Annotated in this window: 55 protein-coding genes (1 of these 55 cut by a window edge); 37 read left to right on the forward strand and 18 right to left on the reverse strand. The window is 55.7% G+C overall.

Annotation, left to right across the window (positions count from 1 at the left end):
* From K5E19_RS24325 to K5E19_RS02970, 6 genes are all read left to right on the forward strand, one after another.
* Positions 1–174 carry the end of a YadA-like family protein gene (locus tag K5E19_RS24325; protein WP_221549894.1) on the forward strand. Its footprint begins 2,715 nt before the window's first position, so 174 of the gene's 2,889 nt are visible here — the last part of the coding sequence; its start codon lies beyond the left edge, outside the window; the stop codon is at positions 172–174.
* A gap of 95 nt (positions 175–269) precedes the next feature.
* On the forward strand, positions 270–650 hold the full coding sequence (locus K5E19_RS02950) for a hypothetical protein (RefSeq protein ID WP_221549895.1): 381 nt from the start codon (positions 270–272) through the stop codon (positions 648–650).
* 12 nt (positions 651–662) lie between these two features.
* The gene (locus tag K5E19_RS02955) at positions 663–1,091 is read left to right on the forward strand and encodes a hypothetical protein (protein ID WP_221549896.1); all 429 of its coding nucleotides are present in this window, start codon (positions 663–665) and stop codon (positions 1,089–1,091) included.
* A 197-nt stretch (positions 1,092–1,288) separates the two neighbouring features.
* On the forward strand, positions 1,289–1,549 hold the full coding sequence (locus K5E19_RS02960) for a hypothetical protein (protein ID WP_221549897.1): 261 nt from the start codon (positions 1,289–1,291) through the stop codon (positions 1,547–1,549).
* A gap of 118 nt (positions 1,550–1,667) precedes the next feature.
* Entirely contained in the window at positions 1,668–2,060 is a 393-nt protein-coding gene (locus K5E19_RS02965) for a hypothetical protein (protein ID WP_221549898.1), read from the forward strand.
* A gap of 2 nt (positions 2,061–2,062) precedes the next feature.
* Entirely contained in the window at positions 2,063–2,497 is a 435-nt protein-coding gene (locus tag K5E19_RS02970; protein WP_221549899.1) for a hypothetical protein, read from the forward strand.
* Positions 2,498–2,679: 182 nt separating this feature from the next.
* On the opposite strand, the gene K5E19_RS02975 is transcribed toward K5E19_RS02970, so the two are convergent.
* Positions 2,680–3,087, reverse strand: a complete 408-nt coding sequence (locus tag K5E19_RS02975) for a cell envelope integrity TolA C-terminal domain-containing protein (RefSeq protein ID WP_221549900.1) — start codon at positions 3,085–3,087, stop codon at positions 2,680–2,682.
* 186 nt (positions 3,088–3,273) lie between these two features.
* Here K5E19_RS02975 and K5E19_RS02980 point away from each other — a divergent pair, with 186 nt between their 5' ends.
* Positions 3,274–4,989: a SulP family inorganic anion transporter gene (locus K5E19_RS02980; RefSeq protein ID WP_221549901.1), complete on the forward strand. Its 1,716-nt coding sequence runs from the start codon at positions 3,274–3,276 to the stop codon at positions 4,987–4,989.
* 40 nt (positions 4,990–5,029) lie between these two features.
* On the opposite strand, the gene dmsD is transcribed toward K5E19_RS02980, so the two are convergent.
* From dmsD to K5E19_RS03000, 4 genes are all read right to left on the reverse strand, one after another.
* The gene (gene dmsD, locus K5E19_RS02985) at positions 5,030–5,644 is read right to left on the reverse strand and encodes a Tat proofreading chaperone DmsD (RefSeq protein WP_221549902.1); all 615 of its coding nucleotides are present in this window, start codon (positions 5,642–5,644) and stop codon (positions 5,030–5,032) included.
* Between the two features lie 93 nt (positions 5,645–5,737).
* Positions 5,738–8,176 (reverse strand): selenate/tellurate reductase subunit YnfE, encoded by a 2,439-nt coding sequence (gene ynfE, locus K5E19_RS02990; protein ID WP_221549903.1) that lies wholly within the window; start codon positions 8,174–8,176, stop codon positions 5,738–5,740.
* A 133-nt stretch (positions 8,177–8,309) separates the two neighbouring features.
* On the reverse strand, positions 8,310–8,603 hold the full coding sequence (locus tag K5E19_RS02995; RefSeq protein ID WP_100166774.1) for a DUF1161 domain-containing protein: 294 nt from the start codon (positions 8,601–8,603) through the stop codon (positions 8,310–8,312).
* A gap of 133 nt (positions 8,604–8,736) precedes the next feature.
* Positions 8,737–9,540 carry a glycosyltransferase family 25 protein gene (locus K5E19_RS03000; protein ID WP_221549904.1) on the reverse strand — a complete coding sequence of 268 codons (804 nt, stop codon included), beginning with the start codon at positions 9,538–9,540 and terminating at the stop codon, positions 8,737–8,739.
* 171 nt (positions 9,541–9,711) lie between these two features.
* On the opposite strand from K5E19_RS03000, the gene K5E19_RS03005 reads away from it, so the two are divergent.
* Positions 9,712–10,422, forward strand: a complete 711-nt coding sequence (locus K5E19_RS03005; RefSeq protein WP_221549905.1) for a YnfC family lipoprotein — start codon at positions 9,712–9,714, stop codon at positions 10,420–10,422.
* Between the two features lie 17 nt (positions 10,423–10,439).
* Here K5E19_RS03005 and speG read toward each other — a convergent pair whose 3' ends face one another.
* Positions 10,440–11,000: a spermidine N1-acetyltransferase gene (gene speG / locus K5E19_RS03010; RefSeq protein ID WP_042714685.1), complete on the reverse strand. Its 561-nt coding sequence runs from the start codon at positions 10,998–11,000 to the stop codon at positions 10,440–10,442.
* A complete protein-coding gene (locus tag K5E19_RS03015; RefSeq protein ID WP_221549906.1) occupies positions 11,000–11,338 on the reverse strand; it encodes a DUF1283 family protein in 339 nt (112 codons plus the stop codon). The genes speG and K5E19_RS03015 overlap by 1 nt, the downstream gene beginning before the upstream one ends.
* Positions 11,339–11,468: 130 nt before the next feature.
* On the opposite strand from K5E19_RS03015, the gene K5E19_RS03020 reads away from it, so the two are divergent.
* From K5E19_RS03020 to K5E19_RS03040, 5 genes are all read left to right on the forward strand, one after another.
* Complete coding sequence (locus K5E19_RS03020; protein WP_221549907.1) at positions 11,469–11,795, forward strand: YnfA family protein; 327 nt, start codon at positions 11,469–11,471, stop codon at positions 11,793–11,795.
* Between the two features lie 111 nt (positions 11,796–11,906).
* Positions 11,907–13,121, forward strand: coding sequence for a D-mannonate dehydratase ManD (manD, locus tag K5E19_RS03025; RefSeq protein ID WP_221549908.1), 1,215 nt, complete (start codon positions 11,907–11,909; stop codon positions 13,119–13,121).
* A gap of 14 nt (positions 13,122–13,135) precedes the next feature.
* Entirely contained in the window at positions 13,136–14,155 is a 1,020-nt protein-coding gene (locus tag K5E19_RS03030; RefSeq protein ID WP_221549909.1) for a Zn-dependent oxidoreductase, read from the forward strand.
* Positions 14,156–14,228: 73 nt separating this feature from the next.
* Positions 14,229–15,608 carry an MFS transporter gene (locus K5E19_RS03035; RefSeq protein ID WP_221549910.1) on the forward strand — a complete coding sequence of 460 codons (1,380 nt, stop codon included), beginning with the start codon at positions 14,229–14,231 and terminating at the stop codon, positions 15,606–15,608.
* A gap of 225 nt (positions 15,609–15,833) precedes the next feature.
* On the forward strand, positions 15,834–17,297 hold the full coding sequence (locus tag K5E19_RS03040) for a mannitol dehydrogenase family protein (RefSeq protein ID WP_221549911.1): 1,464 nt from the start codon (positions 15,834–15,836) through the stop codon (positions 17,295–17,297).
* A gap of 42 nt (positions 17,298–17,339) precedes the next feature.
* Here K5E19_RS03040 and ydfZ read toward each other — a convergent pair whose 3' ends face one another.
* Positions 17,340–17,543, reverse strand: a complete 204-nt coding sequence (gene ydfZ / locus K5E19_RS03045; RefSeq protein WP_221549912.1) for a putative selenium delivery protein YdfZ — start codon at positions 17,541–17,543, stop codon at positions 17,340–17,342.
* Positions 17,544–17,831: 288 nt separating this feature from the next.
* On the opposite strand from ydfZ, the gene K5E19_RS03050 reads away from it, so the two are divergent.
* Complete coding sequence (locus K5E19_RS03050) at positions 17,832–18,263, forward strand: universal stress protein (protein ID WP_221549913.1); 432 nt, start codon at positions 17,832–17,834, stop codon at positions 18,261–18,263.
* Positions 18,264–18,297: 34 nt separating this feature from the next.
* On the opposite strand, the gene K5E19_RS03055 is transcribed toward K5E19_RS03050, so the two are convergent.
* Together K5E19_RS03055 and ydfG are read right to left on the reverse strand one after the other, a co-directional pair.
* Positions 18,298–18,984: a GntR family transcriptional regulator gene (locus K5E19_RS03055; protein WP_042714708.1), complete on the reverse strand. Its 687-nt coding sequence runs from the start codon at positions 18,982–18,984 to the stop codon at positions 18,298–18,300.
* 91 nt (positions 18,985–19,075) lie between these two features.
* The gene (ydfG, locus tag K5E19_RS03060; RefSeq protein ID WP_221549914.1) at positions 19,076–19,822 is read right to left on the reverse strand and encodes a bifunctional NADP-dependent 3-hydroxy acid dehydrogenase/3-hydroxypropionate dehydrogenase YdfG; all 747 of its coding nucleotides are present in this window, start codon (positions 19,820–19,822) and stop codon (positions 19,076–19,078) included.
* 143 nt (positions 19,823–19,965) lie between these two features.
* Between ydfG and dcp the strand changes: the two genes are divergently transcribed.
* Positions 19,966–21,999, forward strand: a complete 2,034-nt coding sequence (dcp, locus tag K5E19_RS03065) for a peptidyl-dipeptidase Dcp (protein ID WP_221549915.1) — start codon at positions 19,966–19,968, stop codon at positions 21,997–21,999.
* Positions 22,000–22,309: 310 nt separating this feature from the next.
* Positions 22,310–24,892 (forward strand): EAL domain-containing protein, encoded by a 2,583-nt coding sequence (locus K5E19_RS03070; RefSeq protein ID WP_221549916.1) that lies wholly within the window; start codon positions 22,310–22,312, stop codon positions 24,890–24,892.
* Between the two features lie 64 nt (positions 24,893–24,956).
* Here K5E19_RS03070 and uspF read toward each other — a convergent pair whose 3' ends face one another.
* Positions 24,957–25,391: a universal stress protein UspF gene (gene uspF / locus K5E19_RS03075; RefSeq protein WP_221549917.1), complete on the reverse strand. Its 435-nt coding sequence runs from the start codon at positions 25,389–25,391 to the stop codon at positions 24,957–24,959.
* A gap of 185 nt (positions 25,392–25,576) precedes the next feature.
* On the opposite strand from uspF, the gene K5E19_RS03080 reads away from it, so the two are divergent.
* Positions 25,577–26,785: an MFS transporter gene (locus K5E19_RS03080; RefSeq protein ID WP_221549918.1), complete on the forward strand. Its 1,209-nt coding sequence runs from the start codon at positions 25,577–25,579 to the stop codon at positions 26,783–26,785.
* Between the two features lie 19 nt (positions 26,786–26,804).
* Here K5E19_RS03080 and K5E19_RS03085 read toward each other — a convergent pair whose 3' ends face one another.
* Complete coding sequence (locus K5E19_RS03085; protein WP_221549919.1) at positions 26,805–27,794, reverse strand: 2-hydroxyacid dehydrogenase; 990 nt, start codon at positions 27,792–27,794, stop codon at positions 26,805–26,807.
* 328 nt (positions 27,795–28,122) lie between these two features.
* On the opposite strand from K5E19_RS03085, the gene K5E19_RS03090 reads away from it, so the two are divergent.
* From K5E19_RS03090 to K5E19_RS03105, 4 genes are all read left to right on the forward strand, one after another.
* Positions 28,123–28,446 (forward strand): hypothetical protein, encoded by a 324-nt coding sequence (locus K5E19_RS03090; RefSeq protein WP_221549920.1) that lies wholly within the window; start codon positions 28,123–28,125, stop codon positions 28,444–28,446.
* A 127-nt stretch (positions 28,447–28,573) separates the two neighbouring features.
* Positions 28,574–31,213, forward strand: a complete 2,640-nt coding sequence (locus K5E19_RS03095) for a YdbH family protein (protein ID WP_221549921.1) — start codon at positions 28,574–28,576, stop codon at positions 31,211–31,213.
* Positions 31,210–31,401 carry a YnbE family lipoprotein gene (locus K5E19_RS03100; RefSeq protein ID WP_010430706.1) on the forward strand — a complete coding sequence of 64 codons (192 nt, stop codon included), beginning with the start codon at positions 31,210–31,212 and terminating at the stop codon, positions 31,399–31,401. The genes K5E19_RS03095 and K5E19_RS03100 overlap by 4 nt, the downstream gene beginning before the upstream one ends.
* 7 nt (positions 31,402–31,408) lie before the next feature.
* Positions 31,409–31,729 (forward strand): YdbL family protein, encoded by a 321-nt coding sequence (locus tag K5E19_RS03105; protein ID WP_221549922.1) that lies wholly within the window; start codon positions 31,409–31,411, stop codon positions 31,727–31,729.
* Here the strand turns inward: K5E19_RS03105 and feaR are convergent, their stop codons facing one another.
* Positions 31,730–32,638 (reverse strand): transcriptional regulator FeaR, encoded by a 909-nt coding sequence (feaR, locus tag K5E19_RS03110; protein WP_221549923.1) that lies wholly within the window; start codon positions 32,636–32,638, stop codon positions 31,730–31,732.
* Between the two features lie 241 nt (positions 32,639–32,879).
* On the opposite strand from feaR, the gene K5E19_RS03115 reads away from it, so the two are divergent.
* Positions 32,880–34,379 carry an aldehyde dehydrogenase family protein gene (locus K5E19_RS03115; protein WP_221549924.1) on the forward strand — a complete coding sequence of 500 codons (1,500 nt, stop codon included), beginning with the start codon at positions 32,880–32,882 and terminating at the stop codon, positions 34,377–34,379.
* Between the two features lie 99 nt (positions 34,380–34,478).
* On the opposite strand, the gene K5E19_RS03120 is transcribed toward K5E19_RS03115, so the two are convergent.
* The 4 genes from K5E19_RS03120 to paaZ all read right to left on the reverse strand — a co-directional run bounded on the left by K5E19_RS03120 (position 34,479) and on the right by paaZ (position 42,451).
* Positions 34,479–35,585, reverse strand: a complete 1,107-nt coding sequence (locus K5E19_RS03120) for a GGDEF domain-containing protein (RefSeq protein WP_221549925.1) — start codon at positions 35,583–35,585, stop codon at positions 34,479–34,481.
* A 77-nt stretch (positions 35,586–35,662) separates the two neighbouring features.
* Positions 35,663–37,636 (reverse strand): alkyl/aryl-sulfatase, encoded by a 1,974-nt coding sequence (locus tag K5E19_RS03125; RefSeq protein ID WP_221549926.1) that lies wholly within the window; start codon positions 37,634–37,636, stop codon positions 35,663–35,665.
* Positions 37,637–37,804: 168 nt separating this feature from the next.
* Complete coding sequence (tynA, locus tag K5E19_RS03130; RefSeq protein ID WP_221549927.1) at positions 37,805–40,081, reverse strand: primary-amine oxidase; 2,277 nt, start codon at positions 40,079–40,081, stop codon at positions 37,805–37,807.
* Between the two features lie 330 nt (positions 40,082–40,411).
* Positions 40,412–42,451: a phenylacetic acid degradation bifunctional protein PaaZ gene (paaZ, locus tag K5E19_RS03135; protein ID WP_221549928.1), complete on the reverse strand. Its 2,040-nt coding sequence runs from the start codon at positions 42,449–42,451 to the stop codon at positions 40,412–40,414.
* Between the two features lie 284 nt (positions 42,452–42,735).
* Between paaZ and paaA the strand changes: the two genes are divergently transcribed.
* The 14 genes from paaA to K5E19_RS03205 all read left to right on the forward strand — a co-directional run bounded on the left by paaA (position 42,736) and on the right by K5E19_RS03205 (position 54,397).
* Positions 42,736–43,665, forward strand: coding sequence for a 1,2-phenylacetyl-CoA epoxidase subunit PaaA (paaA, locus tag K5E19_RS03140; protein WP_221549929.1), 930 nt, complete (start codon positions 42,736–42,738; stop codon positions 43,663–43,665).
* A 12-nt stretch (positions 43,666–43,677) separates the two neighbouring features.
* Entirely contained in the window at positions 43,678–43,965 is a 288-nt protein-coding gene (paaB, locus tag K5E19_RS03145; RefSeq protein ID WP_221549930.1) for a 1,2-phenylacetyl-CoA epoxidase subunit PaaB, read from the forward strand.
* A gap of 8 nt (positions 43,966–43,973) precedes the next feature.
* Positions 43,974–44,720, forward strand: a complete 747-nt coding sequence (gene paaC / locus K5E19_RS03150) for a 1,2-phenylacetyl-CoA epoxidase subunit PaaC (RefSeq protein ID WP_221549931.1) — start codon at positions 43,974–43,976, stop codon at positions 44,718–44,720.
* 11 nt (positions 44,721–44,731) lie between these two features.
* Positions 44,732–45,229 (forward strand): 1,2-phenylacetyl-CoA epoxidase subunit PaaD, encoded by a 498-nt coding sequence (paaD, locus tag K5E19_RS03155; protein WP_221549932.1) that lies wholly within the window; start codon positions 44,732–44,734, stop codon positions 45,227–45,229.
* A 7-nt stretch (positions 45,230–45,236) separates the two neighbouring features.
* Entirely contained in the window at positions 45,237–46,307 is a 1,071-nt protein-coding gene (gene paaE / locus K5E19_RS03160; protein WP_221549933.1) for a 1,2-phenylacetyl-CoA epoxidase subunit PaaE, read from the forward strand.
* Complete coding sequence (gene paaF, locus K5E19_RS03165; protein ID WP_221549934.1) at positions 46,304–47,071, forward strand: 2,3-dehydroadipyl-CoA hydratase PaaF; 768 nt, start codon at positions 46,304–46,306, stop codon at positions 47,069–47,071. The genes paaE and paaF overlap by 4 nt, the downstream gene beginning before the upstream one ends.
* Entirely contained in the window at positions 47,071–47,859 is a 789-nt protein-coding gene (gene paaG, locus K5E19_RS03170; RefSeq protein ID WP_221550027.1) for a 2-(1,2-epoxy-1,2-dihydrophenyl)acetyl-CoA isomerase PaaG, read from the forward strand. Before paaF ends, paaG begins: the two co-directional genes overlap by 1 nt.
* Before the next feature lies 1 nt (position 47,860).
* Positions 47,861–49,285 (forward strand): 3-hydroxyacyl-CoA dehydrogenase PaaH, encoded by a 1,425-nt coding sequence (gene paaH / locus K5E19_RS03175; RefSeq protein WP_221549935.1) that lies wholly within the window; start codon positions 47,861–47,863, stop codon positions 49,283–49,285.
* Positions 49,275–49,703 (forward strand): hydroxyphenylacetyl-CoA thioesterase PaaI, encoded by a 429-nt coding sequence (paaI, locus tag K5E19_RS03180; RefSeq protein ID WP_221549936.1) that lies wholly within the window; start codon positions 49,275–49,277, stop codon positions 49,701–49,703. The genes paaH and paaI overlap by 11 nt, the downstream gene beginning before the upstream one ends.
* On the forward strand, positions 49,696–50,901 hold the full coding sequence (gene pcaF / locus K5E19_RS03185; protein WP_221549937.1) for a 3-oxoadipyl-CoA thiolase: 1,206 nt from the start codon (positions 49,696–49,698) through the stop codon (positions 50,899–50,901). The genes paaI and pcaF overlap by 8 nt, the downstream gene beginning before the upstream one ends.
* Before the next feature lie 27 nt (positions 50,902–50,928).
* A complete protein-coding gene (gene paaK / locus K5E19_RS03190) occupies positions 50,929–52,245 on the forward strand; it encodes a phenylacetate--CoA ligase PaaK (RefSeq protein ID WP_221549938.1) in 1,317 nt (438 codons plus the stop codon).
* A gap of 122 nt (positions 52,246–52,367) precedes the next feature.
* A complete protein-coding gene (gene paaX / locus K5E19_RS03195) occupies positions 52,368–53,303 on the forward strand; it encodes a phenylacetic acid degradation operon negative regulatory protein PaaX (RefSeq protein WP_221549939.1) in 936 nt (311 codons plus the stop codon).
* Positions 53,304–53,312: 9 nt separating this feature from the next.
* Positions 53,313–53,918, forward strand: a complete 606-nt coding sequence (gene paaY, locus K5E19_RS03200) for a phenylacetic acid degradation protein PaaY (protein WP_221549940.1) — start codon at positions 53,313–53,315, stop codon at positions 53,916–53,918.
* Positions 53,915–54,397, forward strand: coding sequence for a glutathione peroxidase (locus K5E19_RS03205; protein ID WP_221549941.1), 483 nt, complete (start codon positions 53,915–53,917; stop codon positions 54,395–54,397). The genes paaY and K5E19_RS03205 overlap by 4 nt, the downstream gene beginning before the upstream one ends.
* Positions 54,398–54,590: 193 nt before the next feature.
* Here K5E19_RS03205 and K5E19_RS03210 read toward each other — a convergent pair whose 3' ends face one another.
* Positions 54,591–55,529: an omptin family outer membrane protease gene (locus K5E19_RS03210; protein WP_134350166.1), complete on the reverse strand. Its 939-nt coding sequence runs from the start codon at positions 55,527–55,529 to the stop codon at positions 54,591–54,593.
* 656 nt (positions 55,530–56,185) lie between these two features.
* On the opposite strand from K5E19_RS03210, the gene K5E19_RS03215 reads away from it, so the two are divergent.
* Complete coding sequence (locus K5E19_RS03215) at positions 56,186–56,722, forward strand: MarR family winged helix-turn-helix transcriptional regulator (RefSeq protein WP_221549942.1); 537 nt, start codon at positions 56,186–56,188, stop codon at positions 56,720–56,722.
* The last annotated feature ends 4 nt before the right edge of the window (positions 56,723–56,726 follow it).

The following is a 56,726-nucleotide window of genomic DNA, read 5'->3' on the forward strand; positions in this document are numbered from 1 at the left end:
CAGGCTGATCAGTCTGGCAACTTCGGTATGGCCGTCGGTACCTTCAACGGTGAAAACGCTGTTGCCGCTGGTGTTAGTACCCGCGTAACCAAATCCGTAACCGTTAAATCCGGCCTGTCCTGGGATACTCAGGGCAACGTAGGCGCAGGCGCTGGCGTGGCTATCGGATGGTAATTATGTGCGTAAACCTCTACGACAATGCCCGGCGTTACGCTGGCGGTAAAAAGTAAAACAATGGGCAGCGAAAGCTGTCCATTTTAAGGACGGATATGAAACGTTATGTAATTGCCGCACTGGTGGTCGCAACCCCGGTAGGCTGCGCTGTTAAAAAACATGACACGCTGGGCGATGAGCTGTCCCAGTTTCGCAACACCCGCTCGCTCTATAGCAAAGCATTCCAGCGCTGTGACTACCTGGTCACAGAGAAGTACCACAGCCGTCTCTACGGCCTCACCCCTCTTGAAGGTGCTGAGCGCCGGGAGGTTGAGGCCGCCGCACGCGCTGAACATGCTATTTGCGCAACCAATTACGAGCGCAAGTCCGCCGATTTATGGGAAGCACAATCCCCGGAAGTCCACGCTTTTTATGAAAAGCGCCGTGATGAACTCCATAAAGAACAACGCGCGATCAACGCCGAAGTGCTGAAATAATAAGGCCGAACAATGAAAACCTATAAATCGATAATTCTGGCCGTCTGGCTTTGTTTATCCATCATTCCCTTGTTGGCTATGGTAGGGGCATATAGCGGCGGTTACCTGGTCGCCCTACTGCTGCTGGCTGGCGTTGGTTTCTGGTTCAACTGGAAATATGCCGTAGGTGAATGGCCGGAAATGAGTTACTGGAAAGCGTGCTGCATCGCGCTGGGGCTGGCAGCTATTGGTCTGTATATCAGCTTTATTTGCATGGCTGAACAGTACCAGCGGAGTGTTGGTGTAATTGCGGAAATGCTCCTGGATTACTCGCCGCAGGTCTATTTCCAGCCGCTGATCATTACGCCAGTTTCGCTCTTGATCTGGCGCTGGTTATTCAAAGAGCCACGCACCGCACGCCTCGCGTTGGCTTCCATGCCTACAGTCGTCGAGAGCGCGTAAAAGATTCGACCGATTCTGTCCGGGAGGTCAAAAGTTCGCCACCGATGACGGCGAAAAAAGAGTGTTGATTGAGTTGATAGCGCGTTGCGCACCCTCCCTGGAACTGAGGCTGGGGAGGGCATTTTTTAAAGGGTTCGCACTATGCGTCCTGGACTTTACGACAGCGCACGTCGTTACGCCGACGAGAAAAATGGCAAATGAAAAGAGTTAAAACCTGGGCGATCCGTGCCGCAATAACCCTGTTCATGGCGATTGGCGGCATGGGCGCAGGTCAAGTATTTTCGACCGATTATCCTGACGAGATGCCATATACCGCCGCTACGGGTTGTGCGCTGGGCATTGTACTTTGTTATTTCATGTTTTATCAGGGAACCCCGGTAAACCCGGAATTGCAACCAACTCTTGAGGTACTGATTGAGAATGGAATTTCCGACCTTTACGAAGAGGATTGGGATTGAGATATCAATGGTTAAGTGAGTTCCTGGTGAACCCTGTCCTGACTTTTTGGGAATGGCTGTCAATGGCTCATGAATACGATCAGAGTCATTGGGACGCTGTATAAAGTGGAAAGACTACATGATTAAAGTGATCACACCCGCCGCGCTGTTAGTGGCTTTTGCCCTGACTGGCTGCACCGCACCGCAGAAAGATACGCTGATCTCGCAGCTGAATCAGTTTCGTGAAATCCGCACCCTCTATAACAGTGCCTACCTGCGCTGCCATGAAAAGGTGCGCGAGAAGTATTACCCCCAGCTTGTTGGTGAAAAACTTGTAGAAGGTGCAGAACGTGAGGCCGTTTCACATGCGTATTACGCTGAGCGCCGCGTTTGCACTGACAATTACAATCGCAAAATGCAATCCCTTGTTGATGCTCAATCACCGGAAGTTAAGGCGTATTTCGAGCAGCGCCAGACTGAGCAGCACAACCAAATTATTGCTATTGAAAAAGAAGCTAACCGCAAGGCCTGACTATGAAAAAAATGATTTTATCGACGCTGGTTCTGGCAGTTATCGCAGCTGCACCAGTCCACGCTATTAATGCCAAGTACCGCGAGCAACTGGAGCGCTCAGGCTGCACCCAGATGAACGCCGGATCCATCTGCGATATCAATAAAACTCCGGCCCAGAATGCCGCAGCGGAGAAAAAGAGCAAGGACTTCACCAAATTTAAAGGCACTTACTCAGTGTTTGCAGCGAACGGCCAGCGTCTCGGTAGTCGGGTCATTGTCGTTAAGCCGCGCGAGGTTCGTTACAGAGGTCAACTGGTAGAGCTTCCGCGCGTGATTAATGGCGTGCTGTTGTTCAGTGTCGACCTGACGCAATACTCAATCACGGGTACACGCGGAAGTGAACTGGGTACCTGGCTGGATGACCACACTAATACTGGCGGCACCATTGGCCATTAACCGTGAATCGGTATCCTGAGATGCATAAATTTGTTTATTGGTGGATTATGCGTTTGTGATTGTTCGGTTGCCGTATAATAAAAATCTGAATGTCTGCTCCTGGCACGAAACGGACAAGTTAACTGGGCTGAAGATCCACTGTGAGCGAGGAGCCGAAGTTTGCACTCGCTTTTATTATGGTGCTAACCGCGCATGTCGAAGCCGGATTTTTGAAAATCTCTATAAACTTCCGGATTGGTGAACGCTGGGAATGTAGCTTTATGCGCGGCTGATGTTATCGCTTCGCAATAGGCTTTATTGCCGTTGCTGGTTGAAATATTTAAAGGCGTGCCATCCTGAGCAAATTCAATGTGCAATCGGCATTTTTTCCCTTTCCACTTTTGCGGCTCTTCAAGTTTGGCGTTTATTGCCGCCCTGATTGCCCGCGCTTGCGATCCCCATTCATCCTGATCGTCCCAGCGTCCTGAACTGCAACTACCCGTCGCCGTGGTCTTATGGCAGCCGGAAGGATGTAACGGCGCGCATCCCGCGGCCAGGTTTACCAGTATGGCTAACATAGCGATTTTCTTTACTGTTTCAGACATTCCCATTTCTAACCCCGCAATCCATTTAAACTTCAGTCATGTTGGAATATTCTTCCGTAATTCCTGACCTCTTTTCAACTACCAATAATCCGTCATAACGCCAGTTGCCTCAGGCCGGAGCATTTGAAAACCAGAACCTCACAGAGAAGTGTGCCAACATTACGTGGGTAATATCCTTATCCGGAGAATAATGTGTTCGGAAAACTTTTATTAAACTACATGCCAGGGTTACAAAATTTGCTAGCCTACGATAAAAGCTGGCTAAAAGATGATGTTAAAGCCGGGTTATCCGTTGCGGCAGTCGCGCTACCCGTTGCTATTGCTTATGCAGAGTTGGCGGGCGTGGGGGCAATCGTAGGCCTGTATTCCTGCGTTTTACCCATGATCGCTTATGCGCTGTTTGGTTCTTCACGTCAGCTTATTGTTGGTCCTGATGCCACGACCTGCGCGGTAATTGCGGCCGTCGTGTTTCCTCTTTCTGCGGGAAATCCTGAACTGCACTGGCAGCTGACCATCATCATGACATTGATGATGGGCGGGTGGTGCCTGCTTGCCAGTAAATTTCGCCTGGGTGCACTTGCCGATCTCCTTTCTCATCCCATTCTTACGGGGCTGCTTAATGGCGTAGCCGTGACGATTATTGTCGGTCAATTAGGCAAAGTTTTGGGGATCAAGCTTGATGAGGCGGAGGTTATTGAGAAAATAATGGCCTTGCCAGGCCGAATTTCCGATAGCCATTTATTAACCGTAGGGATATCACTTTTAACGTTAATTATTTTAATGGTTATCAAAACCTATCGCAGCCACTGGCCGGCACCCTTGATTGCGATTGTGATAACAACATTGGTGGCGTGGGGGATATCAGCACAAAGTTTCGGTATTGCCACGATTGGGGGAGAAGGCTTCCAGTCTGGTTTACCCGTCGTGAACTGGGGGGCGTTCCAGCCCGGCCCGATGCGCGATTTAGTGATCCCGGCGCTGAACCTGGCTCTGGTCAGTTTTGTCAGTCTGATGCTGACCGCCCGCAGTTTCGCCGCGAAAAATGGCTATGAAATCAATGCTGATGCTGAGTTCAGAGCGCTGGGGATTGCGAACATTATGTCTGGGTTATCTCAGGGGTTTGCTATCAGTGGCGCCGATTCCCGAACCGCGGTTAATGATTCCGTAGGTGGGAAAAGTCAGCTGGTTTCCATAATTGCTGCCTTACTCATCGGCGTCGTGGTGATATTTTTCACTCAGCCATTACAATTTATTCCGGTATCTGCATTAGGCATTGTTCTAATGTATGCATCCTGGTCATTGATTGATTTACGTGGATTATGGAACCTGAGGCGCAGAAATAAACAGGCATTTCGCCTGGCCTTCTTTACGTTTGGCTGTGTATTAATTATCGGCGTTATCCAGGGGATCGGCCTTGCGGTGCTGCTTGGCCTGTTGCAGTTCCTTCGTACCGTGTTTCGTCCCTCTGAGCACTTGCTGGGCACTGACGAAGATGGAATGATTCACTCCTTAGGCAATACAACCGATATTAAAATGGTCCCGGGCGTGCTGATGTATCGATTTAACTCACCGTTGACCTATTTTAACGTGGCTTATTTTAAACGTCGGGTATTGAATCTGGTTGATGGCGCAGCATTACAACCTAAATGGGTGGTCATTGATGCCGTTGCTTGCTTTACCTATTCAGACATCAGCGTTCTGGCAACCATTAATGAGTTAAAGCGTGACCTGAAAGGTCGCAAGATCACGTTAATCCTTGCGGGCAGGAAAACGGAATTAACACGCTGGTTTAAAGACAGTCGGCCAGCGATGAATGATGATGACATGATTCTGGCGCCAGACCTCTATCTGGCACTTCGGTTCATTCAAAGCAAAGAGAGTGCGAGTGAATCAGGTGGCGAGGCATAAGTTAAAGGCTTGCCCGCCACCCGCGAGCAAGCCACATCCCTTAGCGATACAGCGTCTTTTCCGCAACCGGAACAAGCAACGCAGAGCGCCAGTCCGCGAGCGTCAGCTGCGCGAGCTGACCCAGTGCGGTATAAAACGGATGTCCGGCGTTGTCGACAAACACCGACAGGAAGCGAGTGCTCCACGGCAGCAGGTGCCACGCCAGAAGCCTATCGCACTCCGCTTCGCGGCCATTTTCGGCCAGCCACGCTGCGAGCATTAGCAGTGTACCAAAGTGATCTTCCGGCTCATTTTGCTTCATCTCAAAAGCGATATTGTTCTCCCGCATCCACTGGCGCAGCGCGAGTGTCGAATCGCCAAACAGCACGGATTCGCGGTCAAGCCAGACGGAGCCCCACGGCGGAGCGGGCAGGGCGTAAGGGCCAATAAACAGCCGTTGCCACGCGTCCTTAAGCGGCTCATCGCAAGAGGAGGCAAACGTATCGGCCACGGGCTGCAGCGTTTCCGAAGGCAGGGGCCAGTCCTGAACCCATTCGCCAGCGGTGAGCGCTTTCACCAGCGGCGCGGCCTGCTCGCTGTCGGGAGCGAAGTAAAACAGCGCGCCCAGTACCCGGGCGCTGAACGCGAACGATTCACGATGTGAGACGTCTTTCATTAAACTTTCCTTGCTTGCGCGGACGACGCCCGCGCGACTGTGTTAACCGATAATAGTGACCATAGAATAAACCAGGGTCTCGCGTTTTACCTTTTACACCTTCTCGATCTGCACCAGATTGGTGTGCTGCGGGTTGCCTTTTGCCAGCGGAGAAGGACGATGGGTCGTCAGCGTGTTGATGCATGAGCCGTGGTCGATACGATCGCCGTTCATATTGGCATCGTGCCAGGCACCCTGGCCCATGGCGCTCACGCCGGGCATGATGCGCGGCGTCACTTTTGCTTCAATTCGCACCTCGCCGCGGCTATTAAAGACGCGCACCGTATCGCCGTTCTTGATGCCGCGTTTTTCGGCATCGACAGGATTAAGCCAGACCTCCTGACGGCAGGCCGCTTTCAGCACGTCGACGTTGCCGTAGCTCGAGTGGGTACGGGCTTTGAAGTGGAAGCCGAACAGCTGCAGCGGGAACTGTGCGCGCTCGGGCGCATCCCAGCCGTCAAAGGTCGATGCGTAGACGGGAAGGGGGCTGATGGTCTCATCTTTTGCAAGCTCCCAGGTGGCCGCAATCTCCGCCAGCTTGCTGGAGTATATTTCAATTTTTCCCGATGGCGTTTTCAGCGGATTGGCTTCCGGGTTCTCGCGGAATTTTTTATAGGCCACAAAGTGTCCGTTCGGATCTTTGCGCTTATAAATGCCCATTTTTTTCAGTTCGTCATAGGACGGAAGCTGAGGATCTTTTGCGAGCATTTTGGCGTACAGGAACTGCAGCCACTCTTCCTGCGTGCGTCCTTCGGTGAATTTCTGATGGATGTCCGGCCCGAGGCGTTTCGCCACCTCGCTCATGATCCAGTAGATGGGCTTGCGCTCAAACTTCGGCGCGGTCACGGGCTGGAGGAAAATCAGGTAGCCCATGTTCCCGGCGTAATCGTTAGGAATGATGTCTTCCTGCTCGACGGTCATCAGGTCCGGCAACACGATATCGGCGTACTTCGCTGACGAGGTCATGAAGTTGTCGATGACGACAATCATTTCGCATTTATTTTCGTCCTGCAGGATCTCGTGAGTTTTATTGATATCGGAGTGCTGGTTAATGATGGTGTTACCGGCATAGTTCCAGATGAACTTAATCGGCACGTCGAGCTTATCTTTCCCTCGCACGCCGTCGCGCAGGGCGGTCATCTCCGGCCCGCGGGCGATGGCGTCCGTCCAGCTGAAGCAGGAGATTTGCGTTTTGACCGGGTTTTCCGGCAGCGGCATACGTTCGATGGTGATGGTGTAGGTCGACTCACGCGCGCCGCTGTTCCCGCCGTTAATCCCTACGTTTCCGGTGAGGATTGGCAGCATCGCGATAGCGCGGGACGTCAGCTCGCCGTTCGCCTGGCGCTGTGGTCCCCAGCCCTGACAGATATAGGCCGGCTTCGCGGAGCCGATTTCGCGGGCAAGCTTAACGATGCGATCCGCTGGAATACCGGTGATGCGGGAGGCCCACTCAGGGGTTTTCGCCGTGTTGTCATCGCCCTGGCCGAGAATGTACGCTTTGTAGTGACCGTTAGCGGGCGCGCCTTCCGGCAGCGTTTTTTCGTCATAGCCTACGCAGTATTTATCCAGAAACGGCTGGTCCACCAGGTTTTCGTCGATGAGTACCCACGCGATGCCCGCCACCAGGGCGGCATCGGTACCCGGACGAATCGGGATCCACTCGTCTTCACGTCCGGCGGCGGTGTCGGTATAGCGCGGATCGATGACAATCATTCGCGCGTTGGACCGCTCGCGCGCCTGCTCCAGATAATAGGTAATCCCGCCGCCGCTCATGCGCGTTTCCGCCGGATTATTGCCGAACATCACCACCAGTTTGGTGTTTTCAATATCCGATGTGCTGTTGCCGTCGTTGCTGCCGTAGGTGTAGGGCATGGCGCAGGCAATTTGCGCCGTGCTGTAGGTACCGTAGTGGCTCAGGAAGCCGCCGTAGCAGTTCATCAGGCGCGCCACCAGCGAAGCGTAAGGGGAGGAGCGGGTGATATTGCCGCCGACTATGCCGGAAGAGTAATTAATGTAAACCGCTTCGTTACCGTATCTGGAGACCACCTCTTTCAGGCTGGCGGTAATGGTGTTCAGCGCTTCATCCCACGAAATGCGTTCAAACTTGCCTTCGCCGCGTTTGCCCACGCGTTTCATTGGGTAGTTAAGACGGTCTGGATGGTTGATACGACGGCGAATAGAGCGTCCGCGCAGGCAGGCCCGAACCTGATGGTTACCGTAAATATCCTCGCCGGTGTTGTCCGTTTCGACCCAGTAGACCTCATCGTCGCGGACGTGCAGGCGCAGCGCGCAGCGGCTGCCGCAGTTGACCGAACAGGCTCCCCACACCACTTTATCTTCCGCTGGCTGGACGGTGTTTTGCACCGCAGCGGCGGCAGTTTTCAAACCAAACGGTAATGAGAGTCCACCCGCGGCAAGCGCTAGCGAACCCATCGCTGTAGATTTAACAAGCGTTCGGCGGCTAATACCGCCGTGATGATCGACCTCAGACATGGCTCACCCCAACATTGAGATTACGTATTATTTTTACCCGTGATTACAACCGGGCTAATGATGGGGTGAGTGTTACTTATTTTGAGGTACTAAATGTTAATCCTTATCAAATCAATGGGCATTGAGCGGGAAGTTACTGAGGTTCGCTCGGCGCATTGTCCTGGCTGCCAGAGGCAGCGCCACTTCCTGTGCGGGTGTATAAAATTTTAAAGGTATCGTTAGCACAGTGCCCAACCACCTGCGCATCCGGCTGATCTGCCTGATCGTTTGGCACGATGTTCAGCGTAAAGCCAGACTCAGGCACGCCGTTGTTAACGATCTTCTGCTGAATATCGCTTTTCACGCGCTCGCAGGAATCCGGTGCCGCCAGCGCGGCCGTTGAAGCACTCATTAACAACAGGGCGGTAATCCAGGGTAACCGTTTCATTTGTAGCTCCTTTTCTCTGTGTAAACGTTAAGCATAGCAGGATAAAGGTAACCTTTTGTTTTTGTGCGCATCTTTCTGAATAGTCCTGGAAGTGACTTGATGCCCTGGTAGTAATCAAAACACAAAAGTAAGCTTATCCTTTACCCTGGTTGATAATTGTATTGAATAACGGAGTAATGGCACGTCGATAACGGTGACGAAGTTTTGCAGCTAACGGTCTTTCCTTCATCAATGTATCCCAAATTTGTTTCTTTTTGGCATCTAGCACGGCATCTCCTTTAGATTCATTAATGGTGGACGCATTAGCATCTTCAGAAAGACGAACTGGATAAGGCACTAAAGAGTAAATTTTAGCCAAAGAGAGATCTTCGAATAAGCTCCATTTATCAGAAACCATCCACACAGGATAAAGGTTCGTAAGGAGCCTGCCGGCAGCTTTTTGATTAATAATATAGGCATGCGCTGTTGTGGCCTGGTGCGTCTTGTGTAGATAATATGAGCCGCATATGTTTTTAATTGATTTTTTGTAATATTTATTGACTCGGCTAAGGAGTATAATCTCGGGCTTAGTCTTGCTAAGCGTAAAATTATTTAATATTTCACGAAGATCGCTACTAAGTACAACATCATCTTCGAGAATCAGCGCTGCCTCTATATTTTCGTTTATTATTTTTTTGTATATTTTTTGATGGCTTAGCGCGCAACCTACTTCACCCGGGAGGAAAGCATAATTTACCTCACGTGTAACATTTTTACGTTCAGCTTCCGTCATTTTCCGACCATCAACTGCTTCAACAAACTCGTGTGCAATATTCAACTTTAACAGTTGAGACTCCATTTTGGCACGACGTTCGCGCGAGTGTTTAAGATTGATTATAAAAGTTATCATCCTTTGAATGTACCTTAAAGACTGAATAGCTGGACCAATTTTATGCATTTTACCAGTATTTGGGGCTGTTCAACATCAGTAAGTGCATATCAGGTGGGATAAAAAATAATTTTAAGCCGCAGTGAACGTAAAGGCATGAATTTCCAAAATGCTCTCCATCGCTACTATTCTATTTGATACTATGAGAGCAACAATCCTTTCATTCTATTGGTAAATGATGTGAAGAAATACGCAGCGATAACGCTACTGGCAGCAACTCTCGTGGGGTGCGACAACAACTCCGCGCCGCTGTCGTATACGCCTGAGATGGCGAGCTTTTCTAATGAATTCGATTTCGACCCGCTGCGCGGTCCGGTGAAAGACTTTACCCAGACCCTGTTTAACGACAAGGGGGAAGTGTCAAAGCGCGTGACCGGAACCCTGTCGACAGAAGGGTGCTTTGATACGCTGGAACTGCACGATCTTGAGAACAACACTGGCGTGGCGCTGGTGCTGGATGCGAATTACTACCTGGATGCCGAAACCCAGCAGCAGAAGGTGAAACTGCAGGGGAAATGCCAGCTGGCGGAATTACCCTCGGCCGGGGTGACGTGGGAGACCGACGATAATGGATTCGTTGTGGCGGCGCACGGCAAGGAGATGGAGGTGAAGTACCGCTACGATGCGGATGGCTATCCGCTGGGCAAAACCACCGTTTCTGGCGACCAGCACTTATCCGTACAGTCGACACCGTCGAAGGATCTGCGCAAAAGAATGGATTTCTCGGCCGTGAGTTTGTTGAATGACAAGCCGCTCGGCAATGTGAAGCAGAGCTGCGACTACGACAGGCATAATAACCCGGTGAGCTGCGATCTGACGATTAGCGATGACAGCGTTAAGCCCGCCGTTGAGCGCAAGTACACCATTCAGAACAGCATCGACTACTACTGAGAGTAAAGCCGCGCAGGTTACTGCGCGGTAGGTTTCAGCAGGCTGGCGCCTGACGGCTTGTGTCCGGCCAGGTGCTGGTGCTGGAAGATGCACATGCGGATGGTGTTGCGGTATTCACCGTTGATAAAGAACTCGTGAATCAGCTCACCTTCCACCATAAAGCCCAGCTTGCGGTAGATATGGATCGCTTTCTCGTTCTCTTTATCCACGATGAGATAAAGCTTGTAGAGATTCAGAACGTTGAACCCGTAATCCATCGCCAGCTTTGCCGCCCGTGAGGCAAGCCCCTTCCCCTGGTGCTCAGGCGAAATGATGATCTGGAACTCCGCCCGGCGGTGAACATGGTTGATCTCCACCAGCTCGACCAGACCGGCTTTTTCACCTTCACACTCCACCACAAAACGGCGTTCGCTCTGATCGTGAATGTGTTTATCGTACAGATCCGACAGCTCGACGAAGGCCTCGTAAGGCTCTTCGAACCAGTAGCGCATTACGCTGGCATTGTTGTCGAGCTGGTGGACGAAACGGAGGTCTTCACGCTCCAGCGGGCGAAGCTTAATGTCATACAGTGCAGGCATCAGGGTGCAACCGTGCGGCCAGTGCGGCGATCCAGGCAGCGCAGGGTGTTTGGCTCCCAGTAGGCATTGACGTTGGCACTTTGCTGGCACTTATCGCGCGCGTCGAAAGCGACATCTTCTTTATCCCACTCTTTCTCCGCACGCGTGTTGACCTTCTGACGAAGGCTGCGTGTGTCATTCCATTGTTCTTTGTCCATCGCCGCGTTCTGACGGCTTTGTGCGCTATCGCCGGATTCAATAACCAGCTTGCTGGTTTCGGCGGTAGCCGTCGCGGTGAAAGCGAGCGTTGACAGCGCCAGCGCGGCGGTCAGACAAAGGCGTTTGCTTAATGTAGTCATAGCGTTTCCTTTTAAATGGGGGCAGATAATCACGTTACCCTGTTCAGATTCTACACCAAAGCGAGATAGCGTCATACCCGCGGTTATCATCGGGTATGATGGTTAAATCAATCCTCACCGGAAGAGAATTATGTTCAAAACCACGCTGCTTTTTTTTGCCACCGCGCTCTGTGAAATCATCGGCTGCTTTTTGCCCTGGCTCTGGCTGAAGAAGGGGGCAACCGTGCTGCTGCTCATACCGGCGGGCATTGCGCTGGCGCTCTTCGTCTGGCTGTTAACGCTCCATCCTGCCGCGAGCGGGCGCGTCTACGCGGCGTACGGCGGTGTCTATGTTTGTACTGCATTGCTGTGGCTTCGCGTGGTGGACGGCGTCAGGCTAAGCGCTTACGACTGGGCCGGAGCCCTCGTTGCGCTCTGCGGCATGCTGATTATCGTGGCGGGATGGGGCCGCGCCTGAGCGGCCTGATTTTGTGATCTCTCGCCGAAAATATGATCGATATACTTGTATGGTAGTTGCGTAATTGCGTAAATTTCCTGCATCACAACATGCGATGTAAGGAAATGGATTATGAAGATTGTCGGGGCTGAAGTCTTTGTCACCTGCCCAGGGCGTAACTTTGTCACCCTCAAAATCACTACCGACGAGGGGATCGTGGGTCTTGGCGACGCCACCCTGAACGGACGCGAACTCTCTGTAGCGTCCTACTTAAAAGATCATCTGTGTCCCCAGCTGATTGGCCGCGATGCGCACCGCATCGAAGACATCTGGCAGTTTTTCTATAAGGGTGCTTACTGGCGTCGCGGCCCGGTCACCATGTCGGCTATCTCCGCCGTTGATATGGCGCTGTGGGACATCAAAGCCAAAGCGGCCAACATGCCTCTCTACCAGCTGCTGGGCGGCGCTTCCCGTGAAGGGGTGATGGTCTACTGCCACACCACCGGGCACACCATTGACGACGTGCTGGAGGATTACGCCCGCCATAAAGAGATGGGCTTTAAGGCGATCCGCGTGCAGTGCGGCGTGCCGGGCATGAAAACCACCTACGGTATGGCCAAAGGGAAGGGGCTGGCCTACGAACCTGCCACAAAAGGCGACTGGCCGGAAGAGCAGCTCTGGTCCACTGAGAAATACCTCGATTTCACACCGAAGCTGTTCGACGCAGTGCGCAGTCAATTCGGCTTCAATGAGCATCTCCTGCACGACATGCACCACCGCCTGACGCCAATCGAAGCGGCGCGCTTCGGCAAGAGCATTGAAGAGTTCCGCATGTTCTGGATGGAGGACCCAACGCCTGCGGAAAATCAGGAATGCTTCCGCCTGATCCGCCAGCATACCGTCACGCCAATTGCGGTGGGTGAGGTGTTCAACAGCATCTGGGACTGCAAGCAGCTGATTGAAGAACAGCTTATCGACTATATCCGCACCACCATTACGCATGCGGGCGGGATCACCGGGATGCGCCGCATTGCAGACTTCGCCTCGCTCTACCAGGTGCGCACCGGCTCGCACGGACCGTCGGATCTGTCGCCAATATGTCATGCCGCCGCGCTGCATTTCGACCTGTGGGTGCCGAATTTCGGCGTGCAGGAATACATGGGCTACTCCGAGCAGATGCTCGACGTCTTCCCGCACAGCTGGCGTTTTGATAATGGCTACATGCATCCGGGCGACAAGCCGGGGCTGGGCATTGAGTTTGATGAAAAACTGGCGGCGAAATACCCATACGACCCGGCCTATCTGCCGGTGGCCCGTCTTGAAGACGGCACGCTGTGGAACTGGTAACCGAGGAGCAACCCATGAAAAGCGTAGTGATTCAACAGCCGAACCAACTGGTGATTGAAGAGCGGCCACTTCCGGCGCCAGGCGCAGGGGAAGTCCGCGTCAAAATATCGCTGGCGGGGATCTGCGGGTCGGACAGCCACATCTATCGCGGCCATAATCCGTTTGCGAAATATCCGCGCACGATCGGCCACGAGTTCTTCGGCGTGATTGACGCCGTGGGCGAGGGCGTCAACAGCGCGCGTCTGGGCCAGCGCGTTTCGGTTGATCCGGTGATAAGCTGCGGACACTGCTACCCGTGTTCCATCGGGAAACCGAACGTCTGCACCTCGCTGGTGGTGCTGGGCGTCCACCGCGACGGCGGCTTCAGCGAATATGCGGCAGTGCCTGCTAAAAATGCCTGGCCCATCCCGGATGCGATCCCGGATAAACACGCCGTCATGGTGGAACCCTTCACCATTGCCGCCAACGTGACGGGGCAGGCGAACCCCACCGAACAGGACGTTGCGCTGATTTACGGCGCGGGCCCAATGGGGCTGGTCACCGTGCAGGCGCTGAAGGGCGTTTATAAGGTGAAGCAGGTTATCGTCGTCGACCGCATTGATGAGCGACTGGCAATGGCCCAGCGCAGCGGCGCGGATTGGGTGTTGAATAACGGTGAGCAGTCGTTGCAGGCCGCACTGGACGAAAAGGGTATCAAACCGACGTTAATCATTGATGCCGCCTGTCATCCCTCTATTTTACAGGAAGCCGTTTCCCTGGCCTCTCCGGCGGCGCGCATCGTACTGATGGGCTTCTCCAGCGAGCCGAGCCAGGTTGCGCAGCAGGGCATCACCGGCAAAGAACTGACGATCTTCTCTTCGCGCCTCAACGCCAACAAATTCCCGGTCGTGATTGACTGGCTGGAAAAGGGGCTGATCGACCCGGAAAAACTGATCACCCATACCTTTGACTATCACCATGTAACAGACGCCATCGAACTGTTTGAAAAAGACCAGCGGCAGTGCTGCAAAGTCTTGCTCACGTTCGGTCAATAAAAAAACACGCGGTTAAGAGCCTGCGCAGACAGGCTCTATGTGGTACGCATCTTACCTTTTAGAGATAGCCATTATGACGCAAGCACAACCTCAAAGAACCACCTCCGATCTGGTGAAAGCCGCCGTTTCCGGCTGGCTGGGCACCGCGCTGGAGTTTATGGATTTCCAGCTTTATTCGCTGGGCGCCGCCCTGGTCTTCCATGAAATTTTCTTCCCGGAACAGTCTGCCGCGATGGCACTGATCCTGGCGATGGGAACCTACGGCGCGGGTTATATCGCGCGTATCGTCGGAGCTTTCATCTTCGGCAGAATGGGCGACAGCATTGGCCGTAAGAAGGTGCTATTTATCACCATCACCATGATGGGGATCTGCACCACGCTGATTGGCGTGCTGCCGACCTACGCGCAGATTGGGATTTTCGCGCCGGTGCTGCTGGTTACGCTGCGCATTATTCAGGGGCTGGGCGCAGGCGCGGAGATATCTGGCGCAGGCACAATGCTCGCGGAGTACGCCCCAAAGGGGAAACGCGGCATTATCTCCTCGCTGGTGGCGATGGGGACCAACTGCGGGACGCTGAGCGCAACGGCCATCTGGGCCGTCATGTTCTTTGCCCTCGACCGTGAAGAACTTGTCGCCTGGGGATGGCGCGTGCCTTTCCTCGCCAGCGTCGTCGTAATGATCTTTGCCATCTGGCTGCGTATGAACCTCAAGGAAAGCCCGGTCTTTGAGAAAGTGAACGACGCAGAAATTGTCGCTCCTGTGGCAGCGCAGGAAACCTCCCTGGGCGCGATGTTTAAAAGCAAATCCTTCTGGCTGGCTACCGGGCTGCGCTTCGGGCAGGCGGGTAACTCGGGTCTGATCCAGACGTTCCTGGCGGGCTATCTGGTACAAACGCTGCTGTTCGATAAGGCCATTCCCACTGATGCACTGATGATTAGCTCTGTTCTCGGTTTCATCACCATTCCTCTGCTGGGCTGGTTGTCAGACAAGGTAGGCCGTCGGCTGCCGTACATCATCGTTAACACTTCAGCCATTCTTCTGGCATACCCCATGCTGTCGATTATCGTCGACAAGAGCTACGCGCCGGGGACGATTATGCTGTCCATTATCGTCATTCATAACATTTCGGTGCTGGGGCTGTTTGCGCTGGAAAACATCACCATGGCGGAGATGTTTGGCTCACGTAATCGCTTTACTCGGATGGCTATCTCCAAAGAGGCGGGTGGGCTGGTGGCGGTGGGCTTTGGTCCGGTACTGGCGGGGATCTTCTGCAACATGACCGGATCCTGGTGGCCGATTGTCGCCATGCTGGTGGCGTATTCCGTCATCGGGCTGGTCTCAGCAATCCTGATGCCGGAAGTGCGTGATCGTGACTTGAGCGCGGCAGAAGACGCGGCAGAAGCGCCCCGACGCGAATCAGTTGGCTATGGCGCGCTCTCATCACGACGTTAATGGTTTATATCCTGAGTGACTTGTCACACAACTTTTCAATCGTGTCACACCACATGGAGAAAAGTTAATATAAATCAATATCTGAAATTGAAGTATCAGTATGGTTGATGGCAGTGATTTTTTTTACCCCAACTGCCATTCTAGTTGGTGTAGTCAGCAGGCGCTGCCGCTTCGAAAGAAGAGCGGCAGCGGATCGCAGCTTTCATTAATTAACGAGTCTCAATCATGGAAAACCGGTTATTACAGGCGAAAGCGACGCTGCCTCAGTACGATCGCGGCAGCCTCAAGGCGCGCATTGTTCATTTAGGGTTTGGCGCATTTCACCGTGCGCATCAGGCAGTTTATACCGATATTCTTGCGGCTGAACACGGCAGCGACTGGGGTTATTGTGAAGTGAATCTGATTGGTGGCGAACAGCAAATTGCCGATCTCAATGCGCAGGATAACCTCTACACCGTCGCGGAGATGTCAGCCGATGCATGGACATCGCGCGTCGTCGGCGTGGTGAAAAAAGCACTTCACGCGCAGGTTGACGGGCTGGAAGCCGTACTGGCGGAGATGTGTGAACCTCAGGTCGCGATTGTCTCCCTGACCATCACCGAGAAAGGCTACTGCCATTCCCCGGCGACCGGACAACTGATGCTCGATCATCCGTTAATCGCCGCCGACCTGCAAAACCCGCTTCAGCCGAAATCTGCGCCTGGCGTCGTGGTTGAAGCGCTGGCGCGTCGTAAAGCGGCGAGTCTGCCTGCTTTCAGCGTGATGTCCTGCGACAACATGCCGGAGAATGGTCACGTTATGCGCAATGTGACCTGCGCCTACGCACGCGCCGTAGACGGCGAACTGGCGGACTGGATTGAAGCCAACGTTACCTTCCCGTCAACGATGGTGGATCGCATTGTCCCTGCAGTAACCGCCGATACGTTGGACAAAATCGAGCAGTTGACCGGCGTGCGCGATCCGGCGGGCGTGGCCTGCGAACCGTTCCGCCAGTGGGTTATCGAAGATGACTTCGTGGCTGGCCGTCCCCACTGGGAAAAAGCGGGGGCCGAGCTGGTGGCAGACGTCATCCCGTTCGAAGAGATGAAGCTGCGCATGCTCAACGGCAGCCACTCGTTCCTGGCCTATCTCGGCTATCTGGCGGGATATCAGCACATCAACGAGTGCATGGAAGATGAAAACTTCCGTACAGCCGCACACGCGCTGATGCTCAAGGAGCAGGCTCCCACGCTGAAAGTGAAAGGCGTTGATTTAGGCCACTATGCTGACCTGCTGATTGCGCGCTACAGCAACCCGGCCCTGCGTCACCGCACCTGGCAGATCGCGATGGACGGCAGCCAGAAGCTCCCGCAACGTATGCTGGACTCCGTGCGCTGGCATCGGGTTCACCAGAAGCCTTTCCCGCTGCTGGCGCTGGGCGTAGCAGGCTGGATGCGTTACGTCGGCGGAGTGGACGAGCAGGGTAACGCCATTGAGGTGAGCGACCCGCAGCTGGCGGTGATTCAGGCGGCCGTGAAGGGGAGCGCTGAAGGGCAAAGCCGCGTTAAGGCGCTGCTGGGCATTGAAGCCATTTTTGGAAACGAACTGCCGAAGGATGCAGTCTTTGTGAATGCGGTGATGGAGGCCTATCAGACGTTGCTGCTGAAGGGGGCGAAAGCCACAGTGGCACAATACGCGGTACAACCGTAATTTATTTCATGCCGCCGCTGGCGGCGGCATGAACCCGCACCTTTAGTGCATTCCCAGACGAATCAGTTCGATCGGTTCGTATTTACCTTCACTTCCTTCCACTTCAACCGTTTTGCTGCGGCGCACCTGCGCGGCGTCCAGCCCGTCGCTGTGGATCGCTTTAATCACGCCAGTTTTGCCCGTGCCGCTAATCATGACGCGGCTGCCGGTGGTAATGGCGTTACGGTTACGGTCGTATGTCATCATGGTATTTTCTCCTCTCTAACTCTTCGTTACGGCGCTATTATTGGTTCTGCCGTTCACGGGCACTATTAATACGCCTCTCGCCGCATAAATTATTTGCTTTTGATCAAGGTCACACTTTTTTTATCCTCAGTGCAGCCTGCTGACGGTTCCGGACGGTAATTTACAAAGTCGACAATTATTTTCCTAAATGGATAATTTCACCCTGCAAGCGTTGAGGGTTTGTTTATATTGCCAATGGCACTCTTGAGTCAGGAAATAATCCTCTCATCGGAATTAGGAGTCAGGCTTATGTACAAGAAAATATTGATGCCTGTTGACGTGTTTGAAATGGACTTGAGCGACAAAGCGGTGCGCCACGCGGCCAATCTGGCAAAGGCAGAAGGCGCGTCGATTACCCTGGTTAACATTCTGCCTAACAGCAGCCGCTCGCTGCTGCGCGGATTCAACGCGGACATAAAGAAATTCGAAGAGTATATGACCGCGGAGTCTGAGAAAAAAATGACGGCGTTAAAGCGGCTCTTTGATATTTCGCCGAATGATATTCACTGCAAAGTGTGCATTGGCAACGTGCGTGATGAAATTATCAAACTCAGCAAAGAAGGGGAGTATGACGTTATTGTCATCGGGTCGAAAAACCCGAGCATCACCACCCATCTGCTGGGATCAAACGCGGAATCTATTCTGCGCTACGCCACGATCCCGGTATTAGTCGTTCGCTAATCTCGTCGCCGCACCCGAAAGGGGGCGGCGAATATTACTCTTCGCTAAACCACTCGCTATTTTCCTGCCGGATGAGCTGTACCGATTCGCTAATTTCCTGCAGATGCAGCGTCATCGCGTTTTCCACGCCGTCCGCGTCGCGCTTTTCCAGCGCGCTGAAAATATCATGGTGCTGGCGGAGCAGCATTTCCGGCGGGGAGACATGGTCCAGGCTCATGTAGCGCACGCGGTCGATGGTCGCTTTGATGTTTTCAATGGTATCCCACGCCAGCTGGCAATCCGCAATTTGCGCCAGTTTCTGATGAAATTCGTCATCAAGCTGGAAGAAGTCGTTGAGCTGTTTACGATCAATCGCGATCCGCTGCTGATGCAGGTTCTGCTCCAGCAGGTAACACTGATTGTCATCGATAAGCGCTGCGGCGCGACGTGCCACTGCGCATTCAATGGCCTGGCGGACAAAACAGCCATTACGGACTTGCGAAAGGGAAATCTTATTCACATAGCTGCCGCGCTGGGGGCGGATCTGAATCAGGCCATTTTCAGCAAGTTTGATAAACGCCTCGCGCACCGGCTGACGGGACACGTCAAAACGCACCGAGACCTCTTTTTCTGAGAGCGGCGTTCCCGGCGGGATCAGGCAGTGGACGATATCGCGTCGTAAAATACGATAAATTTGCTGGTTAACGGGCTGGGTAGGATTGAGTTGCGATTCAGCGGCCATGGGTTGTGGTTTCTCAGAGAGTTAACCTGAACATACTACCATTCTTTTGTACGCCATCACATACCCGGCCCGCAGGCCGGGAAGGGGCTAATTAGCCTCTGTGGACGCTAAGTCCGGCAAAGCTTTGGCTGACTGGCATCATCTCAACGGTGTTGATGTTGACGTGTTTTGGCAGCGTGGCCACCCACCAGACCGTTTCAGTAATATCTTCCGGCGTCAGGGCATTGGCGTTTTCGTAGGTTTTGTCCGCTTTCGCGTCATCGCCTTTGAAACGCACGTTCGAGAACTCGGTCCCACCCACCAGGCCCGGCTCGATATCGGTGACGCGAATGGCGGTGCCGTGCAGATCGGTGCGCAGGTTAAGGCTGAACTGGCGCACAAACGCTTTCGTCGCGCCATAGACGTTGCCGCCCGCGTAAGGCCAGCTGCCGGCAGTCGACCCGATGTTGATGATGTGACCGCGATTGCGCTCGACCATACCCGGCAGCACGGCGCGGGTCATATACACCAGCCCTTTATTGTTGGTGTCGATCATGTTTTCCCAGTCTTCAACGCTGGCTTTGTGGGCAGGCTCCATGCCCAGCGCCAGACCGGCATTGTTAACCAGCACATCGATGGCGCGCCAGTCTGCGGGCAGATTAGCAATCATCTCTTCAATAGCCGCGCGGTTACGCACGTCAAGCTGCGCGGTCAGGATGCTGTCACCTAACTCCTCTTTCAGCTCCAGCAGGCGCTCCTGACGGCGACCGGTCGCAATCACCTTGTGTCCGTTGGCGACGAAGCGACGCGTGATGCTTTCACCAAAACCCGCTGTCGCCCCGGTAACTAAAATAATCATCTCACTGTTCCTCAACGCTTTTTGTGTTGTATTAACATAGCACGCTCTCAGGCGCGCCGTTAAGGCAACATTTGTATGACGCCATTGCAGGCAAGGGCTGCCTGTCCTACTCTGGGGAGATATACCGTTCTCAGGAGTGAAAGATGTCGGCCAATAATCCTTTTTTTGACATTAGCCTGTTGCCTTATCAGGCGCCGCGTTTTGATGAGATTAACGATAGCCACTATCGCCCGGCATTCGATGAAGCGCTTCGCCAGAAGCGAGCGGACATTGCGGCCATTGTTGCCCAGACCGCTGCACCAGACTTCACCAACACCGTGCTGGCGCTGGAGAAAAGCGGCGCCATGCTCTCCCGCGTCAACAGCGTATTCTTCGCCATGGCCTCCGCGCACACCAATGCGTACCTGCAGGAGCTGGAGGAGCAGTTCTCCACCGAACTTGCCGCGCTGGCGAACGATATCTGGCTCAACGAGACGCTTTTCGCCCGCGTGGAGAGCGTCTGGCAGGATCGTGCCGCGCTGGACGCTGAATCTCGTCGGCTGGTCGAGGAGACGTACCAGCGGTTTATTCTGGCCGGTGCGCGGCTGAATGAAACGGAAAAAGCCGAGCTGAAGGCGCTGAATACTGAGGCGGCCTCCCTGACCAGCCAGTTTAATCAGCGCCTGCTGGCCGCCAATAAGGCGGGTGGGCTGGTGGTAGATTACGCGCATCAGCTTGAGGGGCTTAGCGCTGATGAGATCGCCACAGCTGCGCAGGCCGCTGCGGAGAAGGGGCTAAACGATCGCTGGCTGATCCCGCTCCTGAATACCACCCAGCAGCCCGCGCTATCGGCGCTGCGCAATCGCCAGACCCGCGAAAACCTGTTCAACGCAGGCTGGACGCGCACCCAGAAAGGGGATGAAAACGACACTCGCGATCTGATCCTCCGCCTGACGGCGCTGCGCGCGCGGCAGGCCCGGCTGCTGGGATTCAAGGATTACGCCAGCTGGAGCACGGCCGACCAGATGGCAAAAACGCCCGACGCCGCGCTGGCCTTTATGCGCGGCATAGTGCCAGCCGCGCGATCGCGTGCGGAACGCGAGCAGGCCGATATTCAGAAAGTGATTGACGACGAGCAGGGCGGTTTCACCGCGGAGGCTTGGGACTGGGCATTTTACGCCGAGCGCGTGCGCCTCGGGAAATACGCGCTGGATGAATCGCAAATCAAGCCGTACTTTGCGCTGAACACCGTACTGCACGATGGCGTGTTCTGGGCCGCCGGCCAGCTGTTTGGCATCCGTATTGTCGAGCGTTTTGATATTCCTGTTTATCATCCCGACGTGCGGGTGTGGGAGATTTTCGACCACACTGGTGAAGGCATGGCGCTGTTCTACGGTGATTTCTTCGCCCGCGATTCCAAAAGCGGCGGCGCGTGGATGGGGAATTTCGTTGAGCAGTCCCATGAGTTTGCCTCGCGTCCGGTGATCTACAACGTCTGTAACTATCAAAAACCGGCAAACGGGCAGGCGGCGCTCATCTCCTGGGATGATGTCGTGACCCTGTTCCACGAATTTGGTCATACGCTGCACGGCCTGTTTGCCAGCCAGCGCTACGCCACGCTCTCCGGGACAAATACCCCGCGCGATTTCGTCGAGTTTCCGTCGCAGATCAACGAGCACTGGGCCAGCCATCCGAAGGTCTTTGCCCACTATGCGCGTCACTATGAAACCAATGAGCCGATGCCGGACGCGCTGCGCGATAAAATGCTCACTGCGACCCAGTTCAACAAAGGGTACGACATGACGGAGCTGCTGAGTGCGGCGCTGTTAGACATGAACTGGCACGGGATTAGCGAAGCCGTTTCGAGCGTAGACGCGTTTGAAGCGGCAGCGTTAAAACATGAGGGATTGGACCTGCCCGCCGTACCACCACGCTATCGCAGCAGCTATTTTGCCCATATCTTCGGCGGCGGCTACGCGGCAGGCTATTACGCCTACCTGTGGACGCAAATGCTGGCGGACGACGGCTATCAGTGGTTTGTGGAGCAGGGTGGTTTGACTCGCGAAAATGGACAGAAATTCCGCGAGGCGATTTTGTCGCGCGGTAATAGTACTGATTTAGCTGAACTTTATCGGAACTGGCGCGGGCACGATCCGAAGATCGAACCGATGCTGGAAAATCGCGGGTTGAGCGAATAGAGTCAGTCTCGTCAGAAAAAGAACCGGGCTTTATGCCCGGTTTTTTATACGCCTGTAACGGCTTCAGCCATAAACTGTCTTAATATGCGTTCTTTATAAATAAAACCAGCGAGGTTAAACGTTACTGCGAAAGGTATATTTAACTAACCGGGTTTAATCTGTAAAAGAGTTAATGATTAATAATTTGATCTGGATTGGGGGAATAAAATATTCTGCGGCTTCAGTTTTTTAACTATAAAATTTTATTATGTTGTGCCGATAAAGGTAAATGGCATAAAAATTGACGTAATAGCAGTTAAGAAGGCGAAAGATGACTCTACCTCTGAACAATCCGGGCTTTATGGATATCGAGCCTTCTAAAGGCCTGATAAATAAAACCTTTACCTATATTGTAACGTTGTTGATAAGTATTTTCATTGCAGCAATAATTTCCCTCCTGATAATAAAAGATAATGTTAATGAAATCAGCGACAAGCACGATGAATTTTTGTTAAGTAAAGCCCTGGATACTCGCCAGGAAAGTATGCGAAGTCATTTGAAAGACTATGCAGAGTGGGGAGATGCCTATAAACATCTTCATCTGAACACTGACGTCCACTGGGCATGGGATAAGCAGAACCTGGGGAAGTCACTGTATGACAACTTTGGTTACGAAGGGGTATTTGTTCTCTCCCCGGATGGAAGCACGCGATACAGCGTGGTTGACGGGAAACTCAGGCAGCAGGATCTGGAAAGCTGGTTAGATAAATCAACCAAAGACCGTTTACTCCTGGAGATAAGCATAAAAAAGGGATTGCCGGTGTCTATGCTAACGCTTATCGATTCCGTTCCGGCCATCGTTTCTGCGGAATGGATAACGACGGGCGATGATACCAGCGTGCAACCCTTGCCGGGGAAACCTTCGACAATGGTGTTTATCGACAAGTTAACCGCTAAAAAACTCCTCACGATTGGGCAGGATGCCAGAATCCAAAATGTTCGTACTACACCCGTTAGAGTCAACCCTCAAACAAATAATCTGACAGAATTTACCTTAAGCACCCAGAATGGGAGTGTGCAAATTATCTGGGACGGAGAAAATCCCGGCCAGGCGTTGATTGTTTATTTTTTACCCTTGCTCATCCTTCTAGTCATTCTGACGGTATCGATGACGATTATTCTCATGCGTCATATTATGCAGAAGGCGAGAATGCTTGACGAAAATACCTTTCTGCTGGAACAGGCGCGGTTGAATCTTATTACGAGTGAAAAACGATTCCGCGACGTCAGTGAAACAACCAGCGACTGGTTCTGGGAAACAGATTTATCGTTAAAGATAACATGGCTATCAGGTCGTTTTTCTACAATAACGGGATATGAAAATAGCAAATGGATAGGCCGCAGGCTGGATGAACTCTTTCCGTCGACAAGCGGATTATCACAGAGCTGTGCCAGGCAGCGGGACTTAACTGAACGCTTTGAATTTAAAAACTGTCCTTATATTCACGCGCTACAAAGCACATCATATTGCACGCTTCTGGCAAAGTTTTCCGCTCAGCCTGATGGCACGGTGGTTTTGCGTGGTGCGGCAACCGACGTCTCTCAGGAGGTTGAAGCAACAAAGCGTGTGGAGTTCCTGTCACGCCATGATGAATTAACCGGTCTACCGAACCGGTATCATATTAAGGAGTTTCTGGCAGGCCAGCTGGCGAAAGAAGACCTTAACCATTATCCCTTTGCGATGATTTGCCTTGATTTAGACAAGTTTAAACCCGTCAATGATATTTTTGGACACTCCACGGGGGATGCCCTGCTCGGTGAGGTCGCTTTACGTCTTAAAAATTGCGTTCGTCGGGAAGATTTTGTCGCACGGCAGGGAGGGGATGAGTTTATGCTGCTGCTCGGCAATACCCGCCAAAAAGACCAGATTGAGGAGGTATGTCACCGCATCGTACAGGAAATCAACCGTCCTTTCTCCATTGAGGGCAATGATGTGGCGATAGGCGTAAGCATGGGTATTGCACTGGCTCCTCAGGACAGCAGCAGCGCGAACGATCTTTTACGCTATGCGGATATTGCGCTTTACCAGGCGAAACAATCCGGCAGAAACAGATGGGTCTATTATCGCCCGGATATGTCGGAAAAGTTATCCGAACGGAGAAAGCTGGAATTAGAACTGAAGACCGCGATTCGTGAAGAACAGCTCTACCTGGTTTACCAGCCGCGCTATAACCTCCGAAACTCTAAAATAGATGCCGTCGAAGCGCTGGTACGTTGGCAGCACCCGCAGCGGGGGATCATGATGCCCGATCGGTTCATCCCGCTGGCTGAAGAAACGGGTCTGATTATTAGCCTCAGCAACTGGGTCATACGTAAAGCGTGTGCGGAGACAAAAGATAAACTGCCGGGGTTATCGGTATCCGTCAATATTTCTGCTATTGAATTTCAGGCAAGCGATCTTGCCGAGAGGATAAAAGAGATGCTCCACGAAACCGGGCTTGAACCTAACCGGCTGGAAATAGAAGTGACTGAAAATGTCACACTTTCCGATCCTGAAAAAACCCTGCAGACCATGAAGTCTCTCAAAAAAATGGGCGTTCGCATTCTGATTGACGACTTCGGTACCGGCTATGCCTCCCTGAGCTATCTCCGCAAGTTTCAGTTTGATGGGCTTAAGCTCGACAAGAGCTTTATTTTTACCCTGGGCGACTCGCTACAGAACCAGTCAGTCGTAGAGAAAATTATCGATCTGGGTAAAGCCTATTCTATGGCGGTCACCGCAGAAGGGGTAGAGACCGCCGAACAGCTGTCTTTTCTTAAAAAAAATAAGTGTGATGAAGTTCAGGGCTACCTGCTTGGAAAACCGGCAGCGATTGCCGATCTTAATTTAAACGCAAACGTACTGAATGTTTAAACGCGTTTTTTCAGCCCTGACTCGGGGAAACGTCAACGAAAAACCGGGCTTCTCGCCCGGTTTTCTATCTTACGACCAGTACCGGACATTTCGCATGCCGCACCACTGCCGCCGCATTTGAACCCAACAGATATGTCGATATGTCAGGTTTGTGGGAAGCGATGATAATCAGGTCGGCAGCGATCGTGTCAGCGAGCTTAAGGATCTGATCCTTAGGGGATCCCGTCACCGCGTGAGTCTGGATCTTGTCTGCAGGAATTTTGAATTGTTTAACGATTTCATCCAGTTTTGCTAAGGCCGCGTGCTGGAACTCTTTCAGCTTCGGCATTTCCACGGAGTAGGCCAAACCTAATGATGAATAATAAGGAAGTGATGGAATAACAGTAAGAAAGTGGACTTTGGCCGTATTCAGTGCTGTATGTGCCTGAACGAAAGGAATAACCATGTGCGTCAGGCTATCCTCCGAAATATCAATTGGAACCAAAATTGAGTTGTACATGTGTCCCTCCTGAGTGTTTTTCACACAATTCAGGTTAGACCGTTAATTGCAGGAAAACAGAGAGCAAGCTGACATAACGGGTACAAAGTTCGGAAAGAATGTTTTTAAGACGTCATCTGCTTTTCAAAAAAGCCCGGTATACTACATCTCCTTTTTTCAGGCGATAACATCAAAAGGCAGGCCGTATGCCTCTTCGTTCGCTGCGGGCATTATGCCTGACAAGTTTTTTCATTGCCGATGTCCGCGATGGCCTCGGTCCTTTTCTCGGCATCTTTCTGACTGAACGCCACTGGACCCCCGATGCTATCGGCATCCTGATGACGGCCGGTGGGCTGGCGGGGTTACTGGCCACGCTTCCGGCCGGGTTTATCACTGATACCTCCCGGAACAAACGCTCCTTGCTGGCACTGGCCTGCATCCTGATCACTCTGAGCACCTTGCTGCTCTGGTTTAGCCAGCAGACTGGCGTTGTCGCCGTTTCGCAAATGGTCACTGGCATCTGCGCGGCGTTTGTGGGGCCGCTGATTGCCGGGGTTACGCTGGGCCTGACCGGCCAGGCCGGGTTCAGCGCGCAAATGGGTAAAAACGAGGCGTTTAATCACGCGGGCAATTTCATGACCGCACTGATAGCAGGCGGCATTGCCTGGTACTGGGGCGTCGGGGGGATATTCCTGTTGATGACCTGTACGACGCTGCTCACGCTCTTCGCGCTGCTTGCCATCCGCAACGGGGACATCGACAACGACGCGGCGCGAGGACTCTCGTCTTCAGCGAACCTGCCAGTGCCCGGCTTTGCGGTACTGATTAAAAATCGCGCACTGTTTGTGACCGGACTGACGCTACTGCTGTTTCACCTTGCGAACGCCGCGCTGCTGCCGATGCTGAGCATGAGGGTGGCGGCGGCACCCGCTACGATCAACCCCGGTTTGTATGCCGCAGGTACCGTCATCATCTCTCAGGCCGTGATGATCCCCGTCGCACTTTGGGTCGCAGGCCGAATTGAACGCTACGGCTACTGGCGCTTAATCATGCTGGCGCTGCTGGTCATGCCGGTGCGCGCTGCGCTGGCGGCGTTTACGGACGCGCCGCTGATGATGATCCCGGTACAAATTCTCGACGGACTGGCCGCCGGGATCCTGGGTGTCGTGGTACCGTCGTTTATTGTGGTGCTTTTACGCGGGAGCGGGCACGTCAATGCCGGGCAGAGCGTGGTGATGCTGATGCAGGGGGTTGGGGCATCCATGAGCCCGGCGTTAACCGGGACGATCGCCGGTCATTACTCGTTTGCGACGGCATTCAATGTACTGAGCGCGATTGCCCTTGTTGCCGTCCTGCTCTGGTGGTGCTTTGCGCACCGGACCTGGGAAACAGACAGTACGCCGGGTGGGGCATAGCCGCCACCCGGCGAAAGGTTTAAACCAGCTCGTTAGGGCAGGCTTCACCTTTTTCCAGCTGCTGCAGATTACCCAGCGTGGTTTCTGAAATGCTGATCAGCGCTTCGGCAGTCAGAAACGCCTGGTGTCCGGTAAACAGCACGTTATGGCAGGCAGACAGGCGGCGGAATACGTCGTCCTGGATCACGTCGTTGGACTTGTCTTCGAAGAACAGATCGCGTTCGTTCTCATACACGTCCATGCCCAGCGCGCCAATTTTCTGGGTCTTCAGCGCTTCGATAGCGGCCTGAGAGTCCACCAGCCCGCCGCGGCTGGTGTTGATGATCATCACGCCATCTTTCATCTGGTCAAACGCCGACTGGTTAAGCAGGTGGTAGTTTTCCGGCGTCAGCGGGCAGTGCAGGGAGATCACGTCAGACTGGGAGAACAGCGTCTGCAGGTCAACATACTCCACGCCCAGCTCCAGCGCGGCTGCGCTTGGGTACGGATCAAACGCCAGCAGGCGCATACCAAAGCCTTTCAGGATCCTGAGGGCAGCGACGCCAATTTTGCCGGTGCCGATAACGCCAGCGGTTTTCCCGTACATGGTAAAGCCCGTCAGCCCCTCCAGCGAGAAGTTGGCATCACGGGTGCGTTGATAAGCGCGGTGAATACGTCGGTTGAGCGACATCATCATGCCAATCGCATGTTCCGCGACCGCTTCCGGGGAGTATGCCGGAACGCGTACCACCCTCAGGCCCAGCTCCTTCGCCGCGTCGAGATCCACGTTATTAAAGCCCGCACAGCGCAGGGCGATATACTTCACCCCTTGCTTTTTCAGCTCTTCCAGCACCGGACGACTGCCGTCATCGTTCACAAAAATGCAGACGCCTTCACAGCCGTGCGCCGTTTTGGCGGTTTTTTCAGACAGCAGAAAGTCGAAAAATTCAAGCTCAAACCCGTAAGCCTCGTTAACATGTTGCAGATACTTTGTGTCGTACTGCTTTGTGCTATATACCGCGAGTTTCATAAGACTTTCTCCAGTGATTTTGCATTCACGTTAGCATGATTAAAATAATCTTACAATTTATAAAATATTATTGAATTCAATAAGTTCTATCAATTATTCTAGAGCATGTTCACATCCTAACTCCATGATATTCTTACTGCGACAAACCGCGGGAGCGAAACTTATCTGGGACTGGGTTGGGAGATGGAGTCGGTGAAGGAAGCAATATGCCGTCTATAGGATGATGTTAAAGGATGGCAAGGGGCTGTGAAAACTGCAATGCATTACAGAGGTAATGGGGTGGCGTTACGTATTGAGAGAGGCAATAGAGAAAAAAGGAGACTAGAGCATGCTGAAACAGTTTGAGTTGTCATCAACCCCGTCTATTTGGCCTGTGCTGTCCTATTTCATTGTATCGTCAGTCATTTTTTTTCTGCTTTACGTGGGAAAACGCAAGGTGAACAGGCTCCGCAAATATCCCCTTTTCATTGGTTATACGCTGTTTGTCATCGCCATTGCTGCCGTGCAAATAAACATTTTTGCCAATGGTCATGCGTTTATGAGCGGTTTTTTACACATTGACTTTGATCCCTGGCGGTACGATTCGGTGTATTGGGGATCACTCATTTTCGCCATGCTTTACCTGCTGGCGATGCCACGGAATAGTTACTAGTTACGCAACTTAACATTCCAGCATCTATCCTTTAATCTGGCATTCACTTCAACTGACTGGCTAAACATGCGACAATGATCGGCAATGTCGGCTTAATTCTTTCGCTAAATCAGGATATTAACTGCCCATGAAGGGTAAATACAAAGCCGCGATTGCGCTTTTACTGCTGTTGATTTTGGTGCCGCTGACGCTGCTGATGACGCTCGCCCAGTGGGTGCCAACACTCGCCGGGATCTGGCTCCCCGTCGGAACGCGTATCGCTTTCGAGGAAAGCCCAAAACTCACCCGTCACGCGCTGGTGATCCCCGATCTTCGCTATCTGGTGGACGAGTGTGAAATTGCGCGTATCGACAACGTGACGTTGTCACACCCAAGCCGCTGGAAGCTTGATGTAGGCAACCTTGAGCTTAACGCCGTCTGCCTCAGCAAACTCCCGCAATCTGCGCCGTCGACGGTGGCACCCAAAACGCTGGCCCAGTGGCAGGCGGTGTTACCGAATACCTGGCTGACGGTGCATCGTCTTTCTCTTGCCCCCTGGCAGCAGTGGGAGGGCGAACTTCATGCGTCACTCACTCCCGCCAGTCAGGAAATCACCTATAAAGGCAAGCAGGTCAGCATTAAAGGCCAGCTACGCGGACAAACTCTCTCTGTCAGTCAGTTCGATATTCGCCTTCCAGACCAGCCGCAGCCTGTAAAACTGGTCGGGAAATTTACTCTGCCGCTGGTGCCGGACGGCGTGCCGGTGAAAGGCCATGCCGTTGCCACCTTTAACGTGCCACAGTTGAACTCTCTGGTCGATGCCGATCTGGACTGGGAAGACAATCAGGGACAACTGGTGGTGATGGCGCGGGACAATCCCGATCCGCTGCTCGACCTGCCGTGGCAGATTACCGCCGAACAGCTGAATATCAGCGACGGACGCTGGAGCTGGGCGCTGTCCGGCCTGCCGCTCAGCGGGCGTGTTGCCCTGCGTATTGATAACTGGCAGCAGGGGCTGGAAAAAGCCACCGTTTCCGGGCGACTGAATGTATTAACGCAGGGCGATGCGGGCAAGGGTAATGCGGTCCTGAATATCGGCCCGGGTTCGCTTAGCATGGAAAACAGCGATATGCCGCTGTATCTGAGCGGCGAGGCGAAACAAAACGATCTCATTCTCTACGCCAAACTCCCGGCCAAACTGACCGGAAGCCTCAACGATCCGCAGCTTTCCTTTGAACCCGGCGCGCTGCTGCGTTCGCGCGGTCGCATTATCGATTCGCTGGATATTGATGAAATCCGCTGGCCGCTGGCGGGCGTGAAGCTCACGCAAAAAGGCGTCGATGGTCGACTTCAGGCCATTCTGCGCGCGCATGAAAATGAAATGGGCGACTTCGAACTGCACCTGGACGGTCAGGCCAATGACTTTTTACCCGATAATGGCGTGTGGCAGTGGCGCTACTGGGGAAAAGGGAGCTTTACGCCTATGCACGCGCGCTGGGATGTCGCCGGTAAAGGCGAGTGGCGCGACGCGCTTATTGAGTTAACTGAACTCTCGACCGGATTTGACAAACTCCAGTACGGCACCATGACGGTAGGCGAGCCTCGCCTGGTACTGGATACCCCCGTTCGCTGGAACCGCGATCCGGCCAAACCCTCCTTCAGCGGCGCTCTGGCGCTGAATGCCGGACAAACGACGTTCTCCGGCGGAAGCGTACTGCCGCCTTCGGTACTGAGCTTCAGCGTTGATGGCACCGATCCGACGCTCTTTCAGTTCAGGGGCGACCTCCACGCCGACAAAATTGGTCCGGTACAGGTCAATGGACGCTGGGACGGCGAACGCCTTCGTGGTCAGGCCTGGTGGCCGAAACAGTCGCTCACCGTGTTCCAGCCGCTCATCCCACCCGACTGGAAGATGACGCTGCACGACGGTGAACTGTATGCGCAGGTGGCCTTCTCGGCTGCGGCCGGTCAGGGCTTTGAAGCAGGCGGTCACGGGGTGGTGAAATCCGGCAGCGTCTGGATGCCGGATAACCAGATTAACGGTATCGACTTTGTCCTGCCGTTCCGTTTTAGCGAAGGCACATGGTCGCTGGGCACGCGCGGGCCGGTCACATTGCGTATCGGCGAGGTGCAAAACCTGGTCACGGCAAGGAATATCACCGCGGATTTGCAGGGAGACTACCCCTGGAGCGAGGAGAACCCGCTGTTGCTCACCAACGTCAAGGTTGAGGTGCTGGGCGGGAAAATCACCATGCAGCAGCTGAGGATGCCGCAGCACGATCCGGCATTGCTGCGCGTGGACAATATCTCGTCCAGCGAGCTGGTAAGCGCCGTCAATCCGAAACAGTTTGCGATGTCCGGGCCGGTCAGCGGCGCGCTACCGTTCTGGCTGGACAATGAAAAATGGATCATCAAAGATGGCTGGCTGACCAACCCTGGGCCGATGACGCTGCGTCTCGACAAAGACACGGCTGATGCCATTGTGAAAGACAATATGGTCGCAGGGGCGGCGATTAACTGGTTACGCTATATGGAAATTTCCCAATCGTGGACAAAACTCAATGTAGATAATCTGGGTGTATTAACGCTGCAGGCGACCATTAAAGGCACCAGCCGCGTTGATGGCAAAAGCAGCACCGTGAACCTGAATTACACCCACGAAGAGAACCTATTTACCCTCTGGCGCAGCCTGCGCTTTGGGGACAACCTGCAAACATGGTTTGAGCAACATGCGGCGATACCGGGTCTCCGCAGTTCGACTGGCAAGGAAAGTGAGGAACAACAATGAAAAAGATGGCTGGTGTACTCACCGTTGCCGTTGCCGCGCTGATGACAGGCTGTACGCCGCGCATTGAAGTCGCTGCACCAAAGGAGCCGATTACCATCAACATGAACGTCAAAATCGAACACGAGATCCATATTAAGGTCGATAAAGACGTTGAAACCCTGCTGAAATCGCGCAGCGATCTGTTCTGAGGACGCCATGAAACGAACGTTAGCTCTCATTTTGCTGGCACTGGGAATGCACGTGCAGGCGGCAACCCTTACCCTGAATGACGCCCGTGAGCAGGGGCGCGTGGGGGAGACACTGAGCGGCTATATCGCGCCGATCAAACACGATGCTGAAACACTGGCGCTGGTCAGCCGCATTAACGCGGCGCGCACGGAAAGCTATCAGAAGCTGGCCGACAGCAATAACTTACCCGTAGACGAAGTGGCAATAATGGCGGGGCAAAAGCTGGTTGCCCGCGCGCAGCCGGGTGAATACGTGAAGGGCATTAACGGTAAATGGCTGAAGAAGTGATCAGCGGAAACGCTTGCGATACTCTCCCGGAGACACGCCAAAACGCTGCTTAAATGCCGTTGAAAAATGGCTGTGATCGGCAAAGCCCCAGCTGTAGCCGATCCCCGCCAGCTTTTCATCATCGCTGGCGGAGCGCAACACCTGCGCGCAAAGGTCCAGGCGGCGGTTTTTGATGTACTGCGCCACGACCAGCCCCTTATCGGCAAACATGCGGTACAGGCTACGTACCGACATCCCGCTCTCTGAGGCAATCCACTCCGGCCGCAGGGCATCAGACTGAATATGATCTTCAATCAGCGAGAGGACGTGCTGGAACTGACGTTCCTTTCGCGGCTGGACGACGTCACGTTGCTGAAACGCCGGGCGGAGCAGGCAGACCATTGCCTCCAGCGCCGCTTCGCTCTCCCTGTCGCTCAGGTCCGCATTCCCCATACTCTCCTGTAACAGGCGATGGCTCAATTGTACGGTCGGCAGGCTACGCGAAAGCGTTAGCGCGCAGCTTACCTCCTGAAAACGACACTGCTGCTCGATGATTTGACGCGGCACGAGGAGTGAAATCTGGCGGGATTTATCCTGCCAGGAGATGGAGCAGGGGCGCGACGCGTCGATGAGCGTTATGTCGCCGGTATGGAGAATGGAACGTCGGTCATCCTGTTCAATCTCGGCACCGCCTTCAAGCTGAAACACGGCGTAAAACCAGGCATCGTTACTGTTTTTAATTTCCCGGCGGGTACGGAACAGGTTGACGTTGCCTGCGGTCACGGTGCTGAGCTTCAGGCTTCTTGCGTAGCTGGTTTCGAGCTCGCCAATGAATGTGCCCTCTAACGGGCGAGCGTCAAACCGTCCGCAAACCTGGTTAATCTGCGCCAGCCATTGCTGATATTTTTCCTGTTCGCTCGCACATGCCATTGTTTATCTCGCCGCACCGTCAATGTTTTTGCATTGTTGCATTTGTGTTGCAATTTGTCAGAGCCATTAGGCTGACTATAGGAAAGAACACTCATCGGTAACAGCGTTATAAGCGGCAATTATCATGTTTTGCGGAGCCTGTCACAGGTGGCAAAGCGAATGTCACACAGACAAAAGCGGGAATGCGAAACCCCTCGTAGACTGCATTAACACCCTGCGAAGAATAACGAAGGAGTACCCTATGTCTGAATCACAGGTAGCCGTCCTGCCCGAGGTCCAGCGTTTTTTGGATCGCCACCACGGCTTGTGGATTGAAGGGCGTCAGGCTGCGTCCGATAGTGAAAAGCGCCTGAACGTCTACAACCCGGCGACGGGAGAGGTCATTGCCTCAACCGCCGATGCCAGCGTTGATGATGTGGATCGCGCGGTAATGTCCGGCTGGCGGGCCTTTGTCGCCCGCAGCTGGGCCGGAAAATTGCCCGCCGAGCGTGAACGCATCTTGCTGCGTTTTGCCGATCTGGTCGAGCAGCACGGCGAGGAGCTGGCGCAGCTGGAAACGCTGGAGCAGGGGAAATCGATCAACATTTCCCGCGCCTTCGAAGTGGGCTGTACCCTGAACTGGATGCGCTATACCGCCGGGCTGACCACCAAGATTGCGGGGAAAACCCTCGATCTCTCCATACCATTGCCTCAGGGCGCGCGCTACCAGGCGTGGACGCGCAAAGAGCCGGTTGGCGTGGTAGCCGGGATTGTGCCGTGGAACTTCCCGCTGATGATTGGCATGTGGAAAGTGATGCCTGCGCTGGCGGCGGGCTGCTCCATCGTCATTAAACCTTCAGAGACCACACCGCTCACCTTGCTGCGCGTTGCGGAGTTAGCGAGTGAGGCGGGTATTCCGGATGGCGTGTTCAACGTGGTCACCGGGAGCGGCGCGGTATGTGGCGCAGCGTTAACCTCGCATCCGCATATTGCGAAAGTGAGTTTCACCGGCTCGACCGCGACGGGGAAACAGATTGCGCGCGCTGCGGCGGATACGTTGACGGGCGTTACCCTGGAGCTGGGTGGCAAAAACCCGGCCATCGTGTTGAAAGATGCAGACCCGGCGTGGGTGATTGAAGGCCTGATGACCGGCAGCTTCCTGAATCAGGGGCAGGTCTGCGCGGCAAGCTCGCGTATCTACATTGAAGCGCCGCTGTTCGACACGCTGGTGAGCGGGTTTGAGCAGGCGGTGAAATCTCTGAGCGTCGGGCCGGGCATGTCGCCGGAAGCCTTTATCAACCCGCTGGTGTCGCGTGCGCACTGCGACAAGGTGCAGACCTTCCTGGATGAGGCGACGGCACGTAACGCAGAGCTTATCACCGGCAACCGCGGCCCGGACGGTAAAGGGTATTACGTATCGCCGACGCTGGTGGTGAACCCGGATGCCGCGCTGCGGCTAACCCGCGAAGAGGTGTTTGGCCCGGTGGTCAACCTGGTGCGCGTGTCCGACGCAGAGGAGGCGCTCCAGCTGGCAAACGACACTGAATATGGCCTGACGGCCAGCGTCTGGACGCAGAACATCAGCAAAGCGCTTGAATACACTGACAGGCTGCAGGCGGGCACCGTGTGGGTAAACAGCCATACGCTGATCGACGCCAACATGCCGTTCGGCGGCATGAAACAGTCCGGCACCGGACGTGACTTCGGTCCGGACTGGCTGGACGGCTGGTGTGAAACTAAGTCGGTGTGCGTGCGCTATTAAAAAACAAGCCGGGTGGCGGCTACGCCTTACCCGGCCTACAAAACCAACATATTCCTGAGATCCCGTAGGCCGGGTAAGCGCAGCGCCATCCGGCGTTATTTAATGCGACCACCGATCCCGCCCGGCCTCTTTCGCCCGATACAGCGCCGCATCGGCGCGGGCGATGATCTCGGTGCCCGCTAACCCTTCCGCCATGCTCGCAATCCCCATGCTCACGGTGACATGGTCGCTAACGGTTGACGCGCTGTGCGGTATGGACTCTGCGCGCAGGCCGTCCTGAATACGTAAGCCAACCTTTTCAGCGATGTTTTCCGGACAGTTAAACAGGATCACCACGAACTCCTCGCCGCCGTAGCGTGATACCACGTCGTCAGGGGTTCGCACCGATTTCTTAAGCACCTCAGCCACGCGTGTGAGGCATTCATCACCCGCCTGATGGCCGTAAGTATCGTTGTAGAGCTTGAAGTAATCGACATCCAGCATAATCAGCGTAAACGGTTTTCCCTGCTCAACCGCATTTTCCAGTACCAGCTCCATCGCCCGACGGTTTGCTGTCCTGGTTAAGGGATCCTGATGGGCCAGCGCGTCCAGGCGGGAAATCAACAACTGGTTCTGCTGGTTGCGACGCCAGGCCTCTTCAAACCAGCTCAGCAGGATAAATCGTCCGCAGACCAGAATGAGCGTAAACACCAACCAGACCACGCCAAAACGCAAATTAACGCCCTGATTCAAAGCAAGGCTGGCGACGGGAAGGGCAATCCAGAGGGGCACGACGAAAGCCAGCAGCCCCGCCGGGTGAAAATAGAGAGCCGTCATCCCGGCCAGCAGCAAAACCACGAAAATGGGCCAGGCGTGGGGGAGTTGTACAACGGCGGTTAACCAGTAGCAGGCCGCTGACCAGAGCAGGCTGCAGATGAACAAGACGGCGCTTATGCCCGACATGTGCCGCCAGCCCATCAGCACTAACGTCGCAGACAGAATGATCACCCCCAGCATTGAGGTATCCACCATCAACCGGAGATGCTGACCTACGTGTAAAACGTTATCGATATCGTTAAATAGCGTATTGCGCAGCAGGAGCATGAGCGCAAAGCTCACATTGACCAATGCCAGCCATGACAGGTTCATTTCCAGCCCATGGAGTACCATCGATTTGCGGGTTGGCCACGTGGCAAGTTCAGGGGTGGTGTTGTGTCTTTTTTCCATTGAAGCCATTTTCCAGTGCGTGGGACACCGATATAAAAAAGGGCGGAAATATCCGCCCCAGGGGTGCGTGCCGTTCGTTACGGTGTCACAATGTTAAACCAGAAATCAAATTTATCCATATATCCAAGCATAGAATCCAGCTTAGCGCCGTCACCGGTGAGTTTCACGTCGCCGCTCTGTTCGGCCTGTTTGAGCGTCACCTCTTTAAGGATAATTTTGTTCAGCGTGTCGCGGTTAAGGGTGATGGTGGCATCAGCGTCTTTAGCCTCCGCGTTTGCCGTGTGGTTCAGCACGCCGTTTTCCAGCTCCAGCTTATATTTCCCGCCATCGCTGCCCAGATCGATGTTAAACACCGATTTGGCATCACCGGCTTTTTGTCCGTTGATATGAACAGCCAGATAGTCAAAGAACATCTCCGGCGTCATCGCCCGCACGGTATCCGGGCTGGCGGTATTTGGCGTTGGGCCTTTCACCACGCCGTTACGCAATTCCTGCGCGCCGGTCAGGTAGAAGTTACGCCATGGGCCAGACTCGGCCTGATAGCCAAGCTGTTCCAGTGCATCCGCTTCCAGGTTACGTGCCGCCTGGTTGTTCGGATCGGCAAAGACCACTTTGCTGACCACCTGCGCGACCCAGCGGTAGTTACCCTGGTCGAAGTCGGTTTTCGCCTTGCTCAGGATGGCATCCGCGCCGCCCATATACTCCACGAATTTCTTGGCGGCTTCTTCAGGCGGCAGTTCATCCAGCGTCGCCGGGTTGCCGTCAAACCAGCCCAGATACAGCACGTAGGTGGCTTTTACGTCGTGGCTTACCGAGCCGTAATAGCCGCGGTTAGCCCAGGTATGCGCCAGTGAATCCGGGAGCTTGAAGTTAGCGGCGATTTCGTCGCGCGTCAGCCCTTCGTTCGCCATACGCAGCGTCTGGTCGTTGATATAACGGTAGAGGTCACGCTGACTTTTCAGCAGCTTGACCACGTTTTCGTTGCCCCAGGTCGGCCAGTGGTGCTGTGCCATGATGATTTCGGCTTTGTCACCCCAGCGTACAATCGCCTGGTTGATGTATTTCGACCACGGCAGCGGCTCGCGGATTTTGGCCCCGCGCAGCGAGTAGGTGTTGTGCAGGGTATGGGTCACGTCCTCAGCGGATTCAATCAGTTTTTTCTCTTCGATATACCAGAGCATTTCGGACGGCGCTTCGGAGCCCGGCGCGAGCATAAAATCATAGGTCAGGCCGTCGATAACCTCTTTCTGCCCATCTTTTTCGATGATGTTGGTCGGGGCAATCAGCGTCACCGTTCCGGCGGAGGTGGTCGTCCCCAGGCCCGCACCCACCTGGCCTTTGGCATCAGGCTTCAGCAGGTTGCCATACATATAGCTGGCGCGGCGGCTCATGACATTACCCGCCATGATGTTCTCGGCAACGGCCGCTTCCATAAATCCGGCAGGCGCGTAGATTTTCACCTTGCCGGACTTCACGTCGGCTTCATCCACCACGCCGCGCACGCCGCCATAGTGGTCAACGTGGCTGTGGGTATAAATAATGGCGACGACCGGTTTCTTGCCGCGATTTTTAAAATAGAGATCCATCCCGACCTTTGCCGTTTCTGCCGACACCAGCGGGTCTACCACGGTAATACCTTCTTTCCCTTCAATGATGGTCATATTCGACAGGTCAAGATTTCGGATCTGATATACACCGTCGGTCACTTCAAACAGGCCACTAATATTAATCAGCTGAGATTGACGCCATAAGCTTGGGTTAACGGAGTCCGGCGCTTTATCGCCTTCTTTAATAAACGAATATTGCTGTGGGTCCCAGATAACATTGCCTTGTTCCCCTTTGATAATCTCCTGAGGAAGCGGTGCAACAAACCCTTTATGGGCGTCCGTGAAATCGGTGTTGTCGGAGAAGGGAAGCTGATTAAACAGGGCGTTATTGGCTTGTTGCGTGGCGGCCGTGGCATCCTTCGGGGCTTCTGCGGCATACGCCGAACTGACGGAAAAAACAAGCCCAGCCAAAGCAAGACTCCTGACGATCAAATTGAATTTCATCCTAAAACCTCTCAATGATGTATTACGTCGCGTGTGGAAAATTTGCGTCCTGGCAGAAAGTGATTCAAAAAGTAAAATGAAAAAAATGAGGTAGAAATAACTATAATCGGGGAGTGGTATTCAGCAAGTAAATGGATGAAAAACCGGGCATTGCGCCCGGTGCGTTATTTATTTCTGTTCGTCTTTCTTTTTCCCGAGCGTTGGCGTCTCGTCGAAGAAGTTCCACGGTTTAAGCAGGGTATGCACCCATTCCGTCGGCATAATCGGCCACTCTTCCGCACGGGCGACGTGGGTTGTGCCGGTGGTCATCCAGACCACGTCATCCTGGTCGTTCAGCGACTCGTTATCCTTGCTGTACTGTCCCAGACCCGTGTCGTGGATGGAGCGGTTCGGGAATTTGCCTTCCGGGTACAACTCATCCGGATGGTAACGGGTCACCCACAGCTGTTTGTCCATAAAGCTCAGGCGATGGTAGATCCACTCGTCCGGGGCAAATTTCGCACCGCTTGCCACCGGGTGCGTACCGCCCGCGTAGGGGATAATCTGGTACGAGACCGGGTTACCCATGCGGTTCTCCTTACTGGTATTGCTCAGCAGCCGAATGGTGCCCGGGTCGAATTTCTGCGCCGCCTGCTGCTCGGTATCAATATCGTACTGATTCACCTGCATGGTGCTGGTGCGCGGGCCCCCGGCGGTATTCGGCTTCACTTCCGGATCCATCGCCACCAGTTTGTTATTGATGCCGTCCACATCCATATCAAGACGGAAGTTGTAGATGTGCTGGTGGGTGGTGCCCACGATGTTATGGTCGATCAGCGTGCCGTATTTTGTGTCGTCTTTGGCGGTGGCATCATGCATGGTTTTCGCCTGAACGCCTTTTACCGCCTCGATACCCGTTGCACCGGCGTCAATACCAATGGTGCCATTTTCATGGAACACCCAGTCGAAGATGTAATCGTAGTTGCCCACGGTACTTACCCAGCGTACCACCAGTTCACGACGTTCGGTGCTGACGTTCGGTTGGCCCATCTCCTGATGCTTATATTCCGGCCCCGCGTAGCGTTCGAAAATCGCAATCGCGCGCGGGATCTCCATCGGCGCACCGGTATAATCCGGGATGGTTTCATTGAGCATCACGGCGTTAGACGGCACGTCTTTACCGCGCACCAGCGGTGAGGTCAGGGTGCCCATACCGTAGTCGCCGGAGTCGAGATAGGCTTTAAAGTACCAGCCCACGTCCGGATCGCCGTAAGGGACGATCATGCCGCCGAGCGACCCCTGATACATAATCTGGCGCTTTTTGCCGTTGTCGTTATACGTGACGGTTGAAATCATCGGGCCGACGCGGGAGTCCAGGCTCAGGTGGAAATCCCAGTTCTGCCAGTGCACCATATCCCCGGTGATGGTGTAGTTCTTGCCTTCCGGCTCGACGATCTCCAGGGGTTTTTTCACCGTTTCTACCCGGTCGCGGCCGTCATACGGGCGCGGGGTGAGCGGAACCGGGATGACCGGACCTTCTTCGATCTTCTGAATTTTCTTCTGCTCAAGATCGACAACCGCGACCAGGTTCTCAATCGGGTGCGCCCAGTAGTTGCCGTCGCCCACGTCCAGATAGCTCACCACCTTCAGCAGGCGATCTTCCTGCTTCAGGCCGTCCTTGCCGTCGAAATAGCCGACGGTCAGCGGGGTGGTAATCACTTTCTTCGTATCGGTGATACCGCGCTTTTTCAGCACTTCGGCAAACTCGGTGCTCTCGTTGATGATCTGCTGTACCGTGGCGAAGTCATCCAGCAGCACCATGCCGTGCGCGTCTTTTACCGGTTCCCAGTGCAGAATTTTTTTATCCTTCAGGTCCACCACGCTTTCGATAACGAGCTTGCCATCGAGCATGACGATCTTCGCCAGGCGGGGGGAATCGAGTGCCGTACCGTTGAGCACAAAGTCCCACACTTTGGCTTTCTCCGGCTCTGCAAGGGCGATCTGGGTAAAGCGGGTATTGGGTTTAAAATCCGCCGAGGTTTTCACAATCTCAACGGCTTGCTTAATTTCGTCCGCCGTTAACGCGTTTAACGGGTGAGGGCGTTTTTCAACCTGGAAGGTCTGGTCAAGGCCGGACTGGAAAACATCGTTGATGAAAGTATCGGAAATAAAGGCTTTCTTGCCTTTCATCACCACCGGCACCTCGAGCCTGAGGGTTTTACCGTTGACGATGGCGGTTTTTGCGCCCGGTTTAACCTTCACAAAGGCACCGTCTTTCGCAATGGTGAACATCTGTGCGTAATCATCCCACTGAACGTCCGCGCCAAAGTCCTGCAGCGTTTTGTCCATCGGGACCATATGCGCCTCACTGCCGTGGGCGAAAACAGGGGATTGCCAGGCGCAACACAGCGCAACGGCCATGGCCAGCGCCGTTCTACGGGCAGAAAAAGAAGAATTGCTTCCCATCGTAGACCTCATCTTGTTGTGTTTATACCCGTCATACTTCAAGTTGCAGGTGCGTTGGCTGCACTCACTCACCCCAGTCACGTACTTATGTACGCTCCCGGGGATTCGTTCCCTTGCCGCCTTCCTGCAACTCGAATTATTTAGGGTTTATTGTGTTGTGACAGCCTTATCCTGACAGGCCCATGAGAAAAGCGTTTGCCTGCATCTGCCAGGTTATTTGTCAGTCTTGCCAGGTTAAAAAAAGAGCGGGGCGGTGTCACACCCCGGCTGGTCATCGTAGGCCGGGTAAGCATCGCGCCACCCCGCAGGAAAGGCGGTGAAGGGAAGGTGTCAGAAATCGCCCTGCTGGCGCGCCACCAGCGTCAGAATGGAGTAGAGCGCCACGGCCTGCTGATGCTGGTTGAAGATCTCAACCGCCCATTCCACTACGCCGGTCGGTTTTTCCTCGGCGGTGCGCTGTTTCTTCAGCGTTTTACGTTTGCAGGTCAGACGCACCTGAATGGTATCGCCCGGTTTCACCGGCTCGATAAAGCGCAGGTTTTCCATGCCGTAGTTGGCAATGACCGGCCCGACGCCCGCATCAACAAACAGTCCCGCTGCGGCGGAAATCAGGAAGTAGCCGTGCACCACGCGCTCGCCGAAGATCGACTCTGCCGCACCGATCTTGTCCATATGGGCATAGAAATGGTCGCCGCTCAGGCAGGCAAAGTTCACAATGTCCGCTTCCGTGAGGGTGCGGCGCGGTGTCAGCAGGCTGTCGCCCGGCTGTAGCTCCTCAAAGTATTTGCGGAACGGATGCACGCGATCTTCCTGCACCGTTGCGCCGCGCACCCACTGTTTGCCAATGGCGGCCAGCATCGTCGGACTGCCCTGAATCGCGGTGCGCTGCAGGTAGTGCTTCACCGCGCGCAGGCCGCCCAGCTCTTCGCCGCCGCCCGCGCGACCCGGGCCGCCGTGCACCAGCTGAGGCAGCGGGGAGCCGTGGCCGGTAGACTCTTTTGATGATTCCTCGTTAAGGATCTGAATACGTCCGTGGGCGCGCGCCGCACCGGCAATAAACTGGCGGGCAATCGCCGAATCGGCGGTGACCAGCGTACCTGCCAGGCTGCCGCCGCCCGCGCGGGCAAGCGCCATCGCATGGTCTGCGTTGCGATACGGCATTAGCGTCGCAACCGGGCCGAAGGCCTCCGTCGCGTGGACGGCCGGGGTTTCATCCGGCTGCGGGCAGAACAGCAGTGTCGGCGGGAAGAACGCCCCCGCGGCCTGCAGATCCGCTTTGCCACCCAGACGGGTCTGGCAGCCTGCGGCGATCAGTTGCTCCACTTTCTCCTGCACGTCCGCGCGCTGTTCGGCGTTGACCAGCGCACCCATCTTCACTCCTTCCTGCGCCGGGTCGCCCACCACCACCTTTTCCAGCCGCGCAATCAGCGCCTGGCTAACCGCGTCAACCTGGTTTTGCGGAACGATAATGCGGCGAATGGCCGTACATTTTTGACCGGCTTTCGCGGTCATCTCGCGTACCACTTCGCGGATAAACAGGGCAAATTCCGGCTGTTCCGGCGTGACGTCTTCCCCCAGCACGCAGCAGTTCAGGGAGTCGGCTTCCATGGTGAACGGAATCGAATTCGCCACGATATTCGGGTGCACGCGCAGGCTTTGCCCTGTACTGGCGGAGCCGGTAAAGGTCACCACGTCCTGGCTGTCGAGCTGGTCGAGGAGATCCCCCGCGCCGCCGCAGATCAGGGTGATGGCACCGTCCGGCACCAGCCCGCTGTCGACGATGGATTTCACCATCGCCTGCGTCACCTGCGCGGTAGCGGTAGCGGGTTTGATGATGGCGGGCATCCCGGCAAGCCAGGTCGGTGCCAGCTTTTCCAGCATCCCCCAGCAGGGGAAGTTAAAGGCGTTGATGTGCACCGCCACCCCGGATTTTGAGGTCAGGACGTGGCGCGCCGCAAAGCCGCCTTCTTTCGACAGCGGGATTAACTCATCTTCCGGCCAGAGCGTGTCATCCGGCAGCTCGCGGCTGCCCAGGCTGGCGTAAGTGAAGAGGGTGCCGATGCCGCCTTCAATATCCACCCAGCTGTCCGCCTTCGTCGCGCCCGTCTGGGCCGACAGGGCATAGAACGTCTCTTTCTCGCTAATCAGGTGCTTTGCCACCGCCTTCAGCATGGCCGCACGTTCGATAAAGGTCATCTCGTGAAGCGCTTCACCGCCGTGCTCAATCGCATAGCGACGGGCGGCCGCCATGTCCAGCCCTTCGCTGGTCACGCTCCACAGCGCTTCGCCACTGATGGCGTGATGAATAGTGCGTTCGCGGCCCCGGCCAGACTGCCAGGTACCGGACACGAAGCTGGCTAACTGCTGCATCGCTTATCTCCAAATGTTACGTAATTTACTCGTTAATAGTTTAATCATGAATCATAAAAATCAAGCTGAGTTTTAATGAATTGTTAACATTGTGATCCGGTCTGATGAATTGCCGCGCGCAAAGCGGCTGTGTAGAGGGTGAACAGTAAAAGCCTTGCGAGCAACATCACAAAACCGGGAAACAATTCTTGGGGTTATATTTAACCTTTGTGTAACTTTTAAAAAACAAAGTGATTCAACATTACGCTTAATTTTGCAAACTAACGAATCATAAAGGTGATGACGTGACGCAAGAACAACGGTTTGAGCAGCGCATAGCGCAGGAGACGGCGATTGAGCCTCAGGACTGGATGCCTGATGCCTACCGTAAGACGTTGATCCGTCAGATTGGTCAGCATGCGCACTCCGAAATTGTCGGCATGCTGCCGGAAGGGAACTGGATCGCCCGCGCGCCGACGCTGCGCCGAAAAGCGATCCTGCTGGCGAAAGTGCAGGACGAAGCCGGGCACGGGCTTTACCTCTACAGCGCGGCGGAAACGCTGGGCTGCGCGCGGGAAGACATCTACCAGAAGATGCTCGACGGCAGGATGAAATACTCCTCCATCTTCAACTATCCGACCCTGAGCTGGGCCGATATCGGCGTGATCGGCTGGCTGGTGGACGGCGCCGCTATCGTCAACCAGGTGGCGCTGTGTCGGACCTCCTACGGTCCGTATGCCCGCGCGATGGTGAAAATCTGTAAAGAAGAGAGCTTCCACCAGCGCCAGGGCTTTGAGGCCTGCATGGCGCTGGCGCAGGGCAGCGAGGCCCAGCGTCAGATGCTGCAGGACGCCATCAACCGCTTCTGGTGGCCGGCGCTGATGATGTTCGGGCCGAACGACGACAACTCGCCGAACAGCGCACGCAGCCTGGCCTGGAAAATCAAACGCTTCGGCAATGACGAACTTCGCCAGCGCTTTGTCGACAACACGGTGCCGCAGATGGAGATGCTCGGCATGACGGTGCCGGATCCCGACCTGCGTTTGGATGAAGAGAGCGGTCACTATCGCTTCGGCGAGATCGACTGGCAGGAGTTTGACGAGGTCATTAACGGGCGCGGCATCTGCAACCACGAGCGCCTGGCCGCGAAACGTAAAGCCTGGGAAGAGGGGGCGTGGGTGCGCGAAGCCGCACTGGCGCACGCGGAAAAACAGCGCGCCCGTCAGGCCGCATAAGAGGAAGTCACAATGAGTATTGTCTACTGGCCGCTGTACGAAGTGTTCGTACGCAGCAAACAAGGGTTATCCCACCGTCACGTGGGCAGTCTGCATGCCGCCGACGATCGCATGGCGCTGGAAAATGCGCGCGACGCCTACACCCGCCGCAGCGAAGGGTGTTCTATCTGGGTGGTAAAGGCGAGCGAGATTGTCGCCTCCCAGCCGGAAGAGAGCGGTGAGTTCTTCGACCCGGCGGAAAGCAAGGTTTACCGCCATCCGACGTTCTACACCATCCCCGACGGCATCGAGCATATGTGAGGCAACGAATGAATTCAGTGACTGCCTATGCCCTGCGTCTGGGCGACAACGGTCTGGTGCACTCCCAGCGTCTCGGCGCCTGGTGCGGCCACGCGCCGGAGCTGGAAATTGACCTCGCGCTTGCCAATATCGGTCTCGACCTGCTGGGCCAGGCGCGCAATTTCCTGACCTATGCCGCAGAACGGGAAGGCCAGGGCGATGAAGACACGCTGGCGTTTGGCCGCGACGAGCGTCAGTACCGCAACGTCCTGCTGGTGGAGCAGCCGAACGGCAGCTTCGCCGACACCATTGCCCGCCAGTACCTGATGGATGCCTGGAATGTGGCGCTGTACGAGCGGCTGACCCAAAGCAGCGATAGCCAGCTTGCCGCCATTGCCGCCAAAGCGATTAAAGAGGCGCGCTACCACCTGCGCTTCAGCCGCGGCTGGCTGGTGCGTCTGGGCGACGGGACCGAAACATCCGCGCAAAAAATGCAGCAGGCTATCGACAATCTGTGGCGTTTTACGGCGGAGCTGTTTGAAGCCGATGACGTCGAGCTGGCGTTGATTGACGCCGGCGTGGCGGTTGACCCGCGCGTCCTGCGCCAGCCGTGGGAAAGCGAAGTCTTTGCCGGTCTGAATGAAGCCTGCCTGCAGGTGCCCGCAGAGGTGGCATACCGCACCGGGGGCAAGAGGGGGCTGCATACCGAACATCTGGGCCCGATGCTGGCGGAGATGCAGTACCTCCAGCGTGCGTATCCCGGTCAGCAGTGGTAAAGGAGAACGCTATGCAACGCCTCGTCGACATCGCGCCCGCGCAAATCCCGCAGATCTGGGCGCTGTTAAGCCAGATCCCCGATCCGGAAGTGCCGGTATTAACCATCACCGATTTAGGCATGGTGCGCAGCGTGAAGGCGCAGGGGGAAGGCTGGGTCATTGGCTTCACGCCAACCTACTCGGGCTGTCCGGCAACGGAACACTTGTTGGGGGCGATCCGCGACGCGATGACCGCGAACGGCTTTACTCCGGTACACATTGTGCTCCAGCTTGAACCCGCCTGGACCACCGACTGGATGACCGCCGACGCGCGCGAGCGGCTGCGGGCGTACGGCATCAGTCCGCCCGTGGGGCATAGCTGTCACGCGCACGCGCCTTTGGCGGTGAGCTGCCCGCGCTGCGCCAGCACCGACACCGCGCTTATCAGTGAATTTGGCTCGACGGCCTGCAAAGCGCTCTACCGCTGCAACACCTGCCGCGAACCCTTCGACTATTTCAAATGTATTTGAGGCTGCCATGACAACGTTTCATTCATTAACAGTGGCAAAAGTGGAACCCGAAACCCGCGACGCGGTGACCATCACCTTCGCGGTGCCGCAGGCGCTGCAGGACGCCTACCGCTTCCGCCCCGGCCAGCACCTGACGTTAAAAACGAAGCTTGACGGGGACGAGCTGCGCCGCTGCTACTCCATCTGCCGGAGTACCGCCCCGGGCGAAATCAGCGTGGCGGTGAAAGCCATCGACGGCGGGCGCTTTTCCCGCTACGCCCGGGATGAGATCAAAGCGGGTATGGCGCTGGAGGTGATGGTGCCTCAGGGGCAGTTTGGCTACCAGCCCCAGGCTGAACGTGAAGGCCACTATCTGTCGATTGCGGCAGGCTCCGGCATCACCCCGATGCTGGCGATTATCTCCGCGACGCTGGCGACCGAACCCAACAGCCATTTCACCCTGATCTACGGCAACCGCAGCAGCCAGAGCATGATGTTCCGCCGGGCGCTGGCGGACCTGAAGGACAAATACCCGCAGCGGCTGCAGCTGGTCTCCATCTTCAGCCAGGAGCGGCTGGACAGCGATCTGCTCTACGGCCGCATCGACGGGGAAAAGCTACAGGCGCTGGCGAAAACCCTGATCAACTTCCGCCAGTACGACGAGGCGTTTATCTGCGGCCCGTCGGCGATGATGGACGACGCCGAAGCCGCGCTGAAAGCGCTGGGGATGCCGGAAAAATTCATCCACCTTGAGCGCTTTAACACCCCGGGGATCTCCGTTAAACGCGCGGTGCACGTCCAGGCGGAAGGGCAGAAAGTGACCGTGCGCCAGGACGGGCGAGACCGTGAAATCACCCTGACGGCGGACGACGAAAGCATCCTCGATGCCGCCCTGCGTCAGGGGGCGGATCTCCCGTATGCCTGCAAGGGCGGCGTGTGCGCCACCTGTAAATGCAAAGTGCTGCGCGGGAAGGTGGACATGGCGACCAACTACAGCCTGGAGCCGGACGAGCTGGCCGCCGGGTACGTGCTGAGCTGCCAGTCGCTGCCGTTAACCGCCGACGTGATTGTCGACTTCGACGCGAAGGGGATGGCATGAGCGAACTGATTGTTACCCGTCATGGCCGCGTGCTGCAGCTGACGCTGAACCGTCCGGCGGCGCGCAACGCCCTCAACAATGCGCTGTTGACGCAGCTTACGGAAGAGCTGGAGGCCGCGGCGTCTGACATTGAGATTTCCGTCTGCGTGATTTACGGCAGCGATCGCTGCTTTGCCGCCGGGGCCGATCTCAACGAAATGGCGGAGAAAGACCTGCCCGCCACCCTGAACGATATCCGCCCTCAGCTGTGGGCGCGCATTAACGCGTTCAGCAAACCGCTGATCGCCGCCGTGAACGGCTTCGCGCTGGGCGCAGGCTGCGAGCTGGCGCTGCTGTGCGACGTGGTGATTGCTGGCGATAACGCCCGTTTCGGCCTGCCGGAAATCACGCTGGGCATCATGCCCGGCGCGGGCGGAACCCAGCGTCTGATCCGCAGCGTCGGTAAATCCCTCGCCAGCAAAATGGTGCTGACCGGCGAGAGCATCTCCGCGCAGCAGGCGCTGAGCGCGGGGCTGGTGAGCGATGTTTTCCCGCCAGCGCTGACGCTGGAGTATGCCCTGAAGCAGGCGGCGCTGATGGCGCGCCACTCTCCGCTGGCGCTGCAGGCGGCGAAACAGGCGCTGCGCCAGTCTCAGGAGGTGCCGCTCCAGGCCGGTCTGACCCAGGAGCGCCAGCTGTTTACGCTGCTTTCTGCCACCGAAGACCGCCGGGAGGGCATCGACGCCTTCTTACAAAAACGCACCCCCGACTTTAAAGGACGCTAATTGTGGAATTTATTCTCAGTCATGTTGAGCAGGGCGTAATGACCATTACGCTGAACCGTCCGGAGCGTCTGAACAGCTTTAACGACGTGATGCACCAGCAGCTTGCCGAGTGCCTGAAACAGGCCGAGCGTGATGACGCCATCCGCTGCCTGCTGATCACCGGGGCTGGACGCGGCTTTTGCGCCGGTCAGGATCTGAACGACCGCAACGTCGACCCCAACGGCCCGGCGCCGGATCTGGGGATGTCCGTTGAAACCTTCTATAACCCACTGGTGCGCCGCCTGGCAAAGCTGCCGAAACCGGTGATTTGCGCGGTTAACGGCGTGGCGGCGGGGGCGGGGGCGACGCTGGCGTTAGGCTGCGACATGGTGATAGCCGCCCGCTCCGCCAACTTCGTGATGGCCTTCAGCAAGCTCGGCCTGGTGCCGGACTGCGGCGGCACCTGGTTGCTGCCGCGCGTGGCCGGACGCGCCCGCGCCATGGGGCTGGCGCTGCTCGGCGAAAAACTCAGCGCCGAACAGGCACAGGCGTGGGGGATGATCTGGCAGGTGGTGGATGACGAACAACTCTCCACCACGGCGCAGCAGATGGCGCTGCATTTTGCGTCACAACCGACCTTCGGGCTGGGGCTGATCAAGCAGGCCATCAACGCCGCGGAAACCAATACCCTGGACGCCCAGCTCGATCTGGAGCGCGATTACCAGCGTCTGGCCGGACGCAGCGACGACTACCGCGAGGGCGTCAGCGCCTTCCTGGCGAAGCGCGCGCCTAACTTTACGGGGAAATAAGATGCTGAACATACGGACTGTCGCCGTGATTGGCAGCGGCACGATGGGCGCAGGCATTGCCGAAGTCGCGGCAAGCCACGGCCATCAGGTGCTGATTTACGACATTTCTGCCGACGCCATTTCCCGCGCGATTGACGGCATTCGTCAACGCCTCGCGTCTCGGGTAACGCGCGGAAAGCTCTCTGCGGACGCGAGCGGACAGATCCTCGCCCGACTGGTTCCGGTGACGGATATCGATGCGCTGGCATCGGCAGATTTGGTTATTGAGGCGGCCTCCGAACGCCTTGACGTCAAAAAAACGCTGTTTGCGAAACTGGCGGAAATCTGCCCGCCGCAGACGCTGTTGACCAGTAACACCTCGTCCATCTCCGTTACGGCGATTGCGGCGGACATCCACCATCCGGAGCGGGTCGCAGGGCTGCATTTCTTCAACCCGGCGCCGGTGATGAAGCTGGTGGAGGTGGTCAGCGGGCTGGCGACCTCACCGGAAGTGGCCGACGCGCTGTGCGAGCTGGCGCTGAACTGGGGCAAACAGCCCGTCCGCTGCCACTCAACGCCGGGGTTCATCGTTAACCGCGTCGCCCGTCCGTTCTATTCCGAAGCCTGGCGCGCGCTGGAAGAGCAGGTCGCGCCGCCGGAGGTGATTGATGCCGCCCTGCGCGAAGGCGGCGGTTTCCCGATGGGGCCGCTGGAGCTGACCGACATGATCGGTCAGGACGTGAATTTCGCGGTGACCTGTTCGGTATTTAACGCTTTCTGGCAGGAGCGGCGTTTTCTGCCTTCTCTGGTGCAGCAGGAGCTAGTGCTGGCAGGAAGGCTAGGCAAAAAGAGCGGGAAGGGCGTCTACGACTGGCAGGGTGACAAACCCAATGTTCAGTGGGTGCCAGCCGTGAACGACAGCTACTGCCCAATGCGCGTGGAAAAGAGACGTGACGGTGTCACAGAAATTGACGATGTGTATCTGATTGAAACGCAGGGCGAAACCGCTCAGGCGCTGGCACTGCGGCTCAACGGCCCGGTGGTGGTGGTGGACCGCATTGAGCGCGACGTGGCGGTGATTGCAGCGGCCGCCAGCAACCCGCATACCGCGACGCAAAAGGCCGTCCGCTACCTGCAACAGCAGGGTAACCGGGTGGTGCAAATTGCCGATTATCCCGGCCTGCTGGTCTGGCGCACGCTGGCGATGATCGCCAACGAAGCGCTGGATGCGCTGCAAAAAGGGGTCGCCAGCGAGAAGGACATCGATACCGCCATGCGCCTGGGCGTGAACTACCCGAGCGGGCCGATCGCCTGGGGCGAGCGTCTGGGTTGGCAGCGGCTGCTGACGCTGCTGGAAAACCTGCAGCGTCATTACGGCGAAGAGCGCTATCGGCCCTGTTCACTGCTGCGCCAGCGCGCGCTTCTGGAGAGTAGCTATGAGTCTTAACGCCTGGCATAACGCCCGCGCGATGTACGAACGGGACGCCTGCGCGCAGGCGATGGGGATGGACATTGTCGACATGGACGAGGGCTACGCGGTGGTGACCATGACCATCACCCCGCAGATGCTTAACGGCCACCAAACCTGCCACGGCGGACAGCTTTTTTCGCTGGCAGACACCGCCTTTGCCTACGCCTGTAACAGCCAGGGGCTGGCGGCGGTAGCCTCAGGCTGCTCGATTGATTTTCTGCGTCCGGGCTTTGCCGGGGACACGCTCACCGCCACCGCGCGGGTGATGCATCAGGGCAAGCTGACCGGCGTATATGACATTGAAATCCAGAACCAACAACAGAAAACCGTCGCCCTTTTTCGCGGAAAATCTCACCGCATCGGCGGCAGCGTGACAGGAGAGACAGATGCGTGATGCATTTATTTGTGATGGCGTTCGAACCCCGGTGGGGCGCTACGGCGGCGCGCTTGCCGCTGTCCGAACCGACGATCTCGGTGCCGTGCCGCTGCGCGCGCTGCTGGCCCGCTATCCGCAGCTCGACCTTGAGCGGATCGACGACGTGATCTTCGGCTGCGCCAACCAGGCGGGGGAAGATAACCGCAACGTGGCGCGCATGTCGTCCCTGCTCGCCGGGCTGCCGCAGACGGTCTCGGGCACCACCATTAACCGCCTGTGTGGGTCGGGGTTGGACGCGATTGGGTTTGCGGCGCGCGCCATTAAGGCGGGCGATGGCGACCTGCTGATCGCGGGCGGCGTGGAGTCCATGTCCCGCGCGCCGTTTGTGATGGGCAAAGCCACCGCCGCGTTTCAGCGTCAGGCGGAGATCTTTGATACCACCATCGGCTGGCGATTTGTGAATCCGCTCATGCATCAGCAATTCGGAACTGACAGTATGCCGGAAACGGCAGAGAATGTAGCTGAATTGTTAAATATCAGCCGTGCCGATCAGGACGCGTTCGCGCTGCGCAGCCAGCAGCGTACCGCGCAGGCGCAGCAGAACGGCATTCTGGCGCAGGAGATTGTGCCGGTACTGGTGCCGGGCAAAAAAGGGGCGGTCACTGAGTTCAGCGTGGATGAACATCCGCGCGCGGACACCACGTTCGAGCAGCTCGCCGGGCTAAAAACGCCGTTCCGTAAGAACGGGGTGATTACGGCGGGGAATGCCTCCGGCGTCAACGACGGCGCTGCGGCGCTGATCGTCGCCAGCGAGAAGATGGCGCTGGCGCAGGGGTTAGTCCCGCGCACGCGGATCGTGGCGATGGCGACGGCAGGCGTGGAGCCACGTCTGATGGGGCTTGGCCCGGTACCCGCCACCCGTAAGGTGCTGGAGCGCGCCGGACTCAGTATTAACGATATGGACGTGATCGAGCTTAACGAAGCGTTCGCCTCGCAGGCGCTGGGCGTGCTGCGTCAGCTGGGCCTGCCGGATGATGCCGCGCACGTCAACCCGAACGGTGGCGCGATTGCGCTGGGCCACCCGCTGGGCATGAGCGGTGCCAGACTGGCGCTGGCCGCGAGCAACGAACTGCACCGACGTGGCGGGCGCTACGCGCTGTGTACGATGTGCATCGGTGTGGGTCAGGGCATTGCCATGATCCTTGAGCGTGTTTGAGCATAAAAACAATGTGAGTACCCTACAATGACAAATACAACAAAGCTTGATCCGATTGAAACGGCCTCCCTTGACGAGTTACAGGCGCTGCAGACCGCGCGTCTGAAATGGACGCTGCATCACGCCTACAACAACGTGCCGATGTACAAACGCAAGTTTGACGCCGCGGGCGTTCACCCTGACGATTTCAACGAGCTGGCGGATATCCGCAAATTCCCGTGCACCACCAAGCAGGACCTGCGGGATAACTATCCGTTCGATACCTTTGCCGTGCCGATGGAGCAGGTGGTGCGTATTCACGCGTCATCCGGGACCACCGGCAAACCGACCGTTGTCGGCTACACGCAGGGCGACATCGACAACTGGGCCAATCTGGTGGCTCGCTCCCTGCGCGCGGCGGGCGGCAGCGCGAAGGACAAAATTCACGTGGCGTATGGCTATGGCCTGTTTACCGGCGGGCTGGGCGCGCACTACGGTGCCGAGCGTTTAGGCGCGACGGTGATCCCGATGTCCGGCGGCCAGACGGAGAAACAGGCGCAGCTGATCCGTGATTTTCAGCCGGACATGATCATGGTGACGCCATCCTACTGCCTCAACCTGATTGAAGAGCTGGAGCGCCAGATGGGCGGCGATGCCAGCGGCTGTTCCCTGCGCGTGGGCGTCTTCGGCGCCGAGCCGTGGACGCAGGCCATGCGTCGCGAAATTGAAAAACGCTTAGGCATTACGGCGCTGGATATTTATGGCCTTTCCGAGGTGATGGGGCCGGGCGTGGCGATGGAGTGTATCGAAACCGCCGACGGGCCAACCATCTGGGAAGATCACTTCTACCCGGAGATCGTCAACCCGAACGACGGCACGCCGCTGGATGACGGTCAGCAGGGCGAACTGCTGTTCACCACGCTGACCAAAGAGGCGCTGCCGGTGATCCGCTACCGCACCCGAGACCTGACGCGCCTGCTCCCGGCCACCGCGCGCAGCATGCGGCGTATGGACCGGATCAGCGGTCGCAGTGACGATATGCTGATTATCCGCGGCGTCAACGTCTTCCCGTCGCAGCTGGAAGAGGAGATCGTGAAGTTCGAACACCTTTCTCCGCACTACCAGCTGGAGGTGAACCGTCGCGGGCATCTTGATTCACTTTCCGTGAAGGTCGAGCTGAAAGAGAGCAGCCTCACGCTGACGCACGAGCAGCGTTGCCAGGTGTGCCACCAGCTGCGCCACCGCATTAAGTCGATGGTGGGGATTTCCACCGACGTCACGATCGTGAACTGCGGCAGCATCCCGCGCTCGGAGGGGAAAGCCTGCCGGGTGTTTGATTTGCGTAAAGTCGCGGCCAACGGCTAAGTTTCCCTCACCCCAGCCCTCTCCCAAAGGGAGAGGGTGTAAAAGTTCCCTCTCCCTTTGGGAGAGGGTTAGGGTGAGGGAATCCTATGCTATGATTCATCCAGGACAAAAATAACAACAGAATGAATCACATGAATAAACTCGACGCCTTTATCCAGCACGCGGTCAGTTCCGTTCCCGTCAGCGGAACCTCGCTTATCTCCTCGTTATACGGTGACGCGCTTTCCCATCGCGGTGGTGAGATTTGGCTCGGCAGCCTGGCGGCCCTGCTGGAAGGCATGGGGTTTGGCGATCGCTTCGTGCGCACCGCGCTGTTTCGCCTCAACAAAGAGGGCTGGCTGGACGTTTCCCGCATCGGGCGTCGCAGCTTTTACCGCCTGAGCGACAAAGGGCTGCGCCTGACGCGTCGCGCGGAGAATAAGATTTACCGCGCGGAACTGCCCGCCTGGGACGGCAAATGGCTGCTGCTGCTCTCCGAAGGGCTGGATAAAACCACCCTTGCCGACGTCAAAAAACAGCTGATCTGGCAAGGGTTTGGCACGCTGGCGCCGAGCCTGATGGCCTCGCCGTCGCAGCATCTGGCGGACGTGCAGTCCCTGCTTCACGATGCCGGGGTGGCGGAAAACGTGATTTTCTTTGAAGCCCACTCGCCGCTGGCGCTTTCGCGCGCCGCGCTGCGTTCGCGGGTGGAAGAGTGCTGGCAGTTAACCGAGCAAAACGCGATGTACGAGTCCTTTATCAATTCGTTCCGCCCGCTGCTGCCGCTGCTGAAAGAGGCCGCGCCGGAGGAGCTGACGCCGGAACGCTGTTTCCAGATCCAGCTGCTGCTGATTCATTTTTATCGTCGCGTGGTGCTGAAAGACCCGCTCCTGCCGGAAGAGTTGCTGCCCGCGCACTGGGCGGGACAGAGCGCCCGACAGCTTTGCATCAATATCTATCAGCGCGTCGCGCCGGGGGCGCTGGCCTTTGTCAGCGAGAAGGGCGAAACCTCCGTGGGCGAACTGCCCGTGCCCGGCACGCTTTACTATCAACGGTTTGGTGGTCTCAATACTGCGTAAGGAGAGGGTATGCCTGTTTATCAAATTGATGGTCTGACGCCGGTCGTGCCTGACGAGAGCTACGTTCACCCAACGGCGGTGCTGATTGGCGACGTGATTCTGGGCAAGGGCGTTTATGTTGGTCCTAACGCCAGCCTGCGCGGCGATTTTGGCCGCATCGTGGTGAAAGACGGGGCGAACATTCAGGATAACTGCGTGATGCACGGCTTCCCGGAGCAAGACACGGTGGTGGAAGAGGACGGGCATATCGGCCACAGCGCCATTCTGCACGGCTGCATTATCCGCCGCAATGCACTGGTGGGTATGAACGCGGTGGTGATGGACGGCGCGGTTATCGGTGAAAACAGCATCGTCGGCGCGGCGGCGTTCGTAAAGGCGAAAGCGGAGATGCCCGCCAACCATTTGATTATCGGCAGCCCGGCCAAAGCGATTCGCGAACTCAGCGAGCAGGAGCTGACATGGAAGCAGCAGGGCACGCGGGAGTATCAGGTGCTGGTGGAGCGATGCAAGCTAACGATGCATCAGGTGGAGCCGCTGCGCGAGGCTGAGCCTGACCGGAAACGGCTGGCGTTTGATGAGAATTTACGGCCAAAGTCGGCGGGGAAGCCAGGATGACCCATTTTCATCAACTTACCGCCACCCGTCTGGATGGTCAGTTTGTCTCAATGGCTGACTATGCGGGAAAGGTGGTTTTGGTCGTGAATACCGCCAGCCACTGTGGTTTTACGCCACAGTACGCTGGCCTTGAAGCGCTATATAAGAAATACGCCGAACAAGGTTTAGTGGTGCTTGGCTTCCCCTGCAACCAGTTCGGTAAACAGGAACCCGGCGGCGCTGATGAAATCTCAAAGACTTGTCACATTAATTACGGCGTGAGCTTCCCGATGTTCGAGAAAGTAGAGGTTAACGGTAGTGCAGCGCACCCGCTGTTTCGTTATCTGAAAAACGAATTGCCCGGCGTGCTGGGTGGTCGGATCAAGTGGAACTTTACTAAGTTTTTGATCGGACGCGACGGTAAACCACTCAAGCGTTTTGCACCGATGACGACACCCGAGAAAATGGAATCTGCGATCCTTGCGGCACTGGAAAGCTAAGCGTGTTCAATTGGAGCGGGCCTGATGGCAACGTGCGTTTCGCCCGGCGGCGCTACGCTTACATGGGCCTACGGTGAGAAATGTAGGCCGGGTAAGCGCAGCGCCACCCGGCAAAAAGACGGTTAAATCTTGATTGCGGGGTTTGTCATCGATTCAGGCCCCGTGAGGGGCCTGGTCTGCTTTAACGTCTGGATTAGAAGCGATATTGCAGACCCGCTGTAATGGTATAGTTGTGGTTAGAAATACCCGCAGCATCCCCGCCAATAGAGCCGGATTCACCAGTATTGGTATCAATAATCTGCGTACCGCCTTTACCTTCTTCGTAACTGCTATAGGTAAATTCAGCAAAAACTTTGGCGTGCGGAGTCACATAATATCCGGCATCAACGGATGCGCCATAATAACGGGAATCCGTTGTTTTCTCGCGGAAGGTTAAATCGCGCATGTAGTGCTCGTCGTTATCATGCGCACGGACCCAGTCACTGAATTTAAACAGGGCATTAAATTCAAAGTCATTAAAACGGTACTGTCCTGCAAGGCCAATATACGGCATGGAGAAACGCTGGCTATAACCAATACCGCGTTCGCCTGCCGGGAAGTTCCCCTGATAGGCACCGTTATCGTAATTGTAAGAACCTCCGGTCGCCGTCCAGCTGAAGCGGGTTTCCTGATAACCAGCGGTTACGCCCGCTTTATAGTTATCGCCCTGGAAGATCCAGCCTTTTACGTTGAGATCGTATTCATTGGCATAGTTAACGTTCGTCGAAGGATGGCTTGAATGGTCTGTCCAGGAGGATTGTTTCGCATTCATCCAGTCATAGTCATCCATATGACCTGAGCCTGATGCCAGGGACGTCCAGCCGCGGGCGTTCAGTGTCAAAAATGAGTATGCATCCCAGGAAATATCGCCTTTCAGAATGGCGACATTTTTTATTTTCCAGTCCAGTTGGCTAATTTTTCTTCCTGTGACTTCGTCATAAACCATCTCGTGGGATTTTCCGCTCAGCATCCCGGCAGAGGCTGAAACCGTTAAACTTTCCGGTGAAAAATCCGGTGTGACTTGTGAGGTTCCTGCATATACTGCCCCTGAAAACGCCGCCATCATCATTCCTGCAACAATATTTCTTGTCATTTTTATTTCCCTAAAACAAATTAATCAATGAGTTGCAGGGGAATATTAAAAGTCATACAAATAATAATCAACTGCCAGTTTTGGTAATTTTTTATAATTTGACGTAAGGGGCGATATTTAACTTTGGGCAGCCTGAAAGATGCGATTGCTGATATTTAAATAATTTCTGGCTTGGTGAGAAATATCAGTCAGCTGCGGATAAGACGGCGAAATGCTTCACGCCTTCCAGTTGACCCTCTTCGGTGAGCAGATAATCGCTGTTCCCCTCCATTGCGACATATCCATTCCTGAATGAGGTGAAATTCACCCTGAATTTAACTCACGACAGGCTGAAATACGACTCTCAATTCTGGTATCGCATTCATCGCGCCTGCGCGTCTACGACGGGTTTAAAATTCAGCGCGGGCTTCAGCGTGAGTCATGAAAACAACGGTCCAACAGAAGCCAGAATACTGCGCAGGTTCAGCCCGACGATAAAAACGATAAACGGCGAAGAGTAAAGGCGACGTGCGTTTCAACATGACATGGAGTCCTTTTCAGTTGTGAAGGGCTCGCACAAATTGCCGCGAGCATTTATCTTAACGTTAAGATAAAATCTGTTTTATCGTAAGATGTACCGCACTACAGGATAAATACCCACGCCATCAGGGGTGAAAATGAAAGACTATGTAGACTTCGTTGTTGGCCAGTGGAGCCGTGCCATGCCGGGGCTGGACGCCTCGTCGATGAAAATTTTTGGCCGAATGCACCGGCTGATGAAGCATCTGGGAAAAGAACGGGCGCAGGCCATGGCGCAGTTTGGTTTTCGCGAGGGCGAGTTTGACGTGCTCGCCACGCTGCGTCGTGCCGGTGAGCCGTACTGCCTTTCCCCCACGCAGCTGTATAAATCGCTGTTGGTGACCTCAGGGGCGATGACGAGCCGGCTCAGCCATCTCGAACAGCAAGGACTTATCAGGCGAATTGCCGATCCGGATGACAAGCGCAGCACCCTCGTAAGCCTGACGCCGCACGGGCAGGAGCGTATCGAACAGGCGCTGATCGTGCATACACAAACCCAAAATGCGTTGCTGAGCAGCTTATCTGTCGCGCAGCGCGCGCAGCTTGAGTCCCTGCTCAGGGAGCTGCTGCTGACGTTTCCGCCCGAGGAGCTGGGCGACAAGTCAGTGAGTGCTGATAATACAAACACTGCATAGTTAA

Source organism: Enterobacter sp. RIT637, assembly GCF_019718755.1.
GTDB lineage: Bacteria > Pseudomonadota > Gammaproteobacteria > Enterobacterales > Enterobacteriaceae > Enterobacter.

Excerpts from the sequence above, each read along its gene's own strand:
- ynfE (WP_221549903.1), bottom strand. The coding sequence starts at position 8,176 with ATGTCTGAGGTCGATCATCACGGCGGTATTAGCCGCCGAACGCTTGTT.
- K5E19_RS03055 (WP_042714708.1), bottom strand. The coding sequence starts at position 18,984 with ATGGCCGCTGAATCGCAACTCAATCCTACCCAGCCCGTTAACCAGCAA.
- K5E19_RS02965 (WP_221549898.1), top strand. The coding sequence starts at position 1,668 with ATGATTAAAGTGATCACACCCGCCGCGCTGTTAGTGGCTTTTGCCCTG.
- K5E19_RS02995 (WP_100166774.1), bottom strand. The coding sequence starts at position 8,603 with ATGAAACGGTTACCCTGGATTACCGCCCTGTTGTTAATGAGTGCTTCA.
- paaC (WP_221549931.1), top strand. The coding sequence starts at position 43,974 with ATGAATTCAGTGACTGCCTATGCCCTGCGTCTGGGCGACAACGGTCTG.
- K5E19_RS03030 (WP_221549909.1), top strand. The coding sequence starts at position 13,136 with ATGAAAAGCGTAGTGATTCAACAGCCGAACCAACTGGTGATTGAAGAG.
- ydfG (WP_221549914.1), bottom strand. The coding sequence starts at position 19,822 with ATGATTATTTTAGTTACCGGGGCGACAGCGGGTTTTGGTGAAAGCATC.
- K5E19_RS02975 (WP_221549900.1), bottom strand. The coding sequence starts at position 3,087 with ATGGGAATGTCTGAAACAGTAAAGAAAATCGCTATGTTAGCCATACTG.
- paaE (WP_221549933.1), top strand. The coding sequence starts at position 45,237 with ATGACAACGTTTCATTCATTAACAGTGGCAAAAGTGGAACCCGAAACC.
- K5E19_RS03070 (WP_221549916.1), top strand. The coding sequence starts at position 22,310 with ATGACTCTACCTCTGAACAATCCGGGCTTTATGGATATCGAGCCTTCT.
- K5E19_RS03105 (WP_221549922.1), top strand. The coding sequence starts at position 31,409 with ATGAAACGAACGTTAGCTCTCATTTTGCTGGCACTGGGAATGCACGTG.
- paaI (WP_221549936.1), top strand. The coding sequence starts at position 49,275 with ATGAGTCTTAACGCCTGGCATAACGCCCGCGCGATGTACGAACGGGAC.
- K5E19_RS02960 (WP_221549897.1), top strand. The coding sequence starts at position 1,289 with ATGAAAAGAGTTAAAACCTGGGCGATCCGTGCCGCAATAACCCTGTTC.
- pcaF (WP_221549937.1), top strand. The coding sequence starts at position 49,696 with ATGCGTGATGCATTTATTTGTGATGGCGTTCGAACCCCGGTGGGGCGC.
- speG (WP_042714685.1), bottom strand. The coding sequence starts at position 11,000 with ATGCCTGCACTGTATGACATTAAGCTTCGCCCGCTGGAGCGTGAAGAC.
- K5E19_RS03125 (WP_221549926.1), bottom strand. The coding sequence starts at position 37,636 with ATGAAATTCAATTTGATCGTCAGGAGTCTTGCTTTGGCTGGGCTTGTT.
- tynA (WP_221549927.1), bottom strand. The coding sequence starts at position 40,081 with ATGGGAAGCAATTCTTCTTTTTCTGCCCGTAGAACGGCGCTGGCCATG.
- paaB (WP_221549930.1), top strand. The coding sequence starts at position 43,678 with ATGAGTATTGTCTACTGGCCGCTGTACGAAGTGTTCGTACGCAGCAAA.
- K5E19_RS02950 (WP_221549895.1), top strand. The coding sequence starts at position 270 with ATGAAACGTTATGTAATTGCCGCACTGGTGGTCGCAACCCCGGTAGGC.
- K5E19_RS03210 (WP_134350166.1), bottom strand. The coding sequence starts at position 55,529 with ATGACAAGAAATATTGTTGCAGGAATGATGATGGCGGCGTTTTCAGGG.
- K5E19_RS03035 (WP_221549910.1), top strand. The coding sequence starts at position 14,229 with ATGACGCAAGCACAACCTCAAAGAACCACCTCCGATCTGGTGAAAGCC.
- K5E19_RS03020 (WP_221549907.1), top strand. The coding sequence starts at position 11,469 with ATGTTCAAAACCACGCTGCTTTTTTTTGCCACCGCGCTCTGTGAAATC.
- paaH (WP_221549935.1), top strand. The coding sequence starts at position 47,861 with ATGCTGAACATACGGACTGTCGCCGTGATTGGCAGCGGCACGATGGGC.
- K5E19_RS03120 (WP_221549925.1), bottom strand. The coding sequence starts at position 35,585 with ATGGAAAAAAGACACAACACCACCCCTGAACTTGCCACGTGGCCAACC.
- K5E19_RS03100 (WP_010430706.1), top strand. The coding sequence starts at position 31,210 with ATGAAAAAGATGGCTGGTGTACTCACCGTTGCCGTTGCCGCGCTGATG.
- paaY (WP_221549940.1), top strand. The coding sequence starts at position 53,313 with ATGCCTGTTTATCAAATTGATGGTCTGACGCCGGTCGTGCCTGACGAG.
- K5E19_RS03050 (WP_221549913.1), top strand. The coding sequence starts at position 17,832 with ATGTACAAGAAAATATTGATGCCTGTTGACGTGTTTGAAATGGACTTG.
- K5E19_RS03080 (WP_221549918.1), top strand. The coding sequence starts at position 25,577 with ATGCCTCTTCGTTCGCTGCGGGCATTATGCCTGACAAGTTTTTTCATT.
- K5E19_RS03040 (WP_221549911.1), top strand. The coding sequence starts at position 15,834 with ATGGAAAACCGGTTATTACAGGCGAAAGCGACGCTGCCTCAGTACGAT.
- K5E19_RS03095 (WP_221549921.1), top strand. The coding sequence starts at position 28,574 with ATGAAGGGTAAATACAAAGCCGCGATTGCGCTTTTACTGCTGTTGATT.
- dmsD (WP_221549902.1), bottom strand. The coding sequence starts at position 5,644 with ATGAAAGACGTCTCACATCGTGAATCGTTCGCGTTCAGCGCCCGGGTA.
- paaZ (WP_221549928.1), bottom strand. The coding sequence starts at position 42,451 with ATGCAGCAGTTAGCCAGCTTCGTGTCCGGTACCTGGCAGTCTGGCCGG.
- K5E19_RS03215 (WP_221549942.1), top strand. The coding sequence starts at position 56,186 with ATGAAAGACTATGTAGACTTCGTTGTTGGCCAGTGGAGCCGTGCCATG.
- K5E19_RS03115 (WP_221549924.1), top strand. The coding sequence starts at position 32,880 with ATGTCTGAATCACAGGTAGCCGTCCTGCCCGAGGTCCAGCGTTTTTTG.
- K5E19_RS03015 (WP_221549906.1), bottom strand. The coding sequence starts at position 11,338 with ATGACTACATTAAGCAAACGCCTTTGTCTGACCGCCGCGCTGGCGCTG.
- K5E19_RS03205 (WP_221549941.1), top strand. The coding sequence starts at position 53,915 with ATGACCCATTTTCATCAACTTACCGCCACCCGTCTGGATGGTCAGTTT.
- ydfZ (WP_221549912.1), bottom strand. The coding sequence starts at position 17,543 with ATGATGACATACGACCGTAACCGTAACGCCATTACCACCGGCAGCCGC.
- uspF (WP_221549917.1), bottom strand. The coding sequence starts at position 25,391 with ATGTACAACTCAATTTTGGTTCCAATTGATATTTCGGAGGATAGCCTG.
- K5E19_RS03085 (WP_221549919.1), bottom strand. The coding sequence starts at position 27,794 with ATGAAACTCGCGGTATATAGCACAAAGCAGTACGACACAAAGTATCTG.
- paaD (WP_221549932.1), top strand. The coding sequence starts at position 44,732 with ATGCAACGCCTCGTCGACATCGCGCCCGCGCAAATCCCGCAGATCTGG.
- K5E19_RS03090 (WP_221549920.1), top strand. The coding sequence starts at position 28,123 with ATGCTGAAACAGTTTGAGTTGTCATCAACCCCGTCTATTTGGCCTGTG.
- paaK (WP_221549938.1), top strand. The coding sequence starts at position 50,929 with ATGACAAATACAACAAAGCTTGATCCGATTGAAACGGCCTCCCTTGAC.
- K5E19_RS02970 (WP_221549899.1), top strand. The coding sequence starts at position 2,063 with ATGAAAAAAATGATTTTATCGACGCTGGTTCTGGCAGTTATCGCAGCT.
- paaX (WP_221549939.1), top strand. The coding sequence starts at position 52,368 with ATGAATCACATGAATAAACTCGACGCCTTTATCCAGCACGCGGTCAGT.
- K5E19_RS02955 (WP_221549896.1), top strand. The coding sequence starts at position 663 with ATGAAAACCTATAAATCGATAATTCTGGCCGTCTGGCTTTGTTTATCC.
- manD (WP_221549908.1), top strand. The coding sequence starts at position 11,907 with ATGAAGATTGTCGGGGCTGAAGTCTTTGTCACCTGCCCAGGGCGTAAC.
- paaF (WP_221549934.1), top strand. The coding sequence starts at position 46,304 with ATGAGCGAACTGATTGTTACCCGTCATGGCCGCGTGCTGCAGCTGACG.
- dcp (WP_221549915.1), top strand. The coding sequence starts at position 19,966 with ATGTCGGCCAATAATCCTTTTTTTGACATTAGCCTGTTGCCTTATCAG.
- K5E19_RS03000 (WP_221549904.1), bottom strand. The coding sequence starts at position 9,540 with ATGCATAAAATTGGTCCAGCTATTCAGTCTTTAAGGTACATTCAAAGG.
- feaR (WP_221549923.1), bottom strand. The coding sequence starts at position 32,638 with ATGGCATGTGCGAGCGAACAGGAAAAATATCAGCAATGGCTGGCGCAG.